Source organism: Pseudomonas antarctica (genome assembly GCF_900624995.1).
GTDB lineage: Bacteria > Pseudomonadota > Gammaproteobacteria > Pseudomonadales > Pseudomonadaceae > Aquipseudomonas > Aquipseudomonas antarctica.
The window spans coordinates 1-56024 of record NZ_UYXQ01000026.1; the positions used below are offsets into that span (position 1 = coordinate 1).

The following is a 56024-nucleotide window of genomic DNA, read 5'->3' on the forward strand; positions in this document are numbered from 1 at the left end:
ATGCATTCCTTATCGGCGCTTTGGTGAAGGGGTGGGGCGAAGTCTCCCACGGTCTGTACTGGCTAGAGTCAGATGCTGGCTTTTAGTCCCACCACCCCAACAAGTCTAACCATACAAGCGGGCTTGCCTGCGATTGCGTCACCTCGGTAGCAGGTTTGACCGAGTCGTCTGTATCGCGGGCAAGCCCGGCTCCCACATAGAGCCGGTGCATTCAGGTTTTGCGTGGTCGTTCATGGATGGAACTTGCCAGTGAGCTCCGTGGCCGGGCGCAACGCTCGGGCATAGCAGAACAGAAATAAATTACGCACCACTTCCTTGAGCACCCCAGGCTCACTGGAACTCAGGCCGCTTACGTCCAGGTCACCCTGGTCCTGCAATTCATTCAGCGCTTCTTCTTCCAGCACAGCACAGACTTCCCCGGTTTCCCGATGCAGGATTCGCAGGTAAGGGTGTGGGCGGTCCAGCCAGGCATCGATCAAATACGTCATAAGTGGTTCTCCTTGATGGGTTTCAATGAGAATAATTCTTATTAGTAGAATAGCAAGCGCCTATTGGCGGTTTCCGGGTTTTTCTGTGTGGATATTGTGTTCGATCAACGGAGAGAGCGAAACGCCATCCCGCGGCGGGCGCGGGATGGATGCAGCAGGTTCAGACTTTGCGCACGAACTCGGACTTGAGTTTCATCGGACCGATACCGTCGATCTTGCAATCGATATCGTGGTCGCCGTCGCACAAGCGGATGTTCTTGACCTTGGTGCCGACCTTGACCACCAGGGACGTACCTTTGACCTTGAGGTCTTTGATCACGGTGATGGTGTCGCCGTCCTGCAGGACGTTGCCTACAGAGTCTTTCTTCACGGTTTCATCGCTGGCCGCTTCGGCCTCGCCACTGGCGGACCACTCATGGGCGCATTCCGGGCAGATCAGCTGGGCGCCGTCTTCGTAGGTGTATTCGGAATTGCATTTTGGGCAGGGTGGCAAAGTGCTCACTAAGGCTCCTTGAAAGTCAGGATTGGCTAAAGTCGCACATTATATAGGGTTTTGTGGCACGGGCGGGGTCGTGAAGTGGTAATAAGGTCTAAATGTGGGACGGGCTTGCTCCCACATTAATCAGCGCCGAATCAGTGCGTACGCGCGACCGCGAACTCACTCAGCTCAACCAGGGCATCCCGGTATTCGCTGGCCGGGATCGCTTCCAGGCACTGGATGGCGCGTGCAACGTAGTCGCGCGCCAGTTGCGCGGTGTACTCCAGGGAGCCCGAAGCTTCCACGGCAGCGCGGATGCTTTCGAGGTCTTCGATCCCGCCTTTCTGGATCGCTTTGCGCACCAGAGCAGCCTGTTCCGGCGTGCCTTCGCGCATGGTATAGATCAACGGCAAGGTTGGCTTGCCCTCGGCCAGGTCGTCACCGACGTTCTTGCCCAGGGTCTCGGCATCGCCTTTATAGTCGAGCAGGTCGTCTACCAGTTGGAACGCCACGCCCAGATGGTCACCAAAGGTGCGCAGGGCTTCGGCCTGTTCGGCAGTGGCGCCACACAGGGCGGCGGCACTGTGGGTGGAAGCCTCGAAGAGCATCGCGGTTTTGCCGCGAATCACTTCCATGTAGGTTTCTTCGGTGGTGCTGGCGTCACGAACCTTCGACAGCTGCAACACTTCGCCTTCGGCGATGATGCGTGTGGCCTGTGAAAGAATCTTCATCACCGGCATCGAGCCCAGTTCGACCATCATTTCGAACGAGCGCGAGTAGAGGAAGTCGCCGACCAGCACGCTTGGGGCGTTGCCCCACATTGCATTGGCGGTCTCGCGGCCACGACGCATGCCGGACATGTCGACCACGTCGTCATGCAGCAGGGTGGCGGTGTGCAGGAATTCGATGGTGGCCGCCAGCAGGCGCAGGTCATCGCCTTCGCGGCCCAGGGCCTTGCCACACAGCAACACTAATAAAGGACGCAGGCGTTTGCCGCCCGCCGACGTAATGTAGTCGCCAATTTTGGAGACCAGCGGCACTTTAGACGTCAGCTGCTGCTTGATGATGCCGTCGACGGCGCTAAAATCGTCCGCGACCGCGCGGTAGAAAGCTTGGGGTTGCATCAGCGACAGTCGCTCCAGAAGGGTTGCGCGGCATGCTAGGACCCAGGCCCGACACTGTCAAGGCGCGATAGACGGCCTCTTGCAACACCCATTTACCTTGCGTACAATCGCGCACCCTGAACTTCCTGGGCAGCACCTGCCTTACGCAATTGCATTCGGGACGTCCATCCCATGCAGCCATGCCAGCCAATACCTCTTCTTATAAAGCGCTGGGTGAGCAGGATTATCGGAGAAATACCATGTCGTACGCAGTAATTGTTACTGGTGGCAAGCAATACAAGGTCGCCCCAGGTGAATACCTGAAGATCGAAAAACTGGAAATCGCTACCGGCGAATCCGTTACCTTTGATCGCGTTCTGTTGGTCGCCAATGGCGATGACGTGAACATCGGCGCTCCAGTTGTTGCTGGCGCTACCGTTGTGGCTGAAGTGATCTCCCAAGGTCGTCACGATAAAGTCCGCATCATCAAGTTCCGTCGTCGTAAGCACCACATGAAGCGTATGGGCCACCGCCAGTGGTACACCGAGATCAAAATCACCGGTATTCAGGCTTAATTTCAGCCTAATTCCTCACTAGGAGAATTGACTCATGGCACACAAAAAAGCTGGTGGTAGTACCCGTAACGGTCGCGACTCAGAAGCCAAACGCCTTGGCGTTAAGATGTATGGCGGCCAGAAAATCATTCCGGGCAACATCATCGTGCGTCAGCGCGGCACCCAATTCCACGCCGGTTACGGTGTTGGCATGGGTAAAGATCACACCCTCTTCGCTAAAATCGAAGGCGTGATCAAGTTTGAAGTAAAAGGCGCGTTCAACCGCCGTTACGTGAGCGTTGTCGCCGCTTAATTGCGCGATCGCTGGAAAAGCCCTGTCTCGCGACGGGGCTTTTTCGTTTGTGGAGTGAGTCTCTTGCAAAGCTGTTTGTAATGGGCTCAGGCGCTGGATAGGCGGTCATTGTTTGAGGTCGCTGCGCTCATTTTTGCAAGAGTCTTATGTCTTGGTTTCTTAAGCTCGTCCATGCGACGAGAGGCGTTTTGTTATGAAGTTCGTTGATGAAGTTTCCATCCGAGTAAAAGCAGGCGACGGCGGTAACGGTTGCATGAGTTTCCGTCGCGAAAAATTCATCGAAAACGGTGGCCCCAACGGCGGTGACGGCGGTGACGGCGGCTCCATCTACATGATGGCCGACGAAAACCTCAACACCCTGGTCGACTACCGTTACACCCGGCACTTCGATGCCGAGCGTGGCTCCAACGGCGGCAGCACCGACTGCACCGGTAAAAAAGGTGAAGACCTGGTACTGCGTGTGCCGGTGGGCACCACGATCATCGACTCCGCCACTCAGGAAGTGATTGGCGACCTGACCAAGGCCGGCCAGAAGCTGATGGTTGTGCAGGGCGGCTGGCACGGTCTGGGTAACACCCGATTCAAGTCCAGTACCAACCGTGCGCCACGTCAGACCACACCGGGCAAGCCGGGCGAGCAGCGTGACCTCAAGCTGGAAATGAAAGTACTCGCAGACGTAGGCCTGCTGGGCCTGCCGAACGCCGGTAAAAGTACCTTCATTCGCTCGGTCTCGGCCGCCAAGCCGAAAGTTGCCGACTACCCGTTCACTACCCTGGTGCCAAACCTGGGCGTGGTCAGCGTCGACCGCTGGAAAAGCTTCGTGGTCGCCGACATTCCTGGCTTGATCGAAGGTGCTTCCGACGGCGCAGGCCTGGGGATTCGCTTCCTCAAGCACTTGTCGCGTACCCGTTTGCTGCTGCACCTCGTCGATATGGCGCCGCTGGATGACACCAGCGCTCCGGATGCCGCCGAAGTGATCGTCAGCGAACTGACCAAGTTCAGCCCGGCCCTGGCCGAGCGTGATCGCTGGCTGGTACTCAATAAGTGCGACCAGATCCTCGAAGAAGAGCACGAAGAGCGCGTCAAGGAAATCGTCGATCGCCTGGAGTGGGAAGGTCCGGTCTACGTGATCTCGGCCATCGCCAAAGAAGGCACCGAGCGTCTTTGCCGCGACATCATGCGCTACCTGGAAGACCGCGCCGACCGCCTGGCGGCCGACCCGGTATTCAAGGCCGAACTGGCCGAACTCGATCAGCAGATCGAAGACGAAGCCCGTGCCCAGCTGCAGGCCCTTGACGACCAGCGTGCCTTGCGCCGCAGCGGCGTGAAGTCGGTCCATGACATCGGCGACGATGACTGGGACGAAGAAGACGTGGATGATGAAGACGGTCCGGAAATCATTTACGTGCGCGACTGACCGGTTGCGATAAACTTAAACGCCGCTCTCTGGAGCGGCGTTTTGGTATCTGGATATACGTAGTCACTAATAACGTTATGGGCGGCGCTGGGTCGCGCAGCCCACTATCTAAGGTTGAAGATGATGCGGAGCAAAGTGACAGGTGCGCAGCGCTGGGTCGTAAAGATCGGAAGTGCGCTGCTGACGGCGGATGGTAAAGGTCTGGATCGCGCAGCCATGAGCGTGTGGGTCGAGCAGATGGTGGCCTTGCATGAGGCCGGTGTCGAGTTGGTGCTGGTGTCGTCCGGGGCCGTTGCCGCCGGGATGAGCCGCCTTGGCTGGACCGCGCGACCCAGCGCGATGCACGAGCTGCAAGCCGCCGCCGCCATCGGCCAGATGGGCCTGGTGCAAGCCTGGGAATCCAGCTTTGCCGAGCACGGCCGCCACACGGCGCAGATCCTGCTGACCCACGACGACCTGTCCGACCGCAAGCGCTACCTCAACGCCCGCAGCACCTTGCGCGCCTTGGTCGAGCTCAAGGTCATCCCGGTGATCAACGAGAACGACACCGTGGTCACCGACGAAATCCGCTTCGGCGACAACGACACCTTGGCTGCGCTGGTGGCCAACCTGGTCGAAGCTGACCTGTTGGTGATCCTCACCGACCGCGATGGGATGTTCGATGCCGACCCGCGCAACAACCCCAATGCCCAACTGATCTACGAGGCGCGCGCCGATGACCCGGCGCTGGACGCCGTGGCCGGCAGTGTCGGCGGTGCCCTGGGCCGTGGCGGCATGCAGACCAAGCTGCGTGCGGCACGCCTGGCTGCGCGTTCCGGCGCGCACACCATCATCGTCGGTGGGCGCCTGGAGCGCGTGCTGGATCGTCTCAAGGCCGGCGAGCGCATCGGTACGCTGTTGTCACCGGAACGCGGCATGCTGGCAGCGCGCAAGCAGTGGTTGGCCGGGCACCTGCAAACGCGTGGCACGCTGGTGCTGGACGATGGCGCCGTGTCGGCGCTGTCCCAAGGCAATAAGAGCTTGCTGCCGGTAGGCGTCAAGTTGGTGCAGGGCAGTTTCCGCCGCGGCGAGATGGTGGTGTGCGTTGCGCCGGACGGTCGTGAGATCGCCCGTGGTCTGGCTAACTACAGCGCCCTTGAGGCGCAGAAAATCATTGGACAATCGTCTGACGCGATTGTCGGACTATTGGGTTACATGGCCGAACCGGAATTGGTTCACCGCGATAACCTCATCCTGGTCTAAGCGAAGGAATACACGATGCGCGTAATGAAGGGATTGCTCGGCCTGCTGCTGGCCATGCCGCTGCTGGCCTCGGCTGAAGAGATTGGTCAGGTGTCGACGGTGTTCAAGTTTGTCGGCCCCAACGACCGGATCGTGGTCGAAGCGTTTGATGACCCCAAGGTCGACGGCGTGACCTGCTACTTGTCGCGCGCCAAGACGGGCGGCGTGAAAGGTGGCCTGGGCTTGGCCGAAGACCGTGCCGAAGCCTCGATTGCCTGCCGTCAGGTCGGCCCGATTCACTTCAAGGGCGAACTCAAGGACGGCGACGAAGTGTTCAAGGAGCGAACTTCGCTGGTGTTCAAGACCATGCAGGTAGTGCGCTTCCTCGACAAAAAGCGCAACACCCTGGTTTACCTGGTCTACAGCGACCGTTTGATCGAAGGCAGCCCGCAAAACGCTGTTACGGCGATTCCGATTTTGCCCTGGCCGACCGCTCAGTAGTTCGCAGGCGAGTTTTGTCATCGGCGGCTATGATTGCAAGCTTGCGGTCTGTAATCTCGAACGGCCGCAACGCAAAAGAACATGGGATATCTGGAGTTCGTCATGAGTGCTTTCCACGACCTGAAACTCAAAGCTTTGGACGGACAAGAGCTTGCGCTGGCGCCCTTCAAGGGGCAAGTGGTGCTGGTGGTCAATGTAGCCTCCAAATGTGGCTTGACCCCGCAATACGCGGCGTTGGAAAACCTCTATCAGCAGTATAAGAGCCAGGGGTTTACCGTACTCGGTTTGCCCTGCAACCAGTTTGCAGGCCAGGAGCCGGGCACCGAGGAAGAGATCCGGGAGTTTTGCAGCCTCAATTATGGCGTGACGTTCCCGCTGGGCAGCAAGCTCGACGTCAATGGTCCGGAACGTCATCAGCTCTATCGCCTGCTGGCGGGCGAGGGTGCCGAATTTCCTGGGGACATCACCTGGAATTTCGAGAAATTCCTATTGGGCAAGGATGGGCGGGTGCTCGCGCGCTTCTCGCCGCGCACGGCACCGGATGACCCGACGATCGTGCAGGCCATCGAAAAAGCCCTGAGTTGAGCGCCCTCTGATCGTTCCCACGCTTTGCGTGGGAACGCCTTTGCGCACGCTCTGCGTCCCGCTTTTATCCCTTAATCACCCGAATCAATAGTGCTACCCAGCACGTCGCACTGCCCATATTATCCACATCATAAATCCCCCTCATGTGGAGTGCCCCTATGCCCGTCCAAGCTCTGTTCAAACCCTTCCAGCTCGGTGCACTGCAACTGTCCACTCGCGTGGTTATGGCGCCGATGACCCGTTCGTTCTCGCCGGGTGGCGTACCCAATTCTAAAGTCATCGAGTACTACCGCCGCCGCGCCGCCGCCGGCGTTGGCCTGATCATCACCGAAGGCACCGTGGTCGCCCATCAGGCGTCCAATGGCTACCCGAACGTCCCGCATTTTTACGGTGAGGCCGCGTTGGCCGGCTGGAAGAAAGTGGTCGACGCGGTGCACGCCGAAGGCGGCAAGATAGTCCCACAACTGTGGCACGTGGGCAGCGTACGCCGTATCGGCACCGAGCCTGACGCCAGCGTGCCAGGCTACGGGCCGATGGAAAAACTCAAGGACGGTAACGTGGTGGTGCACGGCATGACCACCCAAGATATCAAGGACGTGATCAACGCCTTCGCCCAAGCCGCCAAGGATGCACAACGCATCGGCATGGACGGTGTAGAGATCCATGGCGCCCACGGTTACCTGATCGACCAGTTCTTCTGGGAAGGCACCAATCAGCGCACCGACGAATACGGCGGCAGCTTGGCCAAGCGTTCACGCTTTGCTATCGAACTGATCCAAGCCACCCGCGCCGCCGTAGGCCCGGACTTCCCGATCATCTTGCGTTTCTCACAGTGGAAACAGCAGGACTACACCGCACGTCTGGTGCAAACCCCTGAGGCGCTGGGTGAGTTTCTCCAGCCACTGTCTGACGCCGGTGTGGATATATTCCACTGCTCCACTCGCCGTTTCTGGGAGCCTGAATTCGAAGGTTCCGACCTCAACCTGGCTGGTTGGACGCGTCAGCTCACTGGCAAGCCGACCATCACCGTCGGCAGCGTTGGCTTGGACGGCGAGTTCCTGCAATTCATGGTCAACACCGACAAGGTCGCGCAGCCGGCAAGCCTGGAAAAACTGCTGGAGCGCCTGAACAACGACGAGTTCGACCTGGTCGCCGTGGGACGTGCCCTGCTGGTGGATCCGGATTGGGCAGTGAAGGTGCGCGAAGGTCGTGAAGGCGACATCTTGCCGTTCAGTCGTGAGGCGTTGACGACCCTGGTGTAAGAGGCGACAGGGCGGGCACCGGGTGCCCGTCCTTGCACACACCGCGCAACTGCCGTTCGAACTGCTCGATAATCGCCGGCCAACCCTGGCGGCTCGCATGCTGGCGGGCGTTCAAGCGCATACGGCGCAAACTCTCCGCGTCCTCAAGCAGCCAATTGGCGGCATCGCAAAATGCATCCTCATCACCCGGCATTGCCAGTACGCCGTTGTAACCATGGCGAATATGCTGGGTCGCGGCCGCTTGGTCGTAGGCCACCACCCCCAATCCTGAAGCCATGGCTTCCAGTACCACATTGCCGAAGGTTTCGGTCAGGCTGGGAAACAGGAATACGTCACCGGACGCGTAATGCCGGGCCAGTTCTTCACCGCGCAGAGTGCCGCAGAAAATCGCCTCGGGCAGTTCCTTTTCCAGCATCCCCCGTTGCGGACCATCGCCGACGACGATCAGTTTCATCTGGCGCAGTGGATAGGTGTCTTGCAAGGTGTCAAAGCAGCGTTTAAGCAGGCCCAGGTTCTTTTCCTGTGCCAGGCGGCCTACATGCAGCACGGCGATTTGCTCACTGTTCAACGCCCAGCTTTCACGCAGTGCGTGATCGCGCTTGGCCGGGTGGAACAACTGGCTGTCGACGCCGCGTGAGAGCATCCCCAGGCGCTCGAAATTCCGACGCTCAAGCTCCACGCGTTGGCTGGTGCTGGGGACCAGAGTCAAGGTCGAACGGTTATGAAACCAGCGCAGGTAGTGCGTGACCATGCGGCTGAGCAGGCTCAAGCCGTATTGATTTGAATACTGCTGAAAATTGGTGTGAAAACCACTGACCACGCTGATTCCCAGGCGCCGTGCTGCGCGCAACGCCGACAGCCCCAGCGGCCCTTCGGTGGCGATGTACAGCACGTCCGGGCGCTGGCGAGTCCAGCGTCGCAGCAACTTGTGCATCGACGACTGGCCCCATTGCAGGCCCGGGTAACCCGGCAGCGGCCAGCCACGGCACAGCAGTAATGCGTCGTCGCTGGGGCGGCTCTGGTCGCAGCCCTGGCGTGGGCGCACCAGCTCGACCTGATGGCCGCGCGCGCGCAAACCTTCACACAGGCGCCCAAGGGTATTGGCCACCCCGTTGATCTCTGGCGGGAAGGTTTCGGTAATTAAGGTGATGTGAAGCGAAGCTGTCGTCATGACCCACAGTGTCACCGTGGGCCATGTCGTCATTGTGTCATTGGCGTGATGGATTTATGACTGGGTCACCTTGGGCGCGGCCATCGCCTCGGCGCCCTGTTCACGCACCCAGAACAACGTCGCCCCGGCCACCGCCGCTGGCATCATCAGCAGGTTGACCACCGGCACCAGCAATACCAGGTAAACAATCCCGCCAAAACTCATGCTCTGCCAGCGTTTCTGGCGCAGCCAGGCGAGCATCTCGTTCCAGCCCAGCTTGTGGTTATCCGCCGGGTAGTCGATGTACTGGATCGCCATCATCCACACGCCAAACAACAGCCACAGCGGCGCGGCGATCAGGTTGACCACGGGGATGAACGACAGGATAAACAGGCCAATCGCGCGAGGCAGGAAGTAGCCCAGTTTGCGCATTTCCCGGGCCAAGGTGCGCGGCACCATCGCCACCAGTTCGCCCCAGCTGAACGGCGGGAAGTCGTCGGTGCCGCGCACAACCACTTCAACTTTCTCCGCAAGAAAGCCGTTGAACGGCGCCGCGATGATATTGGCCAGCATGGTGAAGGTGAAAAACACCATCAGCACCACCAGCACCACAAACAGCGGCCACAAGATGTAGCTGAGGAAGCTCAGCCAGCCAGGCAGCGTCGGCATCAAGGTGTCGACCCACAGGCTGAACTGATGGCCGGCGAAATAGATCAAACCGACGAACAGCACCAGGTTGATCGCCAATGGCAGCAGCACAAATAGACGCAGGCCTGGGCTCAGCACCAGTTTGAGGCCTTCACGCAGGTATTGCGGGCCGGAAAGAGCGGGGGCGGGCATGGAGAACTCCGAGCAAGAAGACGAACGGGCCGACCTTACCGGCTTTGCATTCAACGCGAAAGCGCGGTCGATGTGACGACATCAGCGGTAACAAAGGTGTCGATTAACCGAGCTGACTGCATAGAGACCGCCTATGAGCTGGATTGTTATTCCGTATTTCCTTAATCTTGCCCCCCTCGATACGCTGCACCCATTATTTTTCAGGACCTGCGAGTTCAAGCCTTCCCCAAGTGCTTCGCGGTCCTTTTTTATTCCAGCCGCCTTGTTTTCCGGGTGGTCGATAGGAGTGAGTCATGTCTGATACCCGTCATTCGCGAGTGATTATTCTCGGTTCCGGCCCTGCCGGTTACAGCGCTGCCGTCTACGCTGCCCGGGCCAACCTCAAGCCGCTGCTGATCACCGGCATGCAGGCGGGCGGTCAGTTGACCACCACCACTGAAGTCGACAACTGGCCGGGCGATGTCCACGGCCTGACCGGCCCAGTGTTGATGGAGCGTATGAAAGAACACGCCGAGCGCTTTGAAACCGAGATCGTTTTCGACCACATCAACCAAGTCGACTTCTCGAAAAAGCCTTACAGCCTGACTGGCGACAACGGCGTGTACACCTGTGACGCGCTGATCATCGCCACCGGCGCCAGCGCCCGATACCTGGGCCTGCCGTCGGAAGAAGCGTTCATGGGCAAGGGCGTTTCCGCCTGCGCGACCTGCGACGGTTTCTTCTACCGCAACAAGCCGGTCGCCGTGGTCGGTGGCGGCAACACGGCGGTGGAAGAGGCGCTGTACCTGGCTAACATCGCCAGCACCGTGACCCTGGTGCACCGTCGCGAGACCTTCCGCGCCGAGAAGATCCTGATCGACAAGCTGCACGCCCGTGTCGCTGAAGGCAAGATCATCCTCAAGCTCAACGCCACCCTGGATGAAGTCCTGGGCGACAACATGGGTGTGACCGGTGCCCGTCTGAAAAACAACGACGGCAGCTTCGACGAGCTGAAAGTCGACGGCGTGTTCATCGCCATCGGCCACACCCCCAACACCTCGCTGTTTGCAGGCGTGTTGGACGCCAAAGACGGTTACCTGGTGGTGCAGGGCGGCCGTGAAGGCAATGCCACTGCGACCAACATCGAAGGCATCTTTGCCGCCGGTGACGTGGCCGACCACGTGTACCGCCAGGCGATCACCTCGGCCGGCGCCGGCTGCATGGCGGCCCTGGACGCTGAGCGTTACCTCGACGGTTTGAAGGACGCTTCCTTCTAAACCCGTTGCAATAAAAAAACCGGCTGAGAGGCCGGTTTTTTTATGCGCGTGATCTGATGATCGTCGCAGTTCAAATGTGGGAGCGGGCTTGCTCGCGAAAGCGGTATGTCAGGCCACACATGTATCGACTGATCTACCGCCTTCGCGAGCAAGCCCGCTCCCACATTTTGATCTATGTTTGACTCAGGATTTGCGGCTCAGCGGCTGCGCGGTGAATTGCACACCAGCCAAACCTTGCGCAATCAACGCGCGAATATTGCCGTGATCACTGCCCTGCGGTGTAGCCACCACCGACCGATAATGCTCACCAAACGCCAGCAGCGCTTCCTGATCGCTCAACCCTTCCAGCAGCGCCAGGCCCAGTGTCTTGCACGAGCCCTCGTTCTGCCCGGCGGCGTTTTCCACGCTGCCATTGGTGAAGGCTTGCGGCTGGTAGTCGTAACCGGCGGCAACAAACGCCAAAGTGTCGGCAAAGACGTGTTCGCCGCTGTTGAGGCTGGCGCGCAGGGTGTTCAAATCAGTCATGGGTTTTTCCTTTGGCAAACGCCGCCTGTTGGTCGGCGCTGGCTTCTTTCTGGTACTGGGCTTTCCACTCGGCGTACGGCATGCCGTACACCACTTCACGGGCGTCATCGAGGCTCAGCTCGATGTGGCGCTCGTCGGCCTCGGCTTTGTACCACTTGGACAAGCAGTTGCGGCAGAAGCCTGAGAGGTTCATCAGGTCGATGTTCTGCACATCCTTGCGGCTGTCCAGGTGCGCCACCAGTCGGCGGAAGGCGGCGGCTTCGAGTTCGAGGCGTTGTTGATCGTTCATAGGGCTCACTGCAGATTCTGGGGTTAGCGGCTGGCCGCCAGGGTAATCGAAACCGACTCGGCAAAGCGCAGCGCGTGGGGCTTGTCCACTTCGACTTCGGCGTACAGCACCGATTCGTTGCTCATCACCAGGTCCAGCAGCTCCTGGGTCAGGCGCTCGAGCAAGGCGAAGCGGTTGCCTTCGACGTGGGCGATGATGGCCTTGGTAATGGTGCGGTAGTTCAGCGCGTGGTCGATGTCGTTGTCGCGCACGGCTTCCTGAGCGGCATACAGGATGGTCAGGTTGATCAGCACGTCCTGCTTGTTGAGGATCTCGTCCTCGTTGATGCCGATAAAGGTGCGCAGGCACAGGTCCTTGACCCGGATGCGCGCCATGCCTGGTTGAAGTTGTGGCATTGCTACTTGCTCCGTCCAATCAGTTGCAGGAACTCCATGCGGGTGGTGTTCGACTCGCGGAAGGCGCCGAGCATCACCGAGGTGTTCATGGTTGAATTCTGTTTTTCCACGCCGCGCATCATCATGCACATGTGCTTGGCTTCGATCACCACCGCTACGCCTGCGGCCTGGGTGACCTGCTGGACGGCGTCGGCGATTTGCCGCGTGAGGTTTTCCTGGATCTGCAGGCGCCGCGCGTACATGTCGACAATGCGCGCCAGCTTCGACAGGCCCAGCACCTTACCGGTCGGAATATAGGCCACATGGGCCTTGCCGATAAAGGGCAGAAGGTGGTGCTCGCACAGCGAATACAGCTCGATGTCCTTGAGGATCACCATCTCGTCATTGTCTGAGGCGAACAGCGCGCCGTTGACGATTTCGTCCAGGTTCTGCTCGTAGCCATGACACAGGTACTGCATAGCCTTGGCGGCGCGCTTGGGGGTGTCGAGTAAGCCTTCGCGTTCAGGGTCTTCACCCAGGCCTTTGAGAATCTCGCGGTAGTGTTGGGGCAGGGACAAGGTCATACAACATCCTCACAAACGGCTTACTTGATATGCCGCCCGCCGTTGACGGTCAGGGTGGTACCGGTGACATAAGGGTTGTCCAGCAGATAACGCACGCTCTGGTAGATCACCTCGGGCCCAGGCTCGATGCCCAGTGCGGACTTGGTCAGGACCTTGGCGCGGTAGGCCGCATCGTCGCCTTCGTTGAACATCACCATCGCCGGCGCGATGCCGTTGACCTTGATCAGCGGCGCGAACTGCGCAGCGAACGACAGCGTGAGGCTGTCGAGCCCGGCTTTGGTGGCGCAATAGGCGATGTGCTGACGGCTGCCCTTGCGCACCACGTCGTCGCTGATATGCACGATATCGGCAGGTGTTGAGCGTTGCAGCAAAGGTGAACAATGCAGGTTGATCAAGTACGGCGCAAGCATGTGCACGCTGAACATGTCGGTAAATGCGCGGCTTTCGTCTCCCGGCGTTTCCGCGACCCACGCCGAGGCGTTATGGATGATCGCGCGCAGGCTGTCGGTGTGGGTCTTGAGTGCTGTGATGAAGGCCAGAATCCCGGCCTCACTGGAGAAGTCGGCAAACACACCGACCGCGCCACGTTCGCGCAAGGCCTGCACACCGGGGCGTTCACTGCGGTAGCTGAAAATCACCGGATGGCCCTCGTCCAGCAGGCGCTCGGCGCAATGCAGGCCGACACGCTGGCCGGCACCGGTGATCAGGATCGGGGCGTTTGTTGCTGTCATGGGAGGCTCGCGTCGCTGGCAGGATGAAACTATACCAGCGAGCGGCCTCTTGTACTCAAACGGCGGCTTCTGCAGCCTTGCGCGGTGGCGGTGTAGGGTGCAGCCAGTTCGCCAGCAGGTGGGTCGACAGCGGGATAAACCAATAAACCATCAATGGGGTGAGCGCCAGGGTGCTGACCAGCACGCGCGGGGCCAGGTCCAGTTCGTTGAGCAGCGGCCCCAGGACAACGTTGAACAGCAGCGACACCGGAAAAAACGCCAACCAGATTGCCACGGCCTGTTTCCAGCGTGGTGGCCGTGCACCTGCGGCGCCGAACCAGCCGTCAATGCCACTGACGCGATGCTCGGACGGGTCGGCAAACAACTCGCTGCCACGGCTCAACCACGCGCTGCGCGAAGCGGAAAACTCCCAGGCATGCAGGGTTTTTTCGTCGGCGAAGCGGAAGATAATCTGGAATTCATCGTCATTGGGCGGCGGGGCGAGCACGCCGGAACCCAAGTAACCGGGGAAGTCTGTGGCCAATTGTTCGCCTTCGCGCAGCCAGGCCATCAAGTCTTCGTAGCGCCCTTGGGCCACGCGGCGCGCAACCATCAAGGTGACGGGTGAGGTAGACATTGTGTATCTCCAAAGGTACGGGTGCGCCGATCCGGGTAGGGGGCGCACGAACGAGGCTGCGGGGTGGTGCAGCGACGTAGAAAAAACAGGCAAGGATTATTCCTGTTTTGCAAAAATACGCCAGTGACATTGGTCTGACAGAGCGGGCCTTGAAAAGGACAAGTCTAAAAGCGTTAAATGGGATCCACCTTTAAAAGGATGTTTTTTACCGCTGATGCCCGAAATTACTGTTCGTACTCGCGACATCATCCAGGGTCGCCTCGCTGATCCCGATGAGCTGTTCCCGATCCGCGAAGTGTCGAGATTGACAGGTGTCAACCCGGTCACCCTGCGTGCCTGGGAACGTCGTTATGGCCTGATCCAGCCCACGCGCACCGAAAGTGGGCATCGCCTCTACTCCAACGACGATATTGTGACCATCCATCGTATTCTCGATTGGATCGAGCGCGGCGTGGCGGTGAGCAAGGTCGGCAAGATACTGGCGCGCGACGATCAGCAGGCTGAAGCGATTCGTGCTGAGCGCGACACCGCCAGTGACAGTGAATGGCCACAGTGGCGGGCGCGCTTGGTACAGGCCGTCAGTGGGTTTGACGATCGTCAGCTACAGAGCCTGTACGCACAGATTCTTGCGAGCTACCCGCTCAGCGTGGCGTTCCAGGACATCCTGATGCCCCTCTGGAACGACCTGCTGCGCCATCAGGGCCGCTTCGGCCAAGCCAGTGAATGGATTTTTTACGATACCTTCCTGCGCATGCAGACCTTCGAACACCTGCGGCTGGCGGGCACCTCAGGCGCGCCACGGGTATTGCTGACGGCCATGCCCGGCGAGTGCCGTAAATTGGAATTGATGGTCGCGGCGTTGTTGCTCAATGGCGAGGACATACCTGTGAAGGTGCTGGGCATGGGCCAACCCTTGGACGAGTTGACACTGGTCTGTGAAAAGATGCGTCCCCCGGCGCTCATCCTCTTCTCCAATCACTCGCACAACCATGACCTGGCTGGGCGCCTGACCCGCTTGGCGCTGACCCTGGATTGCCCGCTGCTGCTGGCCGGTGTCGCCTCGGACCTGGCCGAAAAAGAGTTGGCAGGGTCTGCCATCGGTTGCTTGGGCAGCGAAGGGCACTTGATGCAGCGCCGCTTGCAGCAGTTTCTCCGCGGGCAGTTGGATACCTGATATCAGGCGTGCACGTGTGGGTGAACCAAGCGGTGCTGGTGCAGGATGAACTGGCGAAGGCGCTCGATTTCATCGGTATCGCTTTGGCTCAGGCGGTAGGCAAACAGGCCTCGGGCGGTTTCCCGCTCCAGCGTGCCGCGCAGTGAGATCCGCTCGTAGCCGGACGGGCTGAACCACAGGGAAAAGGTTTTCGGCGGTTTGACCCGGCCACGAATCTCCACCAGCACGCCCTTGAATGACACCTCGTGCACCCACAGGGCGGCGGGGTTGCCCTTGACGTTCTCCAGTGCCACCGGCGTTTCAAGCGCCAGACGCCAGGGGCGGATCATCGGGCCGTCTTCAAAAATACTCGGTACGCCCAAGCGCAAATGCACCGCATGAAACTCATCCTCCACCAAGTGCAGGGGAAAGGTGAGTTGCTGGTTATCGAACTGCGCCTGGATGGTGACGTGGTCGTGAGCGGCCAACCGCGTGAGCAAGTCGCGAATCTGTGCACCGCCGTTGACGGTCAGGCTCGACCACGCATCCCGCAGGTTGAGCTGCGGGTTGTGCTGCATTCCCTGGATAAAATCCAGTTCATCCTGCGTCAATAGCGCGTCGCGGTGCATTGATGTAGCTCAAAGGGTGAGGAATTAAAAAGCCATTATCGCTCTAAAGACCGCATTTACTGCAACTTGTTAATTGCGCTCCTCGCCTCAACTGCCGCCAAACGTGCTTTGAGTTGGGCCACTTGCGCTTCCAGCTGTGCCACCCGTTGCTGGGCTTTCACTTGGGTGGTGACGTCTTTTTGCACGCCCACGAAATAGGTTTGCTTGTCGGCTTCGTTGTACACCGTGGACAGCGACAGCTCATTCCAGAACGGCGTGCCGTCCTTGCGGTAGTTACGCAGGATTTCCCGGCAGGCGCCGTCGTGGTCGAGGGCTTCGCGAATGGCCATCAGCGCGGGTTGGTCGCGGTCACCGGCCTGTAGAAAACGGCAATCCTGATACAGGATTTCGTCCGGCGTGTAGCCGGTCATTCGCTCAAAAGCAGGGTTGACGTAGATCAGTGGCTTGTCTTCGCCTTCGCGTTCGGCGACGACGATGCCGTCGTTGGAAGCGTTGATGACCATCTGCATAAGCTTGGCGTTAATCATTGAGCGGTCCATGCCTTGTTTTTGAAGACTGGAGTTTATGGCATACCTTGAATGTTGCGCCGCTTGCACCGAAATATTTGCGCCAGCTGTTAATATCCCAGGCTTTGGCTCAACTACAGGATCAGATTGATGAAAGTTGCCATCCTTTCCGGCTCGGTCTACGGCACCGCTGAAGAAGTCGCCCGCCACGCCGCCGGCCTCCTCAACGCGGCCGGTTTTGAAGCCTGGCACAACCCGCGCGCCACCTTGGCCGACGTGCAGGCCTTTGCCCCCGAGGCCTTTTTGGCGGTGACGTCGACCACCGGCATGGGCGAGCTGCCCGACAACCTGCAACCGCTGTATTCGAGCATTCGCGACCAATTGCCCGCCGCCTGGCGCGGCCTGCCCGGCGCGGTGATCGGCCTGGGCGATGCGAGCTACGGGGACACCTTTTGCGGCGGTGGCGAGCAAATGCGCGAACTGTTCGGCGAGTTGGGCGTTCGCGAAGTGCTGCCGATGCTGCGCCTGGATGCCAGCGAAAGCGTTACCCCGGAAGCCGACGCCGAGCCATGGCTGGCCGAGCTGGTCACTGCACTGCGCGGTTGACCGCACACTCACACAGCAACGCAAGTCAAAGCTGGGCGGCTTTGGAAAGATAGGCCCCTCGCGGCAGATAAAGGCAATGTTCCAGCACAGGCAGTCCGGTGCCTTGAGTGTCAGGCATACCACGCCCGGTGGCATATTGCTCAAATGGTTGGCGCTGCGTACGCCGGCGGCGCGCGGCGAAGAAGGCCCGGTCGTGGGGTTGGTGAGGGTGTTGACAGGGTTGCTCAACCTGTTCGCCGTGCCTTTATTGGCGGCGCTTCTCTGACGCAACTTGGACTATTCATCTTGGATGACTCGCTCAGTCATCAAGCTGGCTGCGAAGGCAACTCCTTGTGCCACGGCGTCTGATTAGACTGGCCCCTCACCCAAAAAAACAATAACAAAGTGCGCCAAGGAGGTCGTTGCCGTGAGCCTAGCCCCCGTTCTATCGCCACAGAATGTCCAAGATCAGGTCAGCGCTGCCGAATGGCAGGCCCGTGTCGACTTGGCGGCCTGTTATCGCCTGGTCGCCTTGCATGGCTGGGATGACCTGATCTTCACCCATATTTCCGCCAAGGTGCCGGGCACCGATGATTTCCTGATCAACCCCTACGGGCTGATGTTCCACGAAATCACCGCGTCGAGTCTGGTCAAGGTCGACCAGGCCGGCAACAAGCTGATGGACAGCCCCTACGAGATCAACCCCGCGGGCTACACCATCCACAGCGCCATCCATGAAGTGCGCCACGACGTAGCATGCGTGATACACACTCACACGCCCGCCGGTGTTGCTGTTTCCGCGCAGAAACAGGGCGTGTTACCGATCAGCCAGCAGTCGTTGTTTGTGCTCTCAAGCCTGGCCTATCACGCCTACGAAGGCGTGGCGCTGAACCATGAAGAAAAGGCCCGCTTGCAGGCGGACCTGGGCGAAAGCAATTTCCTGATGCTGCATAACCACGGCCTGCTGACCTGCGGTGGCACCATCGCCGATACGTTCCTGATGATGTTTACCTTCCAGCGCGCCTGCGATATCCAGGTGCTGGCGCAAAACGGCGGCACCGAATTGATAGCCATCGAACCGCAGATTCTAGCGGGGGCCAAGGCGATGGTGGCGGCTGTCACAAAAAGCGCACAAGGTATGGGCGGCGCCCTGGCCTGGCCTGCGCTGCTGCGTAAATTGGACCTGCAAGATCCCGGGTATAAAAGCTGATGCCACTCGCCGAAATCCCGCTCAGAGCTTGGCGCAAACGTGGCCAGGCATTCGTCTTTCGTGGCCGTACGATCCGTTACTGGGTGGCCGGGCAGGGCGAGCCGCTGCTGTTGATTCATGGCTTCCCCACGGCGAGTTGGGACTGGCATTACCTGTGGCAACCGCTGGCCCAGCGCAACCTGGTGATCGCCTGCGACATGCTCGGTTTCGGCGACTCGGCCAAGCCGGTGGACCACGACTATTGCCTGTTGGAACAGGCCGACCTGCAGCAGGCGCTGCTCGACTACCTGCGCGTTGAGCAACCGGTGCATGTGCTGGCCCATGACTACGGCGACAGCGTCGCCCAGGAGTTGCTCGCCCGTCATCACGAAGGCCGCTTTCAGATGGCCAGCTGTGTGTTCCTTAATGGCGGCTTGTTCCCGGAAACCCATCGCCCGGCGCTGGTGCAAAAATTGTTGCTCAGCCCGCTTGGCTGGATGATCGGCCGCGCCTTCGGGCGCACTGCCTTGTCGAACAGCTTCAGCCAGATCTTCGGCCCGAATACGCGGCCGAGTGAAAGTGCGCTGGACGATTTCTGGAGCCTGATCAATTGCAATGACGGTACGCGCATCCTGCACAAACTGATTGCCTATATTCCCCAGCGCCGTCGCCTGCGTGAGCGGTGGGTGGATGCGATGCAGCGCGGCGAGGTGCCACTGCGCGTGATCGACGGCGAAGGCGACCCGATCTCCGGCGCGCACATGGTAGAGCGTTATCACCAGTTGGTGCCGCACGCTGACACCGTGTTGCTGGCCAATATCGGCCACTACCCGCAGATCGAAGCGCCGGTGCTGGTGCTCAAGCATTACCTGGCGTTTCGCGAGCGTATTGGCCAGACGGCGCCGCGAGTGGCCTATTCCTGAGCATAATCTGTGGCAAGTAAGCCGTTGTGGCGAGCGGGTTGTCTGCGAAAGTCTGAGCCAGGCAATCATCCCGCTGCCTTATCGAGCACCATTCAGCCTCGGCCGACTTTATTGTGACCAAAGGCTGCTTGCCTGACACTCACCCCATTCCTATTGTCGCCAGCGGAGTTCGGTATGAGTGAGTCAGTGCAGTTGCAGGATAAGGTCGTGATTGTCACCGGTGCCGGCGGCGGGTTGGGGCGGGCTCATGCGCTGCTGTTCGCCAGGCACGGGGCCAAAGTGCTGGTCAATGACCTCGGTGGTTCCACCCAAGGCGAAGGCGCCAATGCCTCGGCCGCCGACCGTGTGGTCGCCGAGATCCGCGAGGCCGGTGGCATTGCCGAAGCCAACCATGATTCCGTCACCGACGGCGACAAGATCGTACAGAACGCGCTCGATGTATTCGGCCGCATTGATGTGGTGGTCAACAACGCCGGTATCCTGCGCGACAAGACCTTCCACAAAATGGACGACAGCGACTGGGACTTGGTTTACCGGGTGCATGTCGAAGGCGCCTACAAAGTCACCCGCGCCGCCTGGCCGCATTTGCGTGAGCAAGGTTATGGCCGCGTGATCTTCACCGCGTCCACCTCGGGCATCTACGGTAACTTCGGCCAATCCAACTACGGCATGGCCAAGCTGGGTCTGTATGGCCTGACCCGCACCCTGGCGCTGGAAGGGCGCAAGAACAACATTCTGGTCAACGCCATCGCGCCCACTGGCGGCACCCGCATGACTGAAGGCCTGATCCCGCCGCAAGTGTTCGAGCGGCTCAAGCCGGAGCTGGTCAGCCCGCTGGTGGTGTACCTGGGCAGCGAGGCGTGCCAGGAAACGTCGGGGCTGTTTGAAGTGGGCGGCGGCTGGATCGGCAAGACTCGATGGGAGCGCAGTCTGGGTGTCGGTTTTGATCCTGAAGCGGGGTTCTCACCGGACGACGTGGCGGCACATTGGGCGCAGATTTGTGACTTTGAAGGCGCTGCTCACCCCAAAGACAATATCGAGGCGTTGAAGGAGATGATGGCCAACTTGCAGAAGTTCAGCCTCTGATCGTTGCTTGAACACTATTGAATACGACGGGGCGCTGAGGGCGCCCCGTTTTATTGCGGGCATAAAAAAGGCCGCTGCACAGGCAGCGGCCGAAGTAAGACGTTGGATCAAGGAGCGATAAATCAACGTCAGTGAACACCGGTAATAGATTGATACAGCGGGACAATCTATTGGAATAAGACTTTTTTTGCTGTTGAGCAAGCGGGCCATTTGCCCTGAAAGTGCGTTAAGAGTAGTCGTCTGTAACAAAATGAGTAATCCCCATTCAGGACAAGGACTGTTACCAAATCAGTAACGATCGTTCCCGCGCAGGGCGCGGGAACGATCTTCGATCTTTGGCCTATTTATCTTTCTGATAGCGCGTCATCTACCGCATCCATGGCCGTGCCCAAACCCGGGCCAGAGCGCCTGTTAATCCTTTCGAGCGACCTTGCGAATACCCCTTTTGTGCGCTTATCGCTCCTGACGAGCGGCAGTAGGGTGAGGCCTTCTGTCACTCACCGGGGAAGACGCATGACAAAAACAACAATGCGCGCCATCTTCACGCCACAGGCGCTGGCCACGGCGGTTGCACTGGGCTGCTGCGCCCAGGCACAGGCTGTTTCGTTCAACATTGGCGAGATCGAAGGGCAATTCGATTCTTCGCTGTCGGTCGGCGCCAGCTGGGGCATGCGCGATGCCGACAAAAAGCTGGTGGGCGTTCCCAATGGCGGCACGGGGCAGGCTTCGACCGGTGATGACGGGCGGCTGAACTTCAAGAAGGGCGAGACCTTCTCCAAGATCTTCAAGGGCATTCACGACCTGGAGCTCAAGTACGGCGACAGCGGCGTGTTTGTGCGCGGCAAATACTGGTACGACTTCGAACTGCAGGATGAAGACCGCGAGTTCAAACAGATCAGCAACCACCACCGCGACGAAGGCGCGCGCTCTTCCGGCTATGAGCTGCTGGATGCCTTCGTCTATCACAACTATTCCATCGGCGACCTGCCCGGCAACGTGCGCGTCGGCAAGCAGGTCGTGAGTTGGGGCGAGAGTACGTTTATCGGTAACTCGATCAACAGCATCAACCCCATCGACGTGTCGGCTTTTCGCCGCCCCGGCGCCGAAATCAAGGAAGGCCTGATTCCGGTGAACATGTTGTTCGCCTCCCAGAGCCTGACCAACCAACTGTCGGTGGAAGGTTTCTACCAGCTGAACTGGGAAAACACCGTAGTGGATAACTGCGGCACGTTCTTTGGTAACGATGTGGTGGCCCACGGCTGCAACAGCAACTACACCGTCGGCAGCCCGGCGATTGCGCCCTTGCAACCGGTGGCTGCTGCGTTCGGCCAAGGCTTTCAAGTCACGCGCGAAGGCGTGGTGGTGCAACGCGCCAAGGACCGTGAAGCCCGCGACGGCGGCCAGTTTGGCGCGGCCTTGCGCTGGCTCGGCGATGACACCGAGTACGGCCTGTACTTCATGAACTACCACAGCCGCACGCCCACCGTCGGCACGCTGACCGCCAACACCAACCTGGCCACTATCGGGCGCATCGCGGCCACCGCCAACGCCATCGCACCCGGCAGCGGCGCGGGCCTGGCCCAGAGCACCCTGCTCGGCCGTGGCCAGTACTACCTCGATTACCCGGAAGACATTCGCCTCTACGGCGCCAGTTTCTCCACCACCTTGCCCACCGGCACGGCCTGGACTGGCGAGATCAGCTACCGCCCGAATGCCCCGGTGCAACTCAACACCACCGACCTGACCCTGGCCTTGGTCAACCCGATTGCCGGCAATACCGCCTCGCCGATCCGCAGTTCGTTCGGCTCGGACAACGCCGGTTATCGACGCAAGGAAATCACCCAGATCCAGAGCACCATGACCCAGTTCTTCGACCAGGTGTTGGGCGCCGAACGCCTGACCCTGGTGGGCGAGGCGGCCTATGTGCACGTCGGCGGGCTGGAAGCCAAAACCAAGCTGCGCTACGGCCGCGACTCGGTGTTTGGCGCCTACGGTTTCCAAGGCGATACCGACGGTTTCGTCACCGCCAACTCCTGGGGTTATCGCGCCCGCGCCATCCTGGACTACAACAATGCGTTTGCCGGGGTGAACCTCAAGCCCAACCTGTCCTGGTCTCATGACGTCAGCGGCTATGGCCCCAACGGGATCTTCAACGAAGGCGCCAAGGCGATCAGCGTCGGCGTGGATGCGGACTACCGCAATACCTACACCGCCAGCCTGAGCTACACCGACTTTTTTGGTGGCGACTACAACACCCTCACCGACCGCGACTTTATCGCCCTCAGCTTCGGCGTGAACTTCTGATCTGGTTTAAGGAAGGACAAGAACCTATGCGTAAGATATTTGCAGTGATGGCCCTGAGTCTGCTGGCCGCTAACGTGATGGCGGCGGTGTCACCTGAAGAGGCCGCCAAGCTCGGCACCACCCTGACGCCGGTCGGCGCCGAAAAAGCTGGCAACGCCGACGGCTCGATCCCGGCCTGGACCGGTGGCATCCCCAAAAACGCCGGTGCGGTGGACAGCAAAGGCTTTCTCGCCGATCCGTTTGCCAATGAAAAGCCGCTGTTCGTGATCACCGCCGCCACGGTAGACAAGTACAAAGACAAACTCTCCGACGGCCAGGTGGCGATGTTCAAGCGCTACCCCGAGACCTACAAGATCCCGGTGTACCCGACCCACCGTACGGTCAACCTGCCACCGGACATTTACGAGTCGATCAAGCGCAGCGCGCTCAACGTGCACGCGATCAACGACGGCAACGGCCTGGAGAACTTCACCGGCAACCGCTACTACGCGTTCCCGATTCCGAAGAATGGCGTGGAGGTGCTGTGGAACCACATTACCCGTTACCACGGCGGCAACCTCAAGCGCATCATCACCCAGGCCACCCCGCAAACGAACGGCAGCTACACGCCGATCCGCTTCGAGGAGGAAGTGGCGGTGCCGCAGGCCATCCCGGATATCGACCCGGCCAAGGCGGCCAACGTGCTGAGTTTCTTCAAGCAGTCGGTCACCGCGCCGGCACGCCTGGCGGGTAACGTGCTGCTGGTGCACGAGACCCTCGACCAAGTGAAGGAGCCCCGCCTGGCCTGGATCTACAATGCCGGCCAGCGGCGTGTGCGCCGCGCGCCGCAAGTCTCCTACGACGGCCCAGGCACCGCCTCCGATGGGCTGCGCACCACCGATAACTTCGACATGTTCTCTGGCGCCCCCGACCGCTACGACTGGAAGCTGGTTGGCAAAAAAGAGATGTACATCCCTTACAACAGCTACAAGCTCGATTCGCCGACCCTCAAGTACGACGACATCATCAAGGCCGGGCATATCAACCAGGACCTGACCCGCTATGAGTTGCACCGGGTGTGGGAAGTGATCGGCACGGTCAAACCGAGCGAACGGCACATCTACGCCAAGCGGCACATGTACATCGACGAAGACAGCTGGCAGGTCGCGCTGGTGGATCACTATGACGGCCGTGGCCAACTGTGGCGTGTCGCCGAAGGCCATGCGCAGTTTTACTACGACCATCAGGTGCCGGCTTATACCGTGGAAACGCTGTACGACATCATCGCCGGGCGCTACATCGCGCTGGGGATGAAGAACGAGGAGAAACACAGTTTCGTGTTCGGCTTTGCGGCCAAGGCAGCGGATTACACCCCGGCGGCGTTAAGGTCAGAGGGCGTGCGCTGATCCTCAATTCAACCGGGATCAAAATGTGGGAGCGGGCTTGCTCGCGAAGGCGGTGTATCAGTCTAATCATTCGGTGACTGACACTCCGCTTTCGCGAGCAAGCCCGCTCCCACATTTGGTTTTGTGCATGGCTATAAATCACCCCGCTGAATACTTCTTCAACAACCGCCGACCACAGGACTAGGGTAGGCGCCAGGTTGCATAACAATAAAAAGCAGGATGCAGCAATGACCGCCATGACACGCTGCCTGGACCGTCCTGGATTCATGCCACGGCTGTCCGCCCACCATCTGTTGCGCCCGCGCCTGGCCGAGCCTTTGCTCGCAGCGCAGGTCAGGGTGAAGTTGCTCTGCGCGCCGGGCGGCAGTGGCAAGAGCGCGTTGCTCGCCGAGTGTGCGTTGCAGGCGCCGGTGGGGTGTCAGGTATATTGGCTGGCGCTCAATGGCGCCGTGCTCAGCCCTTTGGATTTTTGCAGGCGGCTGGCGCACAACCTCGGCGTGCCGTTTGTGGATGAAGCTACATTGCTGCTCGACCTTAGCCATTGGCAAAACCCGGCGTGGATATTCCTCGATGATTTCTGCCGGTTGCCCGCCCCCGACCTGGACGCCTTGCTCGACCGCTTGCTCACCGCCGCCAGCCCGGCGCTGACTTGGTGGCTGGGCGCGAGACGGCGCCCGCTGTGCAACTGGCCGCGTCTGTTGCTCGACGATGAGTTGCTGGAATGCAATGAGTTGATGTTCAGCCCTGCGCAAGTCCAGCAACTGCTCGGCCCGCAGCAAACCCTCGACAGCGTGATGCAATTCAGCGGCGGTTGGTGCGCGGGTGTGCGCATCGCTTTGCTGGGCGACGGTCACCCAGGCAAGACCCTGCTCGAGTATCTGCAACACGAGCTCTTCAGCACTTTGCCCATCGAACTGGCTGAGGCTTGGCGCGTACTGGCGCATCTGCCGCGCTTTAACCCGGGTTTGTGTGAGCACCTGTTCGGTTTTGGCGACGGCGATCAGTACCTGCGCGATTTACAGGCGCTGGGTGCGTTTATCCAGCCGTGGGAAGACACCACCGATTGGCTGCAGGTGTTCCCGCCCTTGGCGCAGTTAATCCGCGATGAGCCTTGGCCGGCCAAGCGCGCCTGGCACCGGCGCGCCTGCCAATGGTTCACCACACAAGAGGACTGGCAGGCCGCCTTCGAACAGGCGCTGCTGGCCGAAGCTTATGAAGTGGCGGTGAGCCTGTTGCAGCACTTCAGTTTCGAAGACGTGTTTCGTCAGCAAAACGCGGTGCTTTTATTGCGTCTGCACGAGCAGCATGGCGATGAATTGATGCTCGGCTCGGCGCAACTGGTCGGCTTGGTTACGGCGGCATTGCTGTTTGCCGGGCGCTTCGACCAGGCGGGCGTGTGCATCGATCAATTGGCGCGGTTCGCGCCGCAGCCGACGGCGGCGCAACAGCGTTATCTGTTGGCGCGCTGGCAGGCGCAATGGGGCTGGCTGTTGCATTTAGGCGGCGATGCCGAGCGCTCCCGCGCGCATTTTCTGGAGGCCCTGCAAGCGTTGCCCGACAGTGCGTGGACCTCGCGCCTGATGTGCCTCTCGGGCCTGACCCAACAAGCCTTGTTGCGCGGTGAACTGGACGTGGGCCAAGCGCTGAACCGCGAAGCCCTGTGCCTGGCCCGCGCCCATGGTTCGTTGGTGTTGGAGGCCTTGCTGGAGCTGGATCACGCCCAACTGCTGGAGCAACGCGGCGCGCCGTATCGGGCGCAAAGCCTGCTGGAAACGGTGCAGGCGATGCTGGTGGGGCAGCGGCTCAAGGCCGGGCCGTTGGTGGGGCGCATTGCGTTGCGGCGCGGGCATTTGGCGCTGCGCCAAGGTCAGGATGCGCTGGCGGCCGAGTGTTTCGAGGGCGGATTGACGATGTGCCTGCACAGTCAGGACAAGCGCGTGCTATACGGCTTTCTCGGCCTGGCGCTGTTGGCGGCGAACCGTGGCGATTATGCCCAGGCCTTCATTCAATTGCGCGAAGCTGAGCGCCTGATGCAGCAACGCCACGTGCCGGACACGGTGTATCGCGCGGTGCTGCTGCTGGTCAGTGGGCACTTCTGGTTGCAGCAAGGTCGCGCCGAATTGACGTTGGAAGCGATGCGCCGTGTGCTGCGCCATTTTCGTGGGCCGTGTGCCAAGCAGGCGCCGCCGGCCACGCTGGAGCTGATCCCGCGCCTGGAATACTTGCTGGTGCTGGCTGAGGTGAAGCTAGGCTGTGCCGATCAACCCATTGCGCGGTTGACGGCCTTGCTTGAAACCACCCGGCAGCGCGGCATGCTTTGCCTGGAAACCGAATTGCAGCTGGTGCTCGGCGAGGTGGCCTGGCAACTCGGTGACACCGCATTGGCCCGTCGTGCGCTGCAAGCCGGGTTGGCGCTGGCCGCGCGTTGCCAGGTGCAGCAGGCGATTCGTGAGCTGCGCTTGCGCTCGCCGGGGCTATTGAGTGAGCTGGGCCTGGAGACGCAGGCGTCGCCCAGCGGCGCGGCGGAAAACCCCCTGAGCCAACGCGAGTTGGAGGTGCTGCAACTGATCGCTCTTGGTAATTCCAACCTGGAAATCGCTGATCGGTTGTTTATCTCGCTGCATACGGTCAAGACCCATGCGCGGCGTATCCATAGCAAGCTTGGGGTGGAGCGGCGGACGCAGGCGGTGGCGAAGGCCAAGACATTAGGGTTGATGGGGTAGGCGCAGGCAAGCCCGCTTGCCACCGGAAGAGTTCGGCGGTTACAGAGTTTGTGTTCTGGCGCAGAACGCTTGGCGGTATTCGCCGGGGGTTGCACCCATGGCCTGGCGAAAGCGTTGGCTGAAGTGGCTGGCGCTGGAGAAGCCGCACAGCCAGGCAATTTCAGCCAGGGGCAGGCCGCCGTTGCGCAGCAGGCTTTGGGCGCGCGTCAGGCGACGCGCCAGCAGGTATTGATGGGGCGGCAGCCCGAAGCTTTGGCGGAACATCCGTGCGAAATGGTATTGCGATAGCGCGCACATTCCGGCCAGTTGGCCCAGGCTGATCGGGTCTTCCAGGTGATGGTCGATGTAGTCGACCAACAGGCGCCGCTGATGCGCCGCCAAGCCGCCTTTCAAGCGCAGCCCGTCGCGTGCACCGACTTGGCTGAGCAAGGTGTGGCTGAGCATTTCATGCGCCAGGCTGCTGGTCAGCAGGCGCTCGGCGGGCTCGTGCCAGTTGAGGGCGATCAACTGGTGAAAGCGCCGGGCCTGGCTCGCATCCTCTAGAAAGGTGCTTTCGCGCAATTGCAGCTCGCGCGGCTCGCGGTCGAGCAGGGTCACGCAGCCGAGGGCGAAGTGCTCCGGGCTGAAATACACGTGGGCCAGTCGGATCTCACCGTTGATCACCCACGCTGACTGGTGCTCGGCCGGCAAGATGCACAGCTTGTCGGGGCCACCCTTGGTGCCGGGCTGGTCGCGGCGAAAGGTGCCGGTGCCGCCGCCGATGTAGCAGGACAAGGTGTGGTGGGTGGGCGCCTGGTAGTCCTGGGAGTCGTGATGGTTGCTCCACAAGGCCGCGGACAAGCCGTCACCGAGCTCGGCGCAGGCTTCAAGGCGTGCGTTGGGCGAGCGGTTAAGGGCTTGAAAGACGTGCAGCGATTCCAGGTTTGGCATGGTTGTTCTCTCCGACGCCTTGCATCCTACTGCGTACGGTTGGCGCTGTGAGCCCACCGCCTGACAAAAGCGCAAGAATATGCAAGGGCGCCCGCAGACCGACGGGTGACACTGTGGCTCAATCACCGGAGCCCACCATGAACCTTTTCCTGTATTTACTCACTGTGCTGATCTGGGGCACCACCTGGATCGCGCTTAAATGGCAATTGGGCGTCGTGGCGATTCCCGTGTCGATCGTCTATCGCTTTGGCTTGGCGGCGCTGGTGCTGTTTGTGCTGTTGCTGCTCAGCCGCAAGTTGCAGGTGATGAACCGGCGCGGGCACCTGATCTGCCTGGCCCAGGGGCTGTGCCTGTTTTGCGTTAACTTCATGTGCTTTTTGACGGCCAGCCAGTGGATTCCCAGCGGCTTGGTGGCGGTGGTGTTTTCCACGGCGACGCTGTGGAACGCGCTCAATGCGCGGGTGTTTTTCGGCCAGCGGGTGGCGCGTAACGTGTTGATGGGCGGCGCGCTTGGGTTGCTGGGGTTGGGCTTGTTGTTCTGGCCGGAGTTGGTCGGGCATACCGCTAGCCCGCAGACCTTGCTTGGCTTGGGCTTGGCGCTGTTGGGGACGATGTGTTTTTCGGCGGGCAATATGCTCTCCAGTTTGCAGCAGAAGGCCGGGCTCAGGCCGTTGACCACCAATGCCTGGGGCATGGCGTATGGCGCGGCGATGCTGGCGACTTACTGCGCGGTGCGTGGGATTGCGTTTGAGATGGACTGGAGCGCGCGGTACATCGGCGCGTTGTGGTACTTGGTGATCCCGGGGTCAGTGATTGGCTTTACCGCTTACCTGACGCTGGTGGGGCGTATGGGGCCGGAGCGGGCGGCGTATTGCACGGTGCTGTTTCCGGTGGTGGCGCTGAATGTGTCGGCGTTTGCCGAGGGGTATCAGTGGACGGCGCCGGCGTTGGCGGGGTTGGTGTTGGTGATGTTGGGGAATGTGTTGGTGTTTCGCAAGGTTAGGCCTGTGAACCCGGTTTTCAGAGCGAAACAGGTTTAAAAACGTGGGACCTGGCTTGCCTGCGATGGCGGTATACCCGCCAGCTCATTCTGTATTGACCCACCGCTATCGCAGGCAAGCCTCTCCCACAGTTGACCGAGGTGTCTTCCTGATCTTTTGCTTATTTGAGGCCTAAGCGTTTGGCCATACGGCCGAGGTTGGCGCGGTCCAGGCCGAGTTCGCGGGCGGCGCTGGCCCAGTTGTGTTGGTGGCGTTCCAGGCAGGCGCTGATGACTTGGCGCTGGTAGTGCTCGGTGGCCTGGCGCAGGTCGCCGGTGACGATGGGGGGCACGTCGGCCGGTGCTTCGATCACCGCCGGTGCGCTGACGTCAGGCAGGTCCAGGTCCAGGTCCAGGTCCAGGTCCTGGGCACTCAGGCTCAGTATCTTCGGACGTTCGCGACAGTTTCCCAGCGCTTTGAGTGCGCTGCGTCCGATCAAATGTTCCAGCTCGCGCACATTGCCCGGCCAGTTGTAGGCCAGCAGTGCCGCCTGAGCATCGCTGGTCAGGCGCAGGCTGCCTAAGCCCATGCGTGAACGGTTCTGCTCGAGGAAGAACCCCGCCAGCAACAGCACGTCGCGGCCGCGCTCACGCAGCGCCGGCACTTGCAGCGGGTACACGCTCAGGCGGTGGTAGAAGTCGGCACGGTAGCGGCCGTTGCGCACCTCTTCGGCGAGGTCGCGGTTGGTGGCGGCGATCAGGCGCACGTCCACTTGATGCTCCTTGTCCGAGCCCAGGCGCTGCAACTGGCCGCTTTGCAGCACGCGCAGCAGCTTGGCCTGCACCGTCAGTGACAACTCACCGACTTCATCCAGAAACAAGGTGCCGCCATTGGCCAGCTCGAACTTGCCACGGCGCTCGTTCAGTGCGCCGGTGAAGGCGCCGCGCACATGCCCGAACAGCTCGCTTTCCACCAAGGTTTCCGGGAGGGCGGCGCAATTGAGGCTGATCAAGGGTTTGTCTGCACGGGCCGATGCGGCGTGAATAGCCTGGGCCACCAACTCTTTGCCCACTCCGGTTTCGCCGGTGATCAGCACGGTCAGGTCACTGCCACCCACCAGTTGGATCTCTTCGACCAGGCGCTTGTGCGCCTTGCTCTGGCCGATCATTTCCTTGTGCTGCTGGCCGCTGGCCTGGCGGTAGATTTCGGCGCGCTGATGCTCATCTTCGGCGCGCAATGCCAAGCGTTCGATACGTTCGGCGACGTTGACCGTGGCTGCAGCCAGGCTGGCGAAGGCTTGCAGGGCGTCCAGTTCGACGCGCTCGAAGCGCTCTGTGTCCAGGGCGTCGAGGGTCAGCAGGCCCCACGGTTTATCGTCGATGAACAGCGGGCAGCCCATGCAGTCGTGCACTTCCAACTGCCCGTGCAGGCCATCGACCAAACCGTCGTAGGGGTCGGGCAGCTCGCTGTCGCTGTCAAAGCGGGTCGGGCCGGGGCTGCTCAACAACACGGCGAAACGCGGGTGTTCGCTGACTTTGAAACGCCGGCCGAGCGTATCCGGGCTCAAACCATCGACTGCCAAGGGCACCAGCCATTCAGCGTCCAGGCGCAATAAGGCGGCGGCGTCGCAGGGTAGCAAAGCGCGCATGGCTTGCAGCAGGCGCCGGTAGCGCTCGCCTTCGGGCAGCTCGCGGGACAGGTCGGCGACCAGAGGCAGCAAGGTGGTGAGCAGTGATTGTGCAGTCATAATGACTCCTTGTAGTCCTTATGACTATAAGATGTAGGCAGTCATACTGACTACATATAATTCAAGTCATTGAAATATAACGAATTATAAATTGGCATGAATACTGAGTAGATAAGGGCAATCAGTAAAAAGACCCAGGAGTCTGCCATGCTTAGTGCCCAAGACCGTGCCATCGTCAAATCCACTGTGCCCCTGCTGGAAAGCGGCGGCGAAGCGCTGATCACGCATTTCTACCGCATGATGCTTAGCGAGTACCCAGATGTTCGCCCGCTGTTCAACCAAGCCAATCAGGCCAACGGCGACCAACCCCGCGCCCTGGCCAATGGCGTGCTGATGTATGCGCGGCATATCGACCAATTGGACTTGTTGGGCGATCTGGTTGCCAAAATCATCAACAAGCACGTGGCTTTGCAGATCCTCCCGGAACACTATCCGATCGTGGGCACCTGCTTGCTGCGGGCCATTTGCGAAGTACTCGGCAGCGAGATTGCCACGCCTGAGGTGCTGAGTGCCTGGGGCGCCGCCTATGGCCAACTGGCCGATATCCTGATCGGCGCCGAAGCCGCCATCTATGACGAAAAAGCCCAGGCCCCAGGCGGCTGGCGCGGTGCGCGGCCGTTCCTGTTGGTCAAACGCGTGGAGGAGAGCGATGAAATCATCTCGTTCTATTTTGCCCCGGTGGACAACGGCCCGATCCTGGCGGCCGCGCCGGGCCAATACATCGGCATGAAGCTGATGCTGGAGGGCGAGGAAGTGCGCCGCAACTATTCGTTGTCCGCCTTGAGTGACTCGGGCGTGTACCGCATCAGCGTCAAGCGCGAGGCCGGTGGGCGGGTGTCCAACTACCTGCATGACCAGATGCACGTCGGCGCGACCCTCGACCTGTTCCCGCCATCGGGCGAGTTCATCCTGGCGGCCAGCGACAAACCGCTGGTGCTGATCAGCGGCGGGGTGGGCATCACGCCAACCCTGCCGATGCTCGAAGCGGCCCTGGCCACCGAGCGCCCGGTGCACTTTATCCATTGCGCGCGTAATGGCGGTGTGCACGCGTTCCGCGATTGGGTGGACGCCCTGGCCGCCAAGCATCCGCAACTCAAGCGTTTCTACTGCTACGCCGAAGACGACGGCGTGAGCCCGGCGGCGGACAAGGTCGGGATGCTGAGCCAGGAGCAACTGGCGGCCTGGTTGCCTGAGCAGCGCGACGTGGATGCCTACTTCCTCGGCCCTAAAGGCTTCATGGCGGCGGTCAAACGCCACCTCAAAGCCCTGGGCGTGCCCGATAACCAAGCCCGCTACGAATTCTTCGGCCCGGCTGCCGCTCTGGAGTAACGCGGTTAAAAATGTGCGAGCGGGCTTACTCGCGAAGGCGGTGGATCAGTCACTTAACAAATCGACTGACTGCGCCTTCGCGAGCAAGCCCGCTCCCACATTTAGTTTTGCATTCCTCCCGATTAATCCGCCGTTAACCTCTCTCTGTTTTAACCATCCCTGTGTGTAAACTTGCGGCCATCAGGCACAACCATAATCAGGCAAAGGGAAACGGGGATGAGTGACGAATTGCGGTTAGGCAGGGAGCGGCGCTTTCTGGTGTTGCTGGGTATCATCTGTCTGGCGCTGATTGGCGGCGCACTGTACATGCAAGTGGTGTTGGGCGAGGCGCCGTGCCCGCTGTGCATCCTTCAGCGTTATGCCTTGCTGTTGATCGCAGTGTTCGCGTTCATCGGCGCCGCCATGCGTACCAGAGGTGCCGTCACTGTGTTTGAAGGGCTGGTAGTACTCAGCGCCCTGGGCGGCGTGGCTGCGGCCGGCCATCACGTGTACACCCAGTTCTTTCCCGAAGTCAGCTGCGGCGTCGATGTTCTGCAGCCGATCGTCGATGAGCTGCCGCTGGCCAAGGTATTCCCGCTGGGCTTCCAGGTCGACGGCTTCTGCAGCACCCCTTACCCGCCGGTCCTAGGCCTGTCCCTGGCGCAATGGGCGCTGGTGGCGTTCGTGCTGACCGTGATCCTGGTGCCATTGGGTATTTACCGCAATCGCCAGCGCAAGGCCTGAACGGGCTCGCTGAAACGCCTCGTTCTTCATTCGGTGAAGGACGGGGCGTTTTTGTATGTAGGGATTTGCGATAGGGGTGTGACGAAGGACAACTTCAGGTGCGCGCAGCGTGCGACATGTTGTCACACAGACGTTGTCGCAGGACGTTTCTGACGCACCAAGCCACCCCTTAAATTTGCATAAAACGGCGAAGATGTGCTGTCAGTTCATCGTTTGAGCGATGCTGCGAACGTCGTGTCGTCTGAGCCAATCGGTGATGTCCGAATGCCTTGTTTTATGGGGACTTGCATCCGTTTTGCATGCCCTTACAAGGTGTAAGGGATGGAAGGCTTTACGCAATAACACGGCAATTTTTGTGGTTTTTGTTGAGAATCGAACACGATAAGATCCCGAACCTTTGCAAGATTGGTGAAGGATTGTTGCTGGAATCGATAAAAATTATTTCTTTATAAGACATGGTTTATACATCGCTAGCTAACTACAATCGCCCGCACTGAATGTCCGGTGCTGTTCAATCTTTGAGCATTGGAGCGGTCGAGGGGCAGATGGATGGCTCTGTGCGACCCCAGGTTCCGGCAGCCTTTCAACTATCCGCACCAAATGGAATTGGTCTGTAACAAGGCCTTTAACCACGAAATCGAATAAGAACTCACCGCAGGTCCGTGAAACGTCCATTGATGGCGTGCCGGGCAGGCTCTTATTCAATCGAAGAGAAATGCCAACCCTTGGCAGGGTGAAGTGTTGGCGATCAAAACCCAACTGCATTGCGCAAGCTGCTTTAGAGGTCGTGAGATGAGTAAAAACAGGTACCCCCGATTACTAGGCTTTTTGCCGCTGCTCGGCATGCTGTTAATGCTGGGAGGCTGCAAGTGGACCTTGATGGACCCAAAAGGACAGATCGGTCTGGATCAACGCAACCTGATCATCACTGCCACTCTGCTGATGTTGTTGGTCGTGGTGCCCGTGATCATCATGACGTTCGCCTTCGCCTGGAAATACCGCGCGTCGAACACCAGCGCCACCTACGCGCCGAAGTGGTCGCACTCCACCAAGATCGAAATCGCCGTGTGGCTGGTGCCGATCCTCATCATCATCGCCCTGGGTTACATCACCTATAAGTCGACCCACGAGCTGGACCCTTACCGTCCGCTGGAATCCGACGTCAAGCCGATCAACATCGAAGTGGTCGCGCTGGACTGGAAGTGGCTGTTCATCTACCCGGACCTGGGTATCGCCACCGTTAACGAAATCCAGTTCCCTGAGAACACTCCGCTTAACTTCCGGATCACCTCCGACGCCGTGATGAACTCGTTCTTCATCCCTGCACTGGGCGGCCAGATCTACGCGATGGCAGGCATGCAGACCCGCCTGCACCTGATCGCGAACGAGAAAGCTGAAATGGAAGGCATCTCCGCTAACTACAGCGGTGCTGGCTTCACCGGCATGAAATTCAAAGCGATCTCGACGAGCCAGGAAGATTTCAACGCCTGGGTAGCCGCAGTCAAGGCCGCACCTAAACAGCTTGATCAAGCTGAATACGACGCCCTGACCAAACCAAGCCAGAACAACCCTGTCGCTCTGTACTCCACGTACGAGCCGGACCTGTTTCAGAAAATCGTCGACAAGTACGAAGGTATGAAGCCAGGCAAGCCGGTCAAGCACGAGAAGAAAGAAGTGGCCGTGGTTGACGGTTCTGACACGGGCTCGCATTCAACTGCTGGGGCAGAGGAGTAAACGATGTTTGGTAAATTAAGTTGGGATGCGGTCCCGTTCCACGAGCCGATCGTGATGGTGACCATCGCCATGATCGCGCTGGGTGGTCTGGCACTGTTTGCGGCAATTACGTACTACAAGAAGTGGACCTACCTGTGGACCGAGTGGTTGACGTCTGTCGACCATAAGAAAATCGGTGTCATGTACGTCATCGTTGCCATGGTCATGCTGCTGCGTGGCTTTGCCGACGCCATCATGATGCGTACCCAGTTGGCCATGGCCACCGAGGGTTCGCCTGGCTACCTGCCGCCTGAACACTATGACCAGATCTTCACCGCTCACGGTGTGATCATGATCATCTTCATGGCGATGCCATTCTTCACCGGCTTGATGAACCTTGCCTTGCCGCTGCAGATCGGTGCGCGTGACGTTGCCTACCCGTTCCTGAACTCCCTGAGCTTCTGGCTGCTGGTTTCTGGCGTGGTGCTGATCAACCTGTCCCTGGGCGTCGGCGAATTCGCCAAGACCGGTTGGGTTGCTTATCCGCCGCTGTCGGGCATTCAGTACAGTCCGGGCGTGGGTGTGGACTACTACATCTGGGCGCTACAGTTATCAGGACTCGGGACGACACTGACGGGGGTCAACTTCCTGGCCACCGTCCTGAAAATGCGCGCCCCTGGCATGAAACTGATGGACATGCCGATCTTCACCTGGACCTGCACCTGGGCCAACGTCCTGATCGTGGCTTCGTTCCCGATCCTGGCCGCTACCATGGCGCTGCTGTCGCTTGACCGTTACCTGGATTTCCACATTTTCACCAATGAACTTGGTGGCAATCCAATGATGTACGTGAACCTGTTCTGGGCATGGGGGCACCCTGAGGTGTACATCCTCATCCTGCCAGCGTTCGGTATCTTCTCTGAAGTGATCTCCACCTTTACCGGCAAGCGCCTGTTCGGTCACCACTCGATGGTTTACGCATCGGGGGCGATCTCGGTACTGGGCTTCATGGTGTGGCTGCACCACTTCTTCACCATGGGCTCGGGGGCCAGCGTCAACGCCTTCTTCGGCCTGGCGACGATGCTGATTTCCATCCCGACGGGGGTGAAGCTATTCAACTGGCTATTCACCATCTACCACGGCCGTCTGCGTATCACCAGCCAGGTTCTGTGGACCCTGGGCTTCATGGTGACCTTCGCCATCGGCGGCATGACCGGCGTACTGCTGGCCATCCCGGGTGCTGACTTCGTACTGCACAACAGCCTGTTCGTGATCGCTCACTTCCACAACGTGATCATCGGTGGTGCTGTATTTGGTTACATCGCTGGTTTCAGCTTCTACTTCCCGAAAGCGTTCGGCTTCAAGCTGCACGAAGGCTGGGGCAAGGCTGCATTCTGGTTCTGGATCTCGGGCTTCTTCGTCGCGTTCATGCCGCTCTATGCACTGGGCTTCATGGGCATGACCCGTCGTCTGAACGCCACTACCAACCCTGAGTGGGTACCGTACCTGTACGTTGCCATGTTCGGTGCGGTAATGATCGCTGTGGGCATCGCCTGCCAGCTGATCCAGCTGTACGTGAGCATCCGTGATCGCAAGCAGAACGCCTGCGACTCTGGCGATCCATGGAATGGCCACACCCTGGAATGGTCGACTTCGTCGCCACCGCCGTTCTACAACTTCGCTGTGATCCCTACTGCGAACACGATCGATGCGTTCACCGAAGCGAAGGAAGACGGTACTGCGTACCAGCAACCTAAGCATTACGAGCCGATCCACATGCCAAACAACACCGCCACTGGCGTGGTGATGGGCGCGCTGTTGACCGTATTCGGTTTCGCGATGATCTGGCACATCTGGTGGCTGGCAATCGTGGGCCTGGTAGGCACTATCGGTTACTTCATCATTCACGCTGCCCGTGATGATCAAGGCTACATGGTGCCGGTCGAGACGATCGAGCGCATCGAAGCCGAGCAACACGCTCGCCTGGTAGCCGAGAAGAAAATCCCGGCCAACCGTGTAGAAACCTCGTTGGAACAGGCTTAAACCATGTCGAACTTAGTGACCAATGCTGGACACGCCCATGTCGATGACCATGGGCACGATGACCATCACCACGACTCGGGGCCAATGACCGTATTCGGTTTCTGGCTCTACCTGATGACCGACTGCATCTTGTTTGCGTCGATCTTCGCGGTGTACGCGGTACTGGTAAACAACGTAGCGGGTGGCCCGTCGGGCCACGACATCTTCGAACTGCCTTACGTGCTCGGCGAAACCGCCTTGCTGTTGTTCAGCTCGATCACCTACGGCTTCGCCATGTTGGCCTTCTACAAGGGCAACAAGAAAGGCGTACTGAGCTGGTTGGCACTGACCTTCCTGTTCGGCCTGGGCTTCATCGGCATGGAGATCAACGAGTTCCACCTGCTGATCTCCGAAGGCTACGGCCCGCACCGTTCCGGCTTCCTGTCCGCGTTCTTCACGCTGGTAGGCACCCACGGTCTGCACGTAACTGCCGGCCTGCTGTGGATGGCGGTGATGATGTATCAGGTCAATAAGCACGGCCTGACCAACACCAACAAGACTCGCCTGAGCTGCCTGAGCCTGTTCTGGCACTTCCTGGACGTGGTCTGGATCTGCGTCTTCACCGTTGTTTACCTGATGGGGACTCTGTAATGGCTAATGCACACTCCCATGACCATGACAGCCATGATTCGAGCCACGGCAGCGTTAAGTCGTACGCCATCGGCTTCATCCTGTCGGTAATCCTGACGCTCATCCCGTTTGGTCTGGTGATGTACCCGACCCTGCCGAAATCGATCACCTTGATGATCGTTCTGGCATTCGCGGTGATTCAGGTGCTGGTTCACCTGGTGTACTTCCTGCACTTGGATCGTTCCAAAGAGCAGCGCGATAACGTGATTGCGTTCGTGTTCGCAGGCCTTGTGATCCTGCTGCTGGTTGGCCTGTCGATATGGATCATGTTCAGCATCCATACGTTCATGATGGCGAAGTGAGGTAAGACCCGATGTCGCTTAAGCACTTTATCCAAATCACCAAACCGGGGATCATTTTCGGTAACGTGCTTTCTGTGGCAGGCGGTTTCTTCCTGGCCTCCAAGGGACATGTCGATCTGGCCATATTCCTGGCTGCAATGATCGGCACCTCCCTGGTGGTCGCTTCCGGTTGTGTGTTCAACAACTGCATCGACCGTGACATTGATATCAAGATGGAGCGCACCAAGAATCGCGTGCTGGTCCAGGGCCTGATCTCCCTGAAGCTGGCACTGCTGTTCGCGACCGTCCTGGGTATCGCCGGTGTGGTGTTGTTGTACAAGGTGGCCAACCCGCTGGCGGCGCTGTTTGCCGTGATCGGTTTTGTCATCTACGTCGGGCTCTACAGCCTGTACCTCAAGCGCAAGTCGGTTCACGGCACGCTGGTGGGCAGTCTGTCGGGGGCGATGCCGCCGGTGATTGGTTATGTGGCGGTGACCAATAGCTTCGACATGGCCGCGCTGGTGCTGCTGGTGATGTTCAGCCTGTGGCAGATGCCGCACTCTTATGCCATCGCGATCTTCCGCTTCAATGACTACCTGGCGGCGTCGATTCCGGTTCTGCCGGTCAAGCGTGGCATCCAGGTGGCCAAGAAACACATCCTGCTCTACATCCTGGCCTTCCTCGTGGCGACCTTGATGTTGACCTTCAGTGGCTACGCCGGCATGAGCTACCTCGCCGTCGCCGCGGCCATGGGCATGTACTGGTTGTACATGGCCTGGACCGGCTACAAGGCGGTGGATGACACCGTCTGGGCGCGCAAGCTGTTCGTGTTCTCGATCTTCACCATCACCGCGCTCAGCGTGATGATGTCCCTGGATTTCCAAGTGCCGAAAGAGCTGTTGCTGACCTACGCTCACTGATCGTTCAAGCATTAAAAAACCCCGCCTTTGCAAGAAGCGCGGGGTTTTTTATGGCATGCCCTTTAAACTATTCCCACCTTCTACACATGCAGGAAGCAACGTAATGAGTAAAAAAGCCGTGATGGTGTTCAGTGGCGGGCAGGATTCGACGACCTGTCTGATCCAGGCACTGCCGTTGTATGACGAAGTGCACTGCATCACCTTCGACTATGGCCAGCGCCATGTGGCGGAAATTGAAGTCGCGCAGAAGCTCGCCAAGCAGCTGGGCGCCACCGTTCACAAAGTCATGGATGTGTCCTTGCTCAACGAGCTGGCCATCAGCAGCCTGACCCGTGACAACATTCCCGTACCGACCGTGGACAGTTCTGGCGGTAGCCTGCCAAGCACGTTTGTGCCGGGCCGCAATATCCTGTTCCTGACATTGGCGTCGATCTACGCCTACCAGGTTAAAGCTGAAAGCGTGATTACCGGCGTGTGCGAAACCGACTTCTCGGGTTATCCCGATTGCCGCGATGAGTTCGTCAAAGCCCTGAACAAGGCACTCGAGCTGGGCATGGAATACAGATTGCGCCTGGAAACCCCCTTGATGTGGCTGAACAAGGCCCAAACCTGGGCGCTGGCCGACTACCACAACCAGCTGGAACTGGTCCGCCACCAGACCCTGACCTGTTACAACGGCATCATCGGCAGTGGCTGCGGTAACTGCGACGCGTGCAACTTGCGTGCACGCGGTTTGAATGAGTATCTGCAGAACAAGGCGGATGTGATGCAGAGCCTGAAGGGTAAGTTGCAGCTGAGCTAAACCGCGCACTTTGTGGCGAGAGAGCGTGCTCCCTCGCCACAGGTACGGTGTTCCTCCTTAACTGATTTGCATCAGGCAGCGGCACCGGTGATCCAGCGCTTGAACAACGCGCGCGCACCATAGGCCGGCAAGATGTTGAAGAACGCGAAGCCGACTTTGATCGCAATCTGCACGTAGATCATGCTCAGGATGTCACTGGTTTGCATGGCACCGTAGAAGGCGATGAAGCAAAACAAAAAGCTGTCGATGATGACCGCAAAGAACGTACTGAGGAATAGGCGCAGGTACAAGTATTTGGAGTTGGTCAGCTCTTTGATCTTGCACAGCAGGTACGAGTTTATATTCTCCGACACCAGGAACGACACGGAGGAGGCGACCAGTACCGAGGACACTTGGAAGATGACGTCATTATACGGCCCATCCAGCCTCCAGCCCGGCAGCCCCGGCAGGAAGGTCGAGCCATAGAGCAAGATGATGATCATCGCGTTACTGGCAAACGCAAACAGAATAGCCCGTCTGGCCAGCCGCAGGCCGAATTGCTCGTTGAGCAAGTCCACGATCAAAAAGGTCAGCGGGTACAGAAACGTGCCCGGCGTGACGATGATGCCCAGCGATTCCAGGTAAAGAGGCTTGGTCGCGGCAATACTGGTGAAGATGTAAAACGTGAACAGCAGCAAATTCAGGATGATGTAAATCATCCAGGAGTTTTCGTTGCGGTCGTTTATGTCGTAGGCGGTGAGTGCCCCTCCGTGTGAATAGAACTTCTTGTACATGTTCTTAACTTCCATTTTGTTGAGGTCGTCCATTATTTCGCTGTTGAGTACTTCGCTCAGTTTCAGCTTGATGACCTTGCCCGTGGCGATCACCATGATCACGGCCAGGTGCTTGTCATTTTCAAAGCCCAGCAGTTTGTATTTGCTGTTTTCGATACCGGGTTCAAACGTTGTCATTGAAGCGCTCCTCAATGATATCGCCGACCACGCACAGGCGATCTGAGTGAGCACAGGCTTCAAGGGTAATCAGCATGCGTTGGGTGGCCCGGTCATACACCAGCTTTTCTTTGCCGTCGCTGGAAGAGCCTTTTTGCACAATCAACACATCGCCCGGTTCATTGATCCCGGGGATCGCATGTTCCAGTCGCACCGCGATCAGGTTGTGAGAGGTGCCGAAGTAGTAGGTCAGCGGGTACAACGTCGCCAACTCGCCAATGCGCTTATCCAGGTTCTGGATAACCAGGCTTTCCTTGAGGACCGGCACGGCCGCCGGGTTCATGTTGCCCTGTGGGGAAATACTGCTCTCGATGATTTCCTTGGCTTCAAAATCGATGGTTTCAATTTCGTCGTAAGAGACGCCGAAGAAATCCGAAATCTTACGGAGGGTGGACTGCTGGACGTTGACGACCTTGCCTTCCAGAATGTTGTAGATGGTGGTCCTGGTCAGGCCGGCGGCGCTGCATAACGACAACTGCGTTTCACCGCGACTTTTGATCAAGTACTTGATGTTGCTCTTCAAGTGCTCGGTTTTTTCCCGTCTGTGTATCACGTGCTCACCACTTCCTTTTAGTCTTAGCCGTCCTTGTGCGCGGCGCGTGCGGCGTCGCGGCGGCGGGAGTGTTGCATGCGTGGGCCCCAATAATAAAGTCCCGGAGGCTCTGCTTCGGTGCTTCTGCCATGCTCCGAGCGTGCAAAAAAGAACATTTAATTTGGAAAGTGTTTAATTTACTGTTTAATTTCCTGTTTAATAAAATCCCTCGGTTCAGGACGGATCGACACGCAACGCCCAGGAAGGGAACCGCACTCATGGCAGTCAATACCTCACAACTCAAAGATCAGGCCGACCTGCTGCGTCGTGGCCTGGCGGATCTGCACGCTGAAGATTTCGAGCTGGCGAGCCTGCTCGACGCCGAAGTCTCGCGCCAGCACCGCACGCTCTCTCTGGTTTCATCCTCCTGTGCGGTCAAACCGCGAACCTTGGTGGCCTGCGCCTCGGCACTGGTCAATGTGAGCGCCGAAGGTATGCCTGGCAAACGCCAGCGTGCCGGCTGCGAGAACGTCGACCTGGTCGAAGCCCTGGCCATTCGCCGCGCACGGGAACTGTTCGACGCCCACTATGCCAGCGTGCAGTCGCACTCGGCGTCCAACGCGATTGCCCAGGTGCTCTCGGCGCTGCTAGAGCCTGGCGATACATTGCTCGGCATGGCCCATGACCACGGCGGCGATCTCACGCTTGGCAGCCCGGCTGTTTTCACCGGGGCCTATTACAAGGCCATCCGCTACGGCACCACCGCCGATGGCTTGATCGATTACGCGCAGGTGCGTCACCTGGCGCTCGCGCATCGGCCACGCATCATCATTTGCGGCGCATCCGCTTACTCGCGGGTGGTGGATTTCGAGCGGTTTCGTGCGATTGCCGATGAGGCAGGCGCGATCTTGTTGGCGGACATTTCCCATATCGCCGGGCTGGTGGTGACGGGGCGTCACCCGAACCCGATCAACGCCGCCCACGTCACCGTCACCTGCACGCACAAGCAACTCGGTGGCCCTCGCGGCGGGCTCATCCTGTCGGGCCGCGACGCCAACACCAAAGTGCCCGGCTTGCGCTCCACCTTCAGTCGCGTGCTCGATCAGGCCGTGTTCCCGCGCATGCAGGGTGCACCGGCGGTTAACCTGATCGCGGCAAAAGCTGCGGCCCTGGGCTACGCGAGGTCGCCGGCATTCGACGCCTGCATGGGGCGGGTTCGCACGCTGGCCGATGCAGTGGCTGGCGCGTTTCAAGCCCATGGCTACGACGTGGTAGGCGGACGCAGTGAAAATCATACGGTGCTGATCCGTTTGCAGGGCGCCATGACCGGCGCCATCGCCGAGTCGGCGCTGGAGCATTGCGGCATCGTCGTGAACAAACACCGCGTACCGGGTGAGACGCGCTCGTCGTTGGTGACCAGCGGGCTGTGTATCGGCACCGGTTCCATGGCACAGCGCAGGCTCGACACCGAAGGGGGACGCCAGGTTATTGCGCTGGTTTGCCGGCTACTGAGCAGCGTAACGCCGCTGGGTGAGCAGGATTACCAGCTTGAGCCTGTGGCGTGTGAACAGGTGCGCAGCGAAGTGCAAGCCTTGTGCGCGCGCTATCCCATTGCTGACTACCTGGAGGGCTGATTCCCCGGTGCTCGGTTAAATCCGCCGAGACCTTGCTCGTCATACTTCCTTGTACGCACTGTGCGAATCGATCACCCGTCTACAAGGAGTAGTCCCCATGATCAGGGTAAGTCGTCGGTCCCTTCTGGCCCTCGGTGCGGCGTTGCCGGTGCTGGCGCGCCTGGATTGGGCGCTCGCCAGCCCGCCGCCGGCCAAGGCTGATACAGTGCGGCTCAACTACAACGAAAGCCCTTACGGCCCCTCAACCGCCGCCCGCGAAGCGATGCAGGGTGCAATCGCAACGTCCGGGCGTTATCCGTACAACGACATGTACGCGCTGGCCGGACTGTTTGCCCAGCAACAAGGGCTCGCCGAAGAACAGGTCGCGGTGTTTGCCGGCTCCATGGCCGCGCTGCGCTACGCCGTCTTGGCGTTTACCAACGCACGCCGCAGCCTGGTCATGGCCACGCCGTCCTACGAGGTGCCGCGCCAGGCTGCCAACGTGTGGCAGGCGCAGGTTCACGAAGTGAGCCTCGACGCGCAGCATGCCCATGACGTGCCGGCCATGCTCGCCGCCGATCCCCTGGCGGGCATGCTGTACCTGTGCAACCCCAACAACCCGACCGGCACCATCACCCCGACCGAGGCGATCCGCCAGGCACTGGCGAGCAAGCCCAAAAGCAGCGTGTTGGTGGTGGACGAGGCCTATATCGATTTCTCCGACACCCCAAGCGTCGTCAGTTGGGTCAAGGACCACGACGACCTGCTGGTGCTGCGCACCTTCTCGAAAATCTACGGCATGGCCGGCGCGCGCCTGGGCCTGGCGATCGGCCACCCGGCGCTGCTGGAGCGGCTGGCGGTGTTCGGTGGCGACAATGTGCCGGCAGCCGTGACCTTGCTCGGCGCCCGGGCGAGCCTGGAAGACATCAAGCTGCTGCCACAGCGCAAGGCGCTCAACGCCCAGTTGCGTGATGAGACCGTAGCGTGGCTCAAGAGCCGCGGGTTTACCTGCACGTTGTCGCAGAGCAACTGCTTCATGATCGACGTGAAGCAACCGGCCGAGCGGGTGATCGAGAAGCTGGCCGCACAGCGCGTGTTCATCGGGCGAGTGTGGAAAGACTGGCCGCACTGGGTGCGGGTGACAGTGGGCAATAAGCAGGAGATGCAGCGTTTTCGTGAGGTGTTCGCGGCCGCCGTTTGAGTCGACGCAAATCCACTGTGCGAGCTGGCTTGCCTGCGATACAGGCACCTCGGTGTGTCAATCACACTGCGCTGATGCCATCGCAGGCAAGCCAGCTCGCACATTTAGTTCATCGGTATTACTGCTGCGCGATGCTGTACCCATCAAACGCCGTCTGCTGCTGCAAGGCAGTGATCACACTCTTGCGGCTCAACGGCTGCTCGGCGCCGGAGTTATCCACAAAGCTTTCGACTTCCAGCTCGGCTTCATCGCCTTCACCCACAAAGCTGAAACCCAGGAACTCGAACGCCTCGCGGTCAACGCTCAGCTTGGAGCGCGGCGTGCGCAGCGGCAGGGTGACGCTGATGCCGTCCTTGCTGATCACAAACACTTCGGCTTCTTTCTTCGGTCGTGAGGCCTTGCCCTTGCCGGCGCTTGGGTTGCTGATGGCTTGGTGCGACTGGTTCAGTACCTTGAGGGCCAGGCCGTAGACCAGCTCCTGGAACTGCGGGTCGTCCTTGAAGCTGGACAGGATGCGGCTGATCGAGAACTTGCTGCTGAGGTCTTCCAGGGCGATGTTGTCGGCGGCCTCGGCGTCTTTGAGCTGCTTGAGCTGGCCCATCAGGTCGTAGGCCTTATCGTCGTCAAAGGCGTCGTGGGCCTGGCGGATAGCCACGCGCAGTTCGCGGATCTGGTCGCTTTCCTTGGAGGTGTGGAAGGCGTCCAGCACCATCTCGCTGATGATCTTGGCCGCAGGCAGATGCTGTGAAAGATTGATGGCGTTTTCGTATTCAGCTTTGGATTGCAGGGCTGTTACGGATTCTTCGGTGGAGTGTTCGGTGTAAGAATCGGACATTGAAATTTCACTACTTCAGTAAACGGGACAAAAAAGCGTCGCGCATTTTCAGTGGGCAGGGAGATCAGGTCAAGGCAGCACAACGCCCTTATCGCGGCGCAAGGCCGTCAGCGCCCGCTGCAGCCGTACGGCGCGCCCGCAGAACAGACCAACGGTTAACCCCGACACGGCGCCCACTGCCACCAGCATCGCTGGCGTGCTCAGCAGCAGCGGATGCACCGTCTGCTGGTAGCCGAAGTAATACTTCACCGCGAAGAACAGTTGCGAGATCAGCAAGGTTTTCCAGGTGCCCGGCAACACCAGGGTTTCGCCATTGGCATCGAGCCGCGCGCCTTCGGCGTTGAACAGCAACATGCCCACCAGGCTGGCGACCACCGCACCGCCCACCCAGGCGCTGCTCGACAGTATCGAAGGCGTCAGTGAGATCAACGACCACACCACCAACACCACGGGCAGAATCATCAACGAACGGCGATTCTCACGCCCGCCCAGGCAAGCCTTGACGCCGTAGTAACACATCCACAGGTAAACGGCGTACACCCAAAGGGGCGTGCCTTGGAGGATATCGAGCATGGGGTGCTTGCGTGCAGTGTGGTTAGGCGGTGGATAGTCGTTGAGACTTCACGGTTTTGTCCATCGATTTGTCCCTGACCCACATCAACACCCCGCGCCGTAAAATCCGTTAGAACTCAGAGGCCTGATGAACCCATAAAAACGATGACCTACCTGCGCCGAGGGGACCACTCCAGGCCAGGTTATTAAAGGATTAATTTCATGGCCTTTCCCCTTTCCCGCCTGGCCTTGCTGGGGACGACGCTCTGCCTGGCGCTACCCCTGCGCGCCGCCGTCACCGACGTTGAACACGGCAAATACGTTGCGCAATTGGGCGACTGCATCGCCTGCCACACCGCCAAGCAAGGCAAGGTGATGGCCGGCGGGCTGGAGTTGAGCACGCCGATGGGCACGATCTATTCGAGCAACATCACACCGGACCGCGAGACCGGTATCGGCAGCTACACCTTCGCGCAGTTCGACAAGGTGATGCGCGAAGGCGTGACGCCCACAGGCATGAATCTTTACCCGGCGATGCCATATCCGTCCTACGCCAAAATGAGCGATGAGGACATGCGCGCCTTGTACGCCTACCTGATGCAGGGCGTGGAACCCGTGCAACAGGCCAACCTTGAGGCGGACATGGGCTTCCCGTTCAATCAACGCTGGGGCCTGGCGCTGTGGAATTTTGCCTTTCTCGACAAACAGCCGTTCCAGTCCGACCCGGGCCGTAACGAGGTGCTCAACCGTGGCGCCTATCTGGTTCAAGGCCTGGGCCACTGCGGCTCCTGCCACACGCCACGCGGCATCGCTTTTCAGGAAAAAGCCATGAGCGATGACGGGCGCAGTGGCCAGCATTACCTGGCCGGCGAAACCGTCGAACACTGGCGCGCCTTGAGCCTGCGTAACCTGTGGACCGTGCAAGACACCGTGCAACTGCTCAAGACCGGGCAAAACCGCTTCGCCACGGTGGCGGGCAACATGGCCGATGTGATTCATCACAGTACTCAGCACTTCAGTGACTACGACCTCACGGCCATCGCCAGCTACCTCAAAGCCCTGCCGCCGGGCAAAGACGATCTGCCGATGCCATCAATCGCCCACGCACCTGCCGCGCCGCCGGCCGACCTGTTCACCCGCCGTGGCGGCCTGGGTTACCTGCAGTTTTGCAGCGACTGCCACCGCAGTGACGGCGGCGGCGTGAAGGGCTTGTTCCCACCGCTGGCTGGCAACCCGAGCATCGTCGCCAGCAACCCCACTTCGCTGCTGCATATCACCCTGACCGGCTGGGAGACCGCACAAACCGCCACCCATCCACGGGTCTATACCATGCCTGGTTTCAGCCGGTTGGCGGATCAAGAAATCGCCGAGATCCTGAGCTTCGTGCGCACCCGCTGGGGCAACGAGGGCACGCCGATCAGCGCCGCCCAAGTAAAAACAATGCGTGACCAACTCAACCCCGCCACCACTGATTCGTCGGCCTTCGAAACGCCACGCCTGGCCGACTTGCTCGCCGCACCGAATGCCGACCAAGTGGTTCGCGGCATGCGCCTGCACCTGCAAACCAAGGAACTGCTGCCAAACAATGTCGGTAACTCGCTCAACTGCACCAGCTGTCACCTCAACGCCGGCACCGTGGCGGACGGTTCGCCGTTTGTGGGCGTGTCGGCGTTCTTCCCCAGCTATGCACCGCGTTCAGGCAAGGTGGTCACGCTGGAAGAACGCATCAACGGTTGCTTGCGTCGTTCGATGAATGGCCAACCGTTGCCGCCGCAATCGGCGGATATGCAGGCGATGGTCGCGTACTTTGACTGGATGAAAAACAACACCCGCCCCGAAGACAAAGTCGCTGGGCGCGGCGTGGGCAAGATCGACCCTGCAATCAAGCCGGACCTGGAAAACGGCAAGCAGGTGTATGCCAAGCAATGCGCGGTGTGCCACGGCGACAACGGCCAGGGCCTGGCGCGTGCCGACGGCGAGCAGGTGTACCCACCGTTGTGGGGCGATCAGTCGTTCAACATCGGCGCCGGCATGGCGCGGCCCTACACGGCGGCGGCGTTCGTCAAACGCAACATGCCGATCGGCTTCCACGAGAAATTCCCGTTGGGGCAGGGCGGTTTGTCGGACCAGGAAGCGGTGGACGTGGCGGCGTATTTCTCCGGCCAACCTCGCCCGGATTTCCCGGACAAGGTCAAAGACTGGCCCAACGGCGGTAAGCCCGTCGATGCACGCTACTAAGTCAGCTGTTTGAGGCAGGCCTCAAGAATATCCAGGCCTTCTTCCAGCACCGCGGGCTCGGTGGTCAGCGGTGCCAGCAGCCGAATAATGTGTCGCGACTTGCCGCTCGGCATCAGCAGTAAGCCGGCGTCCCGGGCCAGGCCCAGCAACTGGGCCAGTTGCTGAGGCGCGGGCGAGCCGTCGGCATTGGCCAGTTCGATGCCACGCATGGCGCCGACGCCGGTCAGGCGACCCACATAGGGCAAACCTTGCGTACGCCACTGTTCATGACGGCTGACGATGGCTTCTTCTTGTTGTGAACCCCAGGTTTTGAGGTGTGCATCCGTCATCGCGTCCAAGGTGGCCAGGGCGGCTGCACAGGCGATGGGGTTGCCGGAATACGTGCCGCCCAGGCCGCCTTTGGGCAGGTTGTCGAGCAAGGCTTTGCGCCCGACTACCGCGCCCAGTGGCACGCCACCGGCGATGCTCTTGCCGAGCAGGATCAAATCCGGCTCGATGCCCAGGCGCGAGAATGCGAAGCGCTGGCCAGTACGGCCGAAGCCGGACTGAATTTCGTCAGCAATCAGCAAGATGTTTTTCGCATCGCACAAACGTCGCAGGGCGTGGGCGAACTCAATGTTAAGGGCGAGAAAACCGCCTTCGCCCTGCACCGGCTCGATGATGAAGCAGGCCACGTCCTCAACGTCGATTTCGACGCTGAACAGACGCTCCATCGCCTTGAGGGCTTCGGCACAGCTCACGCCGTTATCGGCGCTGGGGTAGGGCAGGTGGTACACCGGGCCGGGCAGTACGCCGACTTTTTGCTTGTAGGGCGCCACCTTGCCATTGAGGTTGAGCGTGGCCAGGGTTCGGCCGTGAAAGGCCCCATCAAAGGCGATGACTGCCGTGCGGCCAGTGGCGCCGCGCACGATCTTCAAGGCGTTTTCCGCTGCTTCCGCGCCGCTGTTGGTGAGCATGCCGCTCACCGGGTAAGCCACCGGGATGAACGCGCTAAGACGCTCCATCAATTCGATATAGGGCGCGTGGGGCGCGGCGTTGAACGCGTAGTGGGTCAGCTTGGTGGCCTGTTGTTGAATCGCCTCGACCACGCTCGGGTGGCAATGGCCGAGGTTGAGCACGCCGATGCCGCCGACAAAATCGATGTAGCGCTTGCCCGTGGTGTCCCAGACCTCGGCGTTTTTGCCGTGGCTGAGGCTGATGGGGTGAACGATGGAAATCGACTGGCTGATGGTTTCGCGGCTCATGAATCTCGGACTCGGCAATGGCGGGCGTGTTTTTATCTAAGCCGTGCGCCCGGCCTTGCCGCAAACGAAATAAAGTCGCCGGGTCATTATTAAAAGTCGGGATGTGCTTTTAAGTAGTCCACCATCCACTTCAGGAAGGCTTTCACTTTGGGAATCTCGCCAGCATGTTCGGCGTGCGCGATAAAGTGCGCGCCAGCGCTGGGCATTGTGTAACCCCAAGGAATCATCAGGCTGGCGTTGGCCAACTCTTCGGCGACCAGATACTGCGGCACCAGCGCCACGCCATAACCCGATTGCGCCGCGCGAATGCACATGTAGAACGTGTCGAATCGCGGCCCGTGGTAGCTGTTCTGCGAATGCAGCCCTTGTTCCAGAAACCACTCGTGCCAGGCTTGCGGGCGTGAAGTGCATTGCAGCAACGTGTGGCGCGACGAAGCATCGCTGCCCTCGGCGACAAACCCCGGCGCGCAGACCGGCACCACGGCTTCGCGAAACAACTCGATGCACCGCGCCCCTGGCCAAGAGCCCTGGCCGAAGAAAAACGCAATATCAGCCTTGGCCTGTAACACGTCGAAGGGCTCTAACTCGTTGCGCACATCCAGATGAATGTTCGGATGCTTGGCCGCAAAGTCCTTGAGTTTTGGCACCAGCCAGCGGTCGCCGAACGTCGGCTGAGTGGCGATGCGCAGTACTTCAGTCTCGCCACCATAGCTGAGGATATAGCGGCTGGAGATGTCCACCTGGGTGAGGATCTTGTGCACTTCGGCCAAATACAACGAGCCCGCCGGCGACAGGTACAGACGCTGGCGCACCCGTTCGAACAGGTTGTGGCACAGCATCTCTTCGAGTTGCGCGACCTGCTTGCTCACTGCGCTCTGGGTCAGGTGCAGCTCTTGGGCGGCGCGGGTGAAACTCAAGTGGCGGGCGGCGGCTTCGAAGCACTGCAGGGCGGTCATTGAAGGGGTCAAGCGTTTTGAAATCATGCAGTTCATTCCAAATCGGAAGGAGCCTTTGCCTAAAGGTCGTTTGTGGCAGGGATGTAAAGCCGTCGATACTGCGCGGCAACACTATAAACCGGCGCGGGCTGTGCGGCGCCGAATAATAAAGATCGACAGGGAGTGCCTCGCATGAAAATTCTCAAGACCACCTTGGCCGCCATCACCGCTGCTGCAGTCGTGGGCCTGGCCGGCAGCGCCCACGCGGGCGTGACCCTCGACGCCATCCAGAAAAAAGGCTTTATCCAGTGCGGCGTCAGTGATGGTTTGCCAGGCTTCGGTGTACCGGACAGCACGGGCAAGATGACCGGCATTGACGTGGACGTGTGCCATGCGGTCGCCGCCGCGGTGTTCGGCGATGCTTCCAAGGTGAAGTTCAGCCAGTTGACCGCCAAGGAGCGTTTCACTGCGTTGCAGTCCGGCGAAATCGACTTGATCTCGCGCAACACCACCTGGACCAGCTCCCGCGATGCGGGCATGGGCCTGGTGTTTACCGGTGTGACCTATTACGACGGCATCGGCTTTTTGGTGAACAGCAAGCTGGGAGTGACAGGCGCCAAGCAACTCGATGGCGCGACCGTCTGCATCCAGGCCGGCACCACCACTGAACTCAATGTTTCGGACTACTTTCGCACCAACGGCATGAAATACACGCCGATCACCTTTGACACCGCCGACGAAAGTGCCAAGGGCCTCGAAGCCGGGCGTTGCGACGTGCTCACCACTGACCAGTCGGGCCTGTACGCCCAGCGTATCAAGATGGCGCACCCGGACGAGTTCGTGGTGTTGCCGGAAGTGATCTCCAAAGAGCCGCTTGGGCCGCTGGTACGCAAGGGCGACGATGAGTGGTTTAGCATCGTCAAGTGGACCCTGTTCGCCATGCTCAATGCCGAGGAAATGGGCATCACCTCGCAGAACGTCGAAGAGCAGGCCAAGTCCACCCAGAACCCCGACGTTGCGCGGCTGCTCGGTGCCGACGGCGATTACGGCAAAGACTTGAAGTTGCGCAAGGACTGGGTGGTGCAAATCGTCAAGCAAGTGGGTAACTACGACGAAGTGTTCGAACGTAATATCGGCCAGGGCAGCGTGTTGAAGATCAAGCGCGGGCTCAATGCGTTGTGGAGCAACGGCGGTATTCAGTACGCGCCACCGGTTCGCTGATCGGGCAAGGCCAGTGTGGGCGCTGTATTTACTCTGACACCACATCCTTTCCCGCCGCTTTGGACCGATACAACGCTTGATCGGCGCGTGCCATTAACGCGGCAGGGCATTCACCCATATGGCGTTCCACCACACCCAGGCTCAGGGTCACCTTGAAGTCGCCGACGGCGGGTATCTCGGTGGTCTTGCGCCGAACCCGTTCGGCCAGTTGCTTGGCGGTACCCAAGGTGCTTTTGGGCAGGATCAGCATAAATTCATCACCGCCCCACCGCGCCAGTAAATCGCCGGGGCGTACGCAGGCTTCCAAGCCTTGCACCACCCGTACCAGCGTCTTGTCGCCTATGCCGTGACCATGTTGGTCGTTGATCGGCTTGAAGTCATCGATATCCATGGCCACCAGTGCCAGTGGCAAGCGGAAGCGCTCGGCACGCTCGCACTCCTCCAGCAGTACTTTTTCCAGGCGATACCGGTTGGCGATACGCGTCAGGGCATCCTGTTCGGCCAGTGAGCGGTTCTCGTCCAACTGCAATTGCAGCTGCTGATTGACCCGCGACAATTCACGGGTGCGTTCGGCCACCAGCGCTTCCAGCGACTGGTTTCGCTTCTGGAGCTGTTCGATGGAGTTTTTGCGTGAATGAATATCACGGTGCGCGCCGACCATGCGCGCCACTGAGCCGTCGGGGTTGCGGGCAATGACGTAGCCACGGTCCTCGATCCACAGGTAGGTGCCGTCTTGTTTTCGGCAGCGATACTCGGCCTGGTAATGGGGCGCGCGTTGGCTGATGTAGTCATCAAACACGGCCATCACGCCGGGGTAATCCTCGGCGTGGATCACGTTCTCCCAGGTGAACACACTGTTCTCCAGAGAGTGGCGGGGGTAGCCCAGCATTTCGTACCAGCCGGGGTTGCGGTAGACGAAGCCGGTATTGGCGTTCCAGTCCCAAATGCCGTCACTGACCAGTTCCATGACGGCCTGTAGCATGTCGGCGTTGAATTCGGAAAAGTTACGGTGAGCCGATTTATAGCCGGGGTTATCGTCCATCTTTGCGCTTCCCTGCGTGTGCTGGCTTGCAAGGCCAGTCTTTGTTGACGCCGATACTCCGTGGCTGGCGCTACTGTACATCGGGGCTTGCGCGGTTTGAATAGGGCGGGTGTGCTGCTTTAATGGTGCGGCTATGAGCCATCACTCCAGTCGAAGCAAATTGAGTGGGGACCCGACAAGCTGGCTCCCACATTTAATCTCGGTGTGTGGCTTACTGCGGCGCCAGCATCCGCGTTCGAGGCTTCCCATCTGCGTTGTGCTGGTAGATCGCTTCAGGTTGGCCCTGGTCATTGAAAAATACCTGGCCGATCCCGGCTGAATTCCAGAGCCGCTCACCGGCTTGCGCATGTTCCGGAATATGCGGCACCACCTGCATAGTGCGGCGACGGGTGAACCAGTTGAGCGGCGAGCGCGGCGAGTAGAGCCAGCGATTCAGGCGGTCGAACCATTCCAGCAAGCGCGGCGGGAATTCGTTCTTGATGCCGCTGCTGGTGATCTGCCAGAGCCTGGGACCGGCGTTGCGGTGGCGGATCAGCACTTCGTAGACGAATGAATAGTGCACGTCGCCCGAGAGGATCACGTAGTTACCCGGCGTGCGCGAGTGGCGGAAGATGTTGAGGATCACCTGGGCCGCACCGCGATGGGCCATCCAGTTTTCGGCGTCTACCAGCAGCGGGTAGCCGCACCAGCTGAACACTTTTTGTACGGTCTCGATCAGCTTGACGCCAAAGATCGGCGCCGGTGAAACGATGATGGCCGACGGGTGGTCCAGCAGTGCCTGTTGCAGCTCGCTCAAGGCTTCCCAGTCCATCAGGCCGGAGGGTTGCTTGAGCGTGAACTCGCTGCGCCAGCGCCGGGTACGGGTGTCGAGCACCACCAGGGCAGGCGTGGTGGGCATTACGTAATGCCAATGCTGGAATTTCAGCAGCGCTTCCAGCAACTCATCGTGTGCACCGGCCTGCAGGTGCTGATCTGTCGCCTGGGCTGTCAGCGCCTGGGTTTGACTCAGCAGCTCGCTAAACACATTCGGTTGGTTACCCCAGCCCTGGCACAGCAGGTAAGCAAGCAAGGCATTGCCGATGATGCGTTTGGAGAACGGGTGGCCGTAGGCGGTCTCTTCCCACTGGGCGCTGAGGTTCCAGTCATCGGTGATGTCGTGATCGTCGAAGATCATCAGCGTCGAGAGGTGGGCGAAGACCCGTGCGACGCCAGGCAGGCCGCCACGGAATTGCTCTATGTGCACCTGCTCGCGCGCATAGCGCTGCTGTTGCTCGGCGCTCAGTTGTGGTGGTTGCGGCGCGATAAGTGTCCAGGGCGTGGGCGACCACGCGAGCAAGTACATTGCGATCACTTCGGCAAAGGTCACCAAGTGGTTGTCGGCGGTACTGCTGGTGAAAATCGGTTTTTTCACCCCGCCAAAAAAGCGCTCGCGCAGCGTCTCGTTGCTGTCCAGCGCCGGGAGCAGGTCGGCGCGATGGTAATAGCTGGCGCGATGCCCGTATAGGCTGGCGCTGTCCTCCACCACCGCGCCTTCGAGGTATTCGTCAAAAAGCCCCAAGCGCGCGATCAGTGCATGAATCGCGCGCAGCATTGGCCCGGCGACATCGTCGGCGTAGATCTGGTCACCACTCATCATCAGCAGGGCTGGGCGTTGGCCCGGCGTGTGTGCCTCGGCCAGCAGGCGGTCGACGCACAGCAAGCCTTCGTCGGCGCGATGGTGCGGTTTGCGGCACGAGCCGTGTACCAACTGGTGGATGCGGCTGTGCAGCACAAAATTCGGGTGTTGGCCTTCGGCATACAGCAGGTGTGGCGCCCATTCGGCGATGCCGACGTTGTCGATCAGCAGGTCATAGCCAATCACCACGTCCAACGGCAGGGCCTCGTCCAGCGGCACGTCGATCAAGTGGATGAAGGCATGACGGCCCACCGGCACCACCTGGCACTGGCCCTTATCCAACGGGATATCCCGCGAATGCTCGGCAACGTGCAGCCGCAGGGTTGGCGACAGCTCGCGGCTTCCCACCAGCCACACCACCAGGCGCCGGGGCTCCAGTCGGCGTAGCAGCGGTCCAGCAAGAACGGCGGGCAGTGTGCCAGCTTGAAGCATAGGGATGACGACTCTGTGCAAGTAGGCCACGCAGATTAACCCAGTGGATGTCAGTGTTTTGTTAAGTAAAGATGCGCTGTGAGTGCGGCCTGAACTTACAAAGCCTTGGCCGACGGGGCTATAAACGTCATGGGTCAAAACGTGACAAGGCTAACGGCCACTCAACCGTCGCGGGCCATTGTGTTGGAGCACGGCGGCACGCTGACCCTGGTCGAGCGCCGGGGTGGCGGGGTGGTGGTGTTGCCGGTGCCGGTGTAACAACACACAACAGAGACCCAAATGTGGAAGCGAGCAAGCGCGCTCCCACATTTTAACCGCGTCAGGTAGGCGATTGTTCCTTGGCCTTAGGCACCGTAAAGCTAAACTCGCTGCCCTGGCCCACCTCACTTTTCGCTTGAATCCACCCGCCGTGGGCCTGAACGATGCCCTGAGTGATGTACAGCCCCAGTCCGCTGCCGGTGGGGTTGTTTTCAGTCTGGGTCCAGTAGCGGTCAAACACATGCGGCAGTTGTTCTGGCGCAATGCCTTCGCCGGAATCGTGCACCTTGAACAGGATATCTTCGCCGTTGCTCACGGCGCTGACGTCGATACTGCCCTGGCGCGGAGTGAACTTGATGGCATTGCCGATCAGGTTCGACAACACCTGGAACAGCCGCTCCGGGTCCCCATTGATCTGCAGGCTCTGCTCTGTGTTGAACGACAGCTCAATGCCTTTCTCCATCGCCAACGGCGCAAGCAGCGCATAGGCCTCTTCGAACATCTGGCTGACGTCCAGCGTCACGGGCTTGACCACATAACGCCCGGCCTCGATTTTCGAGGTGTCGAGCAAGTCCTCCAGCAACACGTTCATACGCCCGGCGGCTTGTTGCATGGTGTCGATGGCTGAGGAAATCCGCCGCGAGGTGTGAGGGCCTTCGGAGCTGAAGGCTTTTTGCATCATGCCGCAAAGCATCGAAATAACCGTCATCGGGTTGCGCAGGTCGTGGGACACCACGGCCACCAGATCATCGCGGGCGCGCACGGCTTGTTGCTCGCGCAACACTTGGCGGGCCAGGTCGTTTTCCAGGGCGGAACGGCGCAGGTCGTTGGCGGCAAAGCGGTCGCCATGGCTCCACTTGGTAGAGATCCCGGCCATCTCCACTTTCCAGATTTCAAACGAGGTACGTGGGCGAAGGCGTAAGCCAGCATCGGAACTTTCCAGGTTCAGCGGCTTGTTCGGGTCGCCACTCCAATTGATGTTCTCTTTCACTTCCGGACGAAACCACAGCACGCCGTTATCCACAGGCTTGGGCAGGCTCATGGCCAACACGCCACTGGCCACTGGCTGGAACTCTGCAGCTGGCGGGTACACCGAGGTCAGGTTGTGGCTGGAAAACACCGGCTCGCCGCTGGCTTGCAGCCACGTGTGCAGCGCACGAATTTGCTCAGGCTGCGGGCAATTGCCGTAGCAGTGCAGCTGTTTGTCTTCGATGATCGCCACGCCACCCGACAAGGTCAGGTCCATCAGCACGTGTGGCTGCTGGGCCAGGCCATCGAACACGTTTTGCTCAGAGGCTTTCATCGCCCGATCAAGCAGGGCCAGCGCCTCGACTTTTTCTTCGCGCTGGCGGCTGAGGTCCAAGGCTTCCATGGCGCTGATCTGCAACGACAACACCTGGCCAATAGTCTGGCAGGTGATGCGCAGGTCATTGGGCACCAGTAAAGGCTCGCGGTTACCACAGCTGATCAGGCCCCAGAGGGTGTCGCCCTTCATCAACGAGATGCTCATGGACGACAGCACCCCCATGTTCTGCATGTACTGGCAGTGAATCGGCGACACGCTGCGCAGGGTGGCAAAGCTCAAGTCCAGCGGTTTGCCGGTGTCTGGATGCAGCTTGGGCAGCAACGGCACTGGCTCATAGGCGGCATTCGGGATGATGCGCAGCCAGTTGGTACGGTACAGCTCACGTGCCTGCTCGGGGATGTCGGACGCGGGGAAGAACAGCCCGTTGAACAGTTCCATAGAAGGTGAAGACGCTTCGGCAATCACCTGGCCATGGCCTTCTTCTTCAAAGCGATAGATCAGCACACGGTCGTAACCGGTGATGGCCTGTATTTCACTCACGCTGATTTCGTACAACGCTTGCAGGGTTTTAGCCGACTGCAGGCGTTGCAACATTTTGCCCAGGTCGTCGGTGCGGCCATTCAGAACGCGGGGTTTGAAGTCTGCGAGGCGCGGTTCGAACTCCAGCACCAGCACGTCTTGATGGCGATGCAGCAGACCTTCGAATTGCGCACCGTTGAAGGTGACATGCAGCGCCGGCGCGTCGAAAAACGTGCCGCGTTCAGCCACGGCCTGCACGGATTTGGCCTGTTCAGCGCCAATCAAAGTGTGCAGCGGCTGGCCCAACAGCGCCTCAGGCGCGTGCCCGAACAAGGTGCCGACGTTAGCACTGACCTGAATGATGTGCAGGTCCGGCTCCGACAACGTCAGCAGCACGCCATGGGGCTGTATCGCGCCGGGGATGCGGATGGGTTCGTCAGCACAGTTGGCAAGCAACTCTTCAAAATCGTCGGGTTTCATAGCAGTACCTCCTGGCTGAGGAGCCATTGCTCAAAGCCGCTGAAT

55 protein-coding genes and 1 pseudogene (1 of these 56 running past the window's edge) are annotated in these 56024 nt (G+C 59.9%); 30 read left to right on the forward strand and 26 right to left on the reverse strand.

Annotated elements, in window-relative coordinates; genetic code table 11:
• Positions 1-230: 230 nt before the first annotated feature.
• The 3 genes from E0F99_RS15520 to E0F99_RS15530 form a co-directional block, all read right to left on the reverse strand.
• Positions 231-488, reverse strand: coding sequence for a PA4570 family protein (locus E0F99_RS15520; protein ID WP_083356796.1), 258 nt, complete (start codon positions 486-488; stop codon positions 231-233).
• Positions 489-648: 160 nt separating this feature from the next.
• The gene (locus tag E0F99_RS15525; RefSeq protein ID WP_083356797.1) at positions 649-990 is read right to left on the reverse strand and encodes a zinc ribbon domain-containing protein YjdM; all 342 of its coding nucleotides are present in this window, start codon (positions 988-990) and stop codon (positions 649-651) included.
• Positions 991-1121: 131 nt separating this feature from the next.
• Positions 1122-2090 (reverse strand): polyprenyl synthetase family protein, encoded by a 969-nt coding sequence (locus tag E0F99_RS15530; RefSeq protein WP_083356798.1) that lies wholly within the window; start codon positions 2088-2090, stop codon positions 1122-1124.
• A gap of 239 nt (positions 2091-2329) precedes the next feature.
• Between E0F99_RS15530 and rplU the strand changes: the two genes are divergently transcribed.
• The 7 genes from rplU (at position 2330) to E0F99_RS15565 (ending at position 7922) form a co-directional block, all read left to right on the forward strand.
• Positions 2330-2644: a 50S ribosomal protein L21 gene (rplU, locus tag E0F99_RS15535; RefSeq protein ID WP_003176051.1), complete on the forward strand. Its 315-nt coding sequence runs from the start codon at positions 2330-2332 to the stop codon at positions 2642-2644.
• 34 nt (positions 2645-2678) lie between these two features.
• Positions 2679-2936 (forward strand): 50S ribosomal protein L27, encoded by a 258-nt coding sequence (gene rpmA / locus E0F99_RS15540; RefSeq protein WP_003176049.1) that lies wholly within the window; start codon positions 2679-2681, stop codon positions 2934-2936.
• Between the two features lie 193 nt (positions 2937-3129).
• The gene (gene cgtA / locus E0F99_RS15545; RefSeq protein ID WP_064454107.1) at positions 3130-4353 is read left to right on the forward strand and encodes an Obg family GTPase CgtA; all 1224 of its coding nucleotides are present in this window, start codon (positions 3130-3132) and stop codon (positions 4351-4353) included.
• Positions 4354-4476: 123 nt separating this feature from the next.
• The gene (gene proB / locus E0F99_RS15550; protein WP_083356799.1) at positions 4477-5595 is read left to right on the forward strand and encodes a glutamate 5-kinase; all 1119 of its coding nucleotides are present in this window, start codon (positions 4477-4479) and stop codon (positions 5593-5595) included.
• A gap of 15 nt (positions 5596-5610) precedes the next feature.
• On the forward strand, positions 5611-6075 hold the full coding sequence (locus E0F99_RS15555; RefSeq protein WP_017137940.1) for a CreA family protein: 465 nt from the start codon (positions 5611-5613) through the stop codon (positions 6073-6075).
• A 102-nt stretch (positions 6076-6177) separates the two neighbouring features.
• Entirely contained in the window at positions 6178-6660 is a 483-nt protein-coding gene (locus E0F99_RS15560) for a glutathione peroxidase (RefSeq protein ID WP_083356800.1), read from the forward strand.
• A gap of 158 nt (positions 6661-6818) precedes the next feature.
• Positions 6819-7922 (forward strand): NADH:flavin oxidoreductase, encoded by a 1104-nt coding sequence (locus E0F99_RS15565; protein ID WP_083356801.1) that lies wholly within the window; start codon positions 6819-6821, stop codon positions 7920-7922.
• Here the strand turns inward: E0F99_RS15565 and E0F99_RS15570 are convergent.
• Positions 7891-9093 carry a glycosyltransferase family 4 protein gene (locus E0F99_RS15570; protein ID WP_083356802.1) on the reverse strand — a complete coding sequence of 401 codons (1203 nt, stop codon included), beginning with the start codon at positions 9091-9093 and terminating at the stop codon, positions 7891-7893. The genes E0F99_RS15565 and E0F99_RS15570 overlap by 32 nt on opposite strands.
• Positions 9094-9147: 54 nt before the next feature.
• On the reverse strand, positions 9148-9912 hold the full coding sequence (gene cysZ / locus E0F99_RS15575; protein ID WP_083356803.1) for a sulfate transporter CysZ: 765 nt from the start codon (positions 9910-9912) through the stop codon (positions 9148-9150).
• A 293-nt stretch (positions 9913-10205) separates the two neighbouring features.
• Here cysZ and trxB point away from each other — a divergent pair, with 293 nt between their 5' ends.
• Positions 10206-11168, forward strand: coding sequence for a thioredoxin-disulfide reductase (trxB, locus tag E0F99_RS15585; protein WP_083356804.1), 963 nt, complete (start codon positions 10206-10208; stop codon positions 11166-11168).
• Positions 11169-11351: 183 nt separating this feature from the next.
• On the opposite strand, the gene E0F99_RS15590 is transcribed toward trxB, so the two are convergent.
• The 6 genes from E0F99_RS15590 to E0F99_RS15615 are packed head-to-tail and all read right to left on the reverse strand — an operon-like array spanning position 11352 to position 14287.
• The gene (locus E0F99_RS15590) at positions 11352-11693 is read right to left on the reverse strand and encodes a HopJ type III effector protein (protein WP_083356805.1); all 342 of its coding nucleotides are present in this window, start codon (positions 11691-11693) and stop codon (positions 11352-11354) included.
• Positions 11686-11982 carry a DUF1244 domain-containing protein gene (locus tag E0F99_RS15595; protein ID WP_065908484.1) on the reverse strand — a complete coding sequence of 99 codons (297 nt, stop codon included), beginning with the start codon at positions 11980-11982 and terminating at the stop codon, positions 11686-11688. The genes E0F99_RS15590 and E0F99_RS15595 overlap by 8 nt, the downstream gene beginning before the upstream one ends.
• A gap of 23 nt (positions 11983-12005) precedes the next feature.
• Positions 12006-12377 carry a dihydroneopterin triphosphate 2'-epimerase gene (folX, locus tag E0F99_RS15600; RefSeq protein ID WP_003194073.1) on the reverse strand — a complete coding sequence of 124 codons (372 nt, stop codon included), beginning with the start codon at positions 12375-12377 and terminating at the stop codon, positions 12006-12008.
• 2 nt (positions 12378-12379) lie between these two features.
• A complete protein-coding gene (gene folE, locus E0F99_RS15605; protein WP_083356806.1) occupies positions 12380-12940 on the reverse strand; it encodes a GTP cyclohydrolase I FolE in 561 nt (186 codons plus the stop codon).
• Positions 12941-12960: 20 nt separating this feature from the next.
• Entirely contained in the window at positions 12961-13671 is a 711-nt protein-coding gene (gene folM, locus E0F99_RS15610) for a dihydromonapterin reductase (RefSeq protein ID WP_083356807.1), read from the reverse strand.
• Positions 13672-13726: 55 nt separating this feature from the next.
• Positions 13727-14287, reverse strand: a complete 561-nt coding sequence (locus tag E0F99_RS15615) for a putative antibiotic biosynthesis monooxygenase (protein WP_083356808.1) — start codon at positions 14285-14287, stop codon at positions 13727-13729.
• 214 nt (positions 14288-14501) lie between these two features.
• Here E0F99_RS15615 and E0F99_RS15620 point away from each other — a divergent pair, with 214 nt between their 5' ends.
• On the forward strand, positions 14502-15461 hold the full coding sequence (locus tag E0F99_RS15620) for a MerR family transcriptional regulator (protein WP_083356809.1): 960 nt from the start codon (positions 14502-14504) through the stop codon (positions 15459-15461).
• A gap of 2 nt (positions 15462-15463) precedes the next feature.
• Here the strand turns inward: E0F99_RS15620 and E0F99_RS15625 are convergent, their stop codons facing one another.
• Both E0F99_RS15625 and E0F99_RS15630 read right to left on the reverse strand, forming a co-directional pair.
• Positions 15464-16069: a hypothetical protein gene (locus E0F99_RS15625; RefSeq protein ID WP_083356810.1), complete on the reverse strand. Its 606-nt coding sequence runs from the start codon at positions 16067-16069 to the stop codon at positions 15464-15466.
• A gap of 56 nt (positions 16070-16125) precedes the next feature.
• Positions 16126-16596: a PAS domain-containing protein gene (locus E0F99_RS15630; RefSeq protein WP_083356811.1), complete on the reverse strand. Its 471-nt coding sequence runs from the start codon at positions 16594-16596 to the stop codon at positions 16126-16128.
• A gap of 129 nt (positions 16597-16725) precedes the next feature.
• Between E0F99_RS15630 and E0F99_RS15635 the strand changes: the two genes are divergently transcribed.
• From E0F99_RS15635 to E0F99_RS15670, 8 genes and pseudogenes are all read left to right on the forward strand, one after another.
• Positions 16726-17181: a flavodoxin gene (locus E0F99_RS15635; RefSeq protein WP_083356812.1), complete on the forward strand. Its 456-nt coding sequence runs from the start codon at positions 16726-16728 to the stop codon at positions 17179-17181.
• A gap of 127 nt (positions 17182-17308) precedes the next feature.
• Positions 17309-17446, forward strand: a pseudogene (locus E0F99_RS15640) (LrgB family protein); the annotation flags it as partial.
• A 141-nt stretch (positions 17447-17587) separates the two neighbouring features.
• Positions 17588-18370: a class II aldolase/adducin family protein gene (locus E0F99_RS15645; RefSeq protein WP_083356814.1), complete on the forward strand. Its 783-nt coding sequence runs from the start codon at positions 17588-17590 to the stop codon at positions 18368-18370.
• Positions 18370-19272, forward strand: a complete 903-nt coding sequence (locus E0F99_RS15650; protein WP_083356815.1) for an alpha/beta fold hydrolase — start codon at positions 18370-18372, stop codon at positions 19270-19272. The genes E0F99_RS15645 and E0F99_RS15650 overlap by 1 nt, the downstream gene beginning before the upstream one ends.
• A gap of 174 nt (positions 19273-19446) precedes the next feature.
• Positions 19447-20358, forward strand: coding sequence for an SDR family oxidoreductase (locus E0F99_RS15655; protein WP_083356816.1), 912 nt, complete (start codon positions 19447-19449; stop codon positions 20356-20358).
• A 513-nt stretch (positions 20359-20871) separates the two neighbouring features.
• Positions 20872-22662, forward strand: coding sequence for a DUF1302 domain-containing protein (locus tag E0F99_RS15660; RefSeq protein ID WP_083356817.1), 1791 nt, complete (start codon positions 20872-20874; stop codon positions 22660-22662).
• Positions 22663-22688: 26 nt separating this feature from the next.
• On the forward strand, positions 22689-24047 hold the full coding sequence (locus tag E0F99_RS15665) for a DUF1329 domain-containing protein (RefSeq protein ID WP_083356818.1): 1359 nt from the start codon (positions 22689-22691) through the stop codon (positions 24045-24047).
• Between the two features lie 227 nt (positions 24048-24274).
• A complete protein-coding gene (locus E0F99_RS15670; RefSeq protein ID WP_083356819.1) occupies positions 24275-26770 on the forward strand; it encodes a LuxR C-terminal-related transcriptional regulator in 2496 nt (831 codons plus the stop codon).
• 39 nt (positions 26771-26809) lie between these two features.
• On the opposite strand, the gene E0F99_RS15675 is transcribed toward E0F99_RS15670, so the two are convergent.
• On the reverse strand, positions 26810-27700 hold the full coding sequence (locus E0F99_RS15675) for a helix-turn-helix domain-containing protein (protein ID WP_083356820.1): 891 nt from the start codon (positions 27698-27700) through the stop codon (positions 26810-26812).
• Between the two features lie 137 nt (positions 27701-27837).
• Here E0F99_RS15675 and E0F99_RS15680 point away from each other — a divergent pair, with 137 nt between their 5' ends.
• On the forward strand, positions 27838-28740 hold the full coding sequence (locus E0F99_RS15680; protein ID WP_083356821.1) for a DMT family transporter: 903 nt from the start codon (positions 27838-27840) through the stop codon (positions 28738-28740).
• Positions 28741-28861: 121 nt separating this feature from the next.
• Here the strand turns inward: E0F99_RS15680 and norR are convergent, their stop codons facing one another.
• Positions 28862-30427 (reverse strand): nitric oxide reductase transcriptional regulator NorR, encoded by a 1566-nt coding sequence (norR, locus tag E0F99_RS15685; protein ID WP_083356822.1) that lies wholly within the window; start codon positions 30425-30427, stop codon positions 28862-28864.
• A gap of 147 nt (positions 30428-30574) precedes the next feature.
• On the opposite strand from norR, the gene hmpA reads away from it, so the two are divergent.
• Together hmpA and E0F99_RS15695 are read left to right on the forward strand one after the other, a co-directional pair.
• Positions 30575-31756 (forward strand): NO-inducible flavohemoprotein, encoded by a 1182-nt coding sequence (gene hmpA / locus E0F99_RS15690; RefSeq protein WP_083356823.1) that lies wholly within the window; start codon positions 30575-30577, stop codon positions 31754-31756.
• Positions 31757-31972: 216 nt separating this feature from the next.
• Entirely contained in the window at positions 31973-32479 is a 507-nt protein-coding gene (locus E0F99_RS15695; RefSeq protein ID WP_083356824.1) for a disulfide bond formation protein B, read from the forward strand.
• Between the two features lie 474 nt (positions 32480-32953).
• Here the strand turns inward: E0F99_RS15695 and E0F99_RS30955 are convergent, their stop codons facing one another.
• The gene (locus E0F99_RS30955; protein WP_083356825.1) at positions 32954-33244 is read right to left on the reverse strand and encodes a hypothetical protein; all 291 of its coding nucleotides are present in this window, start codon (positions 33242-33244) and stop codon (positions 32954-32956) included.
• Positions 33245-33271: 27 nt separating this feature from the next.
• On the opposite strand from E0F99_RS30955, the gene cyoA reads away from it, so the two are divergent.
• From cyoA to queC, 6 genes are all read left to right on the forward strand, one after another.
• On the forward strand, positions 33272-34213 hold the full coding sequence (gene cyoA / locus E0F99_RS15705; RefSeq protein WP_083356826.1) for a ubiquinol oxidase subunit II: 942 nt from the start codon (positions 33272-33274) through the stop codon (positions 34211-34213).
• 3 nt (positions 34214-34216) lie between these two features.
• Entirely contained in the window at positions 34217-36235 is a 2019-nt protein-coding gene (cyoB, locus tag E0F99_RS15710) for a cytochrome o ubiquinol oxidase subunit I (protein ID WP_083356827.1), read from the forward strand.
• Positions 36236-36238: 3 nt separating this feature from the next.
• Positions 36239-36865, forward strand: coding sequence for a cytochrome o ubiquinol oxidase subunit III (locus tag E0F99_RS15715; RefSeq protein ID WP_010206435.1), 627 nt, complete (start codon positions 36239-36241; stop codon positions 36863-36865).
• Positions 36865-37206: a cytochrome o ubiquinol oxidase subunit IV gene (gene cyoD / locus E0F99_RS15720; protein WP_017734785.1), complete on the forward strand. Its 342-nt coding sequence runs from the start codon at positions 36865-36867 to the stop codon at positions 37204-37206. The genes E0F99_RS15715 and cyoD overlap by 1 nt, the downstream gene beginning before the upstream one ends.
• Positions 37207-37217: 11 nt before the next feature.
• Positions 37218-38105, forward strand: a complete 888-nt coding sequence (cyoE, locus tag E0F99_RS15725) for a heme o synthase (RefSeq protein ID WP_083356828.1) — start codon at positions 37218-37220, stop codon at positions 38103-38105.
• Between the two features lie 103 nt (positions 38106-38208).
• Positions 38209-38907, forward strand: a complete 699-nt coding sequence (queC, locus tag E0F99_RS15730) for a 7-cyano-7-deazaguanine synthase QueC (RefSeq protein WP_083356829.1) — start codon at positions 38209-38211, stop codon at positions 38905-38907.
• Positions 38908-38978: 71 nt separating this feature from the next.
• Here the strand turns inward: queC and E0F99_RS15735 are convergent, their stop codons facing one another.
• Together E0F99_RS15735 and E0F99_RS15740 are read right to left on the reverse strand one after the other, a co-directional pair.
• Positions 38979-39857: a queuosine precursor transporter gene (locus tag E0F99_RS15735; protein WP_083356830.1), complete on the reverse strand. Its 879-nt coding sequence runs from the start codon at positions 39855-39857 to the stop codon at positions 38979-38981.
• A complete protein-coding gene (locus E0F99_RS15740; protein ID WP_083356831.1) occupies positions 39844-40449 on the reverse strand; it encodes a helix-turn-helix transcriptional regulator in 606 nt (201 codons plus the stop codon). The genes E0F99_RS15735 and E0F99_RS15740 overlap by 14 nt, the downstream gene beginning before the upstream one ends.
• Before the next feature lie 257 nt (positions 40450-40706).
• Between E0F99_RS15740 and E0F99_RS15745 the strand changes: the two genes are divergently transcribed.
• Both E0F99_RS15745 and ptaA read left to right on the forward strand, forming a co-directional pair.
• The gene (locus tag E0F99_RS15745) at positions 40707-42062 is read left to right on the forward strand and encodes a serine hydroxymethyltransferase (RefSeq protein WP_083356832.1); all 1356 of its coding nucleotides are present in this window, start codon (positions 40707-40709) and stop codon (positions 42060-42062) included.
• A 97-nt stretch (positions 42063-42159) separates the two neighbouring features.
• Positions 42160-43242, forward strand: coding sequence for a pyoverdine biosynthesis transaminase PtaA (ptaA, locus tag E0F99_RS15750; protein WP_083356833.1), 1083 nt, complete (start codon positions 42160-42162; stop codon positions 43240-43242).
• Positions 43243-43360: 118 nt separating this feature from the next.
• Here ptaA and E0F99_RS15755 read toward each other — a convergent pair whose 3' ends face one another.
• Together E0F99_RS15755 and E0F99_RS15760 are read right to left on the reverse strand one after the other, a co-directional pair.
• Positions 43361-44077: a hypothetical protein gene (locus E0F99_RS15755; RefSeq protein WP_083356834.1), complete on the reverse strand. Its 717-nt coding sequence runs from the start codon at positions 44075-44077 to the stop codon at positions 43361-43363.
• Positions 44078-44146: 69 nt separating this feature from the next.
• Positions 44147-44650, reverse strand: a complete 504-nt coding sequence (locus E0F99_RS15760; protein WP_083356835.1) for a DUF6622 family protein — start codon at positions 44648-44650, stop codon at positions 44147-44149.
• Positions 44651-44851: 201 nt separating this feature from the next.
• On the opposite strand from E0F99_RS15760, the gene E0F99_RS15765 reads away from it, so the two are divergent.
• The gene (locus tag E0F99_RS15765; protein ID WP_083356836.1) at positions 44852-46867 is read left to right on the forward strand and encodes a c-type cytochrome; all 2016 of its coding nucleotides are present in this window, start codon (positions 44852-44854) and stop codon (positions 46865-46867) included.
• On the opposite strand, the gene E0F99_RS15770 is transcribed toward E0F99_RS15765, so the two are convergent.
• Entirely contained in the window at positions 46864-48111 is a 1248-nt protein-coding gene (locus tag E0F99_RS15770) for a 2-aminoadipate transaminase (RefSeq protein ID WP_083356837.1), read from the reverse strand. The genes E0F99_RS15765 and E0F99_RS15770 overlap by 4 nt on opposite strands.
• 89 nt (positions 48112-48200) lie before the next feature.
• Positions 48201-49094, reverse strand: coding sequence for a LysR substrate-binding domain-containing protein (locus E0F99_RS15775; RefSeq protein ID WP_083356838.1), 894 nt, complete (start codon positions 49092-49094; stop codon positions 48201-48203).
• Between the two features lie 144 nt (positions 49095-49238).
• Between E0F99_RS15775 and E0F99_RS15780 the strand changes: the two genes are divergently transcribed.
• Entirely contained in the window at positions 49239-50267 is a 1029-nt protein-coding gene (locus tag E0F99_RS15780; RefSeq protein WP_083356839.1) for an amino acid ABC transporter substrate-binding protein, read from the forward strand.
• 28 nt (positions 50268-50295) lie between these two features.
• Here the strand turns inward: E0F99_RS15780 and E0F99_RS15785 are convergent, their stop codons facing one another.
• The 4 genes from E0F99_RS15785 to E0F99_RS15800 form a co-directional block, all read right to left on the reverse strand.
• Positions 50296-51309 (reverse strand): sensor domain-containing diguanylate cyclase, encoded by a 1014-nt coding sequence (locus E0F99_RS15785; RefSeq protein WP_083356840.1) that lies wholly within the window; start codon positions 51307-51309, stop codon positions 50296-50298.
• Positions 51310-51520: 211 nt separating this feature from the next.
• Positions 51521-53416, reverse strand: a complete 1896-nt coding sequence (locus E0F99_RS15790; protein WP_083356841.1) for an alkaline phosphatase D family protein — start codon at positions 53414-53416, stop codon at positions 51521-51523.
• Positions 53417-53735: 319 nt separating this feature from the next.
• Entirely contained in the window at positions 53736-55979 is a 2244-nt protein-coding gene (locus E0F99_RS15795) for an ATP-binding protein (RefSeq protein WP_083356842.1), read from the reverse strand.
• On the reverse strand, positions 55976-56024 hold the final stretch of the coding sequence (locus E0F99_RS15800; protein ID WP_083356843.1) for a biliverdin-producing heme oxygenase. It continues 566 nt past the right edge of the window; the window shows 49 of its 615 coding nt (coding positions 567-615); its start codon lies off the right edge, out of view; its stop codon occupies positions 55976-55978. Before E0F99_RS15800 ends, E0F99_RS15795 begins: the two co-directional genes overlap by 4 nt.

Bases quoted from the DNA above. Each gene is read 5' to 3' on its own strand.
- E0F99_RS15520 (WP_083356796.1), bottom strand. From the start codon at position 488: ATGACGTATTTGATCGATGCCTGGCTGGACCGCCCACACCCTTACCTG.
- E0F99_RS15530 (WP_083356798.1), bottom strand. From the start codon at position 2,090: ATGCAACCCCAAGCTTTCTACCGCGCGGTCGCGGACGATTTTAGCGCC.
- rplU (WP_003176051.1), top strand. From the start codon at position 2,330: ATGTCGTACGCAGTAATTGTTACTGGTGGCAAGCAATACAAGGTCGCC.
- rpmA (WP_003176049.1), top strand. From the start codon at position 2,679: ATGGCACACAAAAAAGCTGGTGGTAGTACCCGTAACGGTCGCGACTCA.
- cgtA (WP_064454107.1), top strand. From the start codon at position 3,130: ATGAAGTTCGTTGATGAAGTTTCCATCCGAGTAAAAGCAGGCGACGGC.
- proB (WP_083356799.1), top strand. From the start codon at position 4,477: ATGCGGAGCAAAGTGACAGGTGCGCAGCGCTGGGTCGTAAAGATCGGA.
- E0F99_RS15555 (WP_017137940.1), top strand. From the start codon at position 5,611: ATGCGCGTAATGAAGGGATTGCTCGGCCTGCTGCTGGCCATGCCGCTG.
- E0F99_RS15560 (WP_083356800.1), top strand. From the start codon at position 6,178: ATGAGTGCTTTCCACGACCTGAAACTCAAAGCTTTGGACGGACAAGAG.
- E0F99_RS15565 (WP_083356801.1), top strand. From the start codon at position 6,819: ATGCCCGTCCAAGCTCTGTTCAAACCCTTCCAGCTCGGTGCACTGCAA.
- E0F99_RS15570 (WP_083356802.1), bottom strand. From the start codon at position 9,093: ATGACGACAGCTTCGCTTCACATCACCTTAATTACCGAAACCTTCCCG.
- cysZ (WP_083356803.1), bottom strand. From the start codon at position 9,912: ATGCCCGCCCCCGCTCTTTCCGGCCCGCAATACCTGCGTGAAGGCCTC.
- trxB (WP_083356804.1), top strand. From the start codon at position 10,206: ATGTCTGATACCCGTCATTCGCGAGTGATTATTCTCGGTTCCGGCCCT.
- E0F99_RS15590 (WP_083356805.1), bottom strand. From the start codon at position 11,693: ATGACTGATTTGAACACCCTGCGCGCCAGCCTCAACAGCGGCGAACAC.
- E0F99_RS15595 (WP_065908484.1), bottom strand. From the start codon at position 11,982: ATGAACGATCAACAACGCCTCGAACTCGAAGCCGCCGCCTTCCGCCGA.
- folX (WP_003194073.1), bottom strand. From the start codon at position 12,377: ATGCCACAACTTCAACCAGGCATGGCGCGCATCCGGGTCAAGGACCTG.
- folE (WP_083356806.1), bottom strand. From the start codon at position 12,940: ATGACCTTGTCCCTGCCCCAACACTACCGCGAGATTCTCAAAGGCCTG.
- folM (WP_083356807.1), bottom strand. From the start codon at position 13,671: ATGACAGCAACAAACGCCCCGATCCTGATCACCGGTGCCGGCCAGCGT.
- E0F99_RS15615 (WP_083356808.1), bottom strand. From the start codon at position 14,287: ATGTCTACCTCACCCGTCACCTTGATGGTTGCGCGCCGCGTGGCCCAA.
- E0F99_RS15620 (WP_083356809.1), top strand. From the start codon at position 14,502: ATGCCCGAAATTACTGTTCGTACTCGCGACATCATCCAGGGTCGCCTC.
- E0F99_RS15625 (WP_083356810.1), bottom strand. From the start codon at position 16,069: ATGCACCGCGACGCGCTATTGACGCAGGATGAACTGGATTTTATCCAG.
- E0F99_RS15630 (WP_083356811.1), bottom strand. From the start codon at position 16,596: ATGATTAACGCCAAGCTTATGCAGATGGTCATCAACGCTTCCAACGAC.
- E0F99_RS15635 (WP_083356812.1), top strand. From the start codon at position 16,726: ATGAAAGTTGCCATCCTTTCCGGCTCGGTCTACGGCACCGCTGAAGAA.
- E0F99_RS15650 (WP_083356815.1), top strand. From the start codon at position 18,370: ATGCCACTCGCCGAAATCCCGCTCAGAGCTTGGCGCAAACGTGGCCAG.
- E0F99_RS15655 (WP_083356816.1), top strand. From the start codon at position 19,447: ATGAGTGAGTCAGTGCAGTTGCAGGATAAGGTCGTGATTGTCACCGGT.
- E0F99_RS15660 (WP_083356817.1), top strand. From the start codon at position 20,872: ATGACAAAAACAACAATGCGCGCCATCTTCACGCCACAGGCGCTGGCC.
- E0F99_RS15665 (WP_083356818.1), top strand. From the start codon at position 22,689: ATGCGTAAGATATTTGCAGTGATGGCCCTGAGTCTGCTGGCCGCTAAC.
- E0F99_RS15670 (WP_083356819.1), top strand. From the start codon at position 24,275: ATGACCGCCATGACACGCTGCCTGGACCGTCCTGGATTCATGCCACGG.
- E0F99_RS15675 (WP_083356820.1), bottom strand. From the start codon at position 27,700: ATGCCAAACCTGGAATCGCTGCACGTCTTTCAAGCCCTTAACCGCTCG.
- E0F99_RS15680 (WP_083356821.1), top strand. From the start codon at position 27,838: ATGAACCTTTTCCTGTATTTACTCACTGTGCTGATCTGGGGCACCACC.
- norR (WP_083356822.1), bottom strand. From the start codon at position 30,427: ATGACTGCACAATCACTGCTCACCACCTTGCTGCCTCTGGTCGCCGAC.
- hmpA (WP_083356823.1), top strand. From the start codon at position 30,575: ATGCTTAGTGCCCAAGACCGTGCCATCGTCAAATCCACTGTGCCCCTG.
- E0F99_RS15695 (WP_083356824.1), top strand. From the start codon at position 31,973: ATGAGTGACGAATTGCGGTTAGGCAGGGAGCGGCGCTTTCTGGTGTTG.
- E0F99_RS30955 (WP_083356825.1), bottom strand. From the start codon at position 33,244: ATGCAGTTGGGTTTTGATCGCCAACACTTCACCCTGCCAAGGGTTGGC.
- cyoA (WP_083356826.1), top strand. From the start codon at position 33,272: ATGAGTAAAAACAGGTACCCCCGATTACTAGGCTTTTTGCCGCTGCTC.
- cyoB (WP_083356827.1), top strand. From the start codon at position 34,217: ATGTTTGGTAAATTAAGTTGGGATGCGGTCCCGTTCCACGAGCCGATC.
- E0F99_RS15715 (WP_010206435.1), top strand. From the start codon at position 36,239: ATGTCGAACTTAGTGACCAATGCTGGACACGCCCATGTCGATGACCAT.
- cyoD (WP_017734785.1), top strand. From the start codon at position 36,865: ATGGCTAATGCACACTCCCATGACCATGACAGCCATGATTCGAGCCAC.
- cyoE (WP_083356828.1), top strand. From the start codon at position 37,218: ATGTCGCTTAAGCACTTTATCCAAATCACCAAACCGGGGATCATTTTC.
- queC (WP_083356829.1), top strand. From the start codon at position 38,209: ATGAGTAAAAAAGCCGTGATGGTGTTCAGTGGCGGGCAGGATTCGACG.
- E0F99_RS15735 (WP_083356830.1), bottom strand. From the start codon at position 39,857: ATGACAACGTTTGAACCCGGTATCGAAAACAGCAAATACAAACTGCTG.
- E0F99_RS15745 (WP_083356832.1), top strand. From the start codon at position 40,707: ATGGCAGTCAATACCTCACAACTCAAAGATCAGGCCGACCTGCTGCGT.
- ptaA (WP_083356833.1), top strand. From the start codon at position 42,160: ATGATCAGGGTAAGTCGTCGGTCCCTTCTGGCCCTCGGTGCGGCGTTG.
- E0F99_RS15755 (WP_083356834.1), bottom strand. From the start codon at position 44,077: ATGTCCGATTCTTACACCGAACACTCCACCGAAGAATCCGTAACAGCC.
- E0F99_RS15760 (WP_083356835.1), bottom strand. From the start codon at position 44,650: ATGCTCGATATCCTCCAAGGCACGCCCCTTTGGGTGTACGCCGTTTAC.
- E0F99_RS15765 (WP_083356836.1), top strand. From the start codon at position 44,852: ATGGCCTTTCCCCTTTCCCGCCTGGCCTTGCTGGGGACGACGCTCTGC.
- E0F99_RS15770 (WP_083356837.1), bottom strand. From the start codon at position 48,111: ATGAGCCGCGAAACCATCAGCCAGTCGATTTCCATCGTTCACCCCATC.
- E0F99_RS15775 (WP_083356838.1), bottom strand. From the start codon at position 49,094: ATGATTTCAAAACGCTTGACCCCTTCAATGACCGCCCTGCAGTGCTTC.
- E0F99_RS15780 (WP_083356839.1), top strand. From the start codon at position 49,239: ATGAAAATTCTCAAGACCACCTTGGCCGCCATCACCGCTGCTGCAGTC.
- E0F99_RS15785 (WP_083356840.1), bottom strand. From the start codon at position 51,309: ATGGACGATAACCCCGGCTATAAATCGGCTCACCGTAACTTTTCCGAA.
- E0F99_RS15790 (WP_083356841.1), bottom strand. From the start codon at position 53,416: ATGCTTCAAGCTGGCACACTGCCCGCCGTTCTTGCTGGACCGCTGCTA.
- E0F99_RS15795 (WP_083356842.1), bottom strand. From the start codon at position 55,979: ATGAAACCCGACGATTTTGAAGAGTTGCTTGCCAACTGTGCTGACGAA.